The organism is Vibrio sp. R-1 (assembly GCF_035615595.1).
Taxonomy (GTDB): Bacteria; Pseudomonadota; Gammaproteobacteria; order Enterobacterales; family Vibrionaceae; genus Vibrio; species Vibrio cholerae.
Genome location: NZ_WPDC01000024.1, coordinates 1 through 45,525 on the forward strand (window position 1 = coordinate 1; position 45,525 = coordinate 45,525).

Below are 45,525 nucleotides of genomic sequence, written 5' to 3' on the forward strand. Positions count from 1 at the left end.
CAGCTTCAAGTAGGCAGGGGATAGTTAGTAACGCATATCCGGTGGGATCGGCATACTCTCCTCATTGAGTTTCGGTCGCTGACCACCTTTGCGGCGATACTGTTTAAGCTGGAACACAAATGCCAACACTTGAGCGACGGCCACAAATAGGCCATCCGGAATTTGCTGCTCCAGCTCGGTCGTGTGGTACAAGGCGCGTGCTAAGGGCGGTGCAGGAACAATCGCAATGTCATATTCCCGCGCGATTTCACGGATCTTGAGTGCCATATGATCGACACCTTTGGCTATCACCACCGGCGCTTTATCGGTGTTCTGCTTATAACGCAGTGCTACCGAAAAGTGCTCAGGGTTAGTGATGATGACATCGGCCTGTGGCAGTGCAGCCATCATACGTCGCTGCGCCGCTTCACGTTGCAACATACGAATGCGCCCTTTCACCTCTGGTTTACCTTCGGTGTCTTTGTACTCGTCTTTGACTTCCTGTTTGGTCATTTTTAGTTGTTCAGCGTGCTGCCAAATCTGGAATGGAATATCAATCGCCACCACCACCAGTAACGAACAACTGATCAGCAACACAAAGTTGAGCAGAATATCCAGCGCATGAAAGATGTTTTGCGGATACACATCAAGACTGAGCTGGAACAGATCCTTTTGCGAAGCTTCAATCAGATAAAAGGCGACGCCAGACACCAGCAACACTTTCAAGATGGATTTGAGCAGCTCGACCCAGCTTTGCATACCAAACATTCGCTTTAAGCCACTGAGCGGATTCATTTTCGACAGCTTAGGCATCGCCGCTTCAGCGGAAAAACTGATCCCACCGACCACCGCCGCACCGATTAAGGCAGCGATAAACAAGGTGGTCAGGATCATGAGCAAGGGCAACAGCAGGTTGACTAGTGAGCCACCAATGATGTCAAACAGCTTACCAAGATCGAAAATCTCTTCACGGCTTAGCTCAAAAAGGCGCTGCATGGCCACCATCAATCCTTTGGCCAAGATCTCGCCAAACCACATCAAGGAAACCGCACCTACTACCAATACCGAGACAGAAGCCAACTCCTTCGAACGCGCAACTTGGCCTTTTTCCTTGGCCTGCTGCAACCTTCGGGGCGTGGCTTCTTCAGTCCTTTCTTGTCCGTCGGATTCTGCCAAATCAGCCTCCTAACAGTTTAAGCGAATGAGACGGCAAACTTGCTCTTCCGCCTCTTGCCAATAAATATCGTAATGGGTGTACAAACCGTGGACGATGTACCAACAGAGCAATAACCCCACCAAGAGCGCAAACGAAAAACCGAGCGAGAAAATGTTGAGCTGCGGCGCCGCACGTGTCATTACCCCAAAGGAGAGGTTCACGGTTAACAGTGCAATAATGCCCGACAGTGAGACGGCCAATGATGCTTTAAACATGATACCGAGCCACAGCGCTAACTCACGAAAATCCACCGTCGTCAGTGAGCCGCTGCCAATCGGTAAACTTTTAAAACTGAAGACGACCAGTTGGATCATTTTCAAATGGCCATCACTGACAAGGAAAAACAGCGTGGCCAGTAACATAAAAAGCTGACCGAGTAGCGGAGTGTTTTGTCCGTTAGCGGGGTCGACCATGGAGGCAAAACCTAAGCTCGATTGCATACCGAGGATTTGACCGAGCATGACAAAGATTTGCACCAAAAACTGGGTGACCATGCCCATCGCCACACCGATCACAATCTGTTCGAAGGTGATCATGAATCCTTGTAGCGAAAGCAAGGCAATATCGGAAGGAACCGCAGGAATCGCGGGCATCACCGCAAAAGTGAGCGCTAACCCTAAGTAGAGACGTACCCGCGCAGGCACAAAGCGCGCACCTGTGACCGTCATCACCATCAACATGGCCGCAATACGCGTGTACGGCCAGAAGTAGTTGGCAATGAAATCAAGGACGACACTGGCGGGATATTCCATAAGGACTCCTAGTACAGAACCTGCGGCATGCGTTCAATCATGCTGTAGAAAAAGTCCATCAGGATTTGTGTCATCCAGTGCCCAAAAAACATCAGTGCTAATAAGGTAATGATAAGACGAGGCAAAAAGCTCAGCGTCTGTTCGTTAATCGAGGTGGCCGCCTGAAAAATGGCGACGACCAAACCCACCAATAAGCTAGGAATGATGATGGCACACACCATGATCAGTACCAGCCAGAGTGACTCTTTAAACAGCTCAACAAATATCTCTGGTGTCATGTGCCCTCCCTGCTACAAGGCAAAACTGCCCGCCAAGGTCGACAGGATAAGGTTCCAACCATCCACCAACACGAACAACATCAATTTAAACGGTAAAGAGACAATCATGGGCGAAAGCATCATCATACCCATGGCCATGAGCACTGAGGCCACAACTAAGTCAATGATCAAAAAAGGCAAAAACAGCATAAAGCCGATTTGGAAGGCCGTTTTTAACTCAGAGGTGATAAAAGCAGGGATCAGTACCGCCATCGACACTTGCTCAGGCGCGGTCACTTGTGCGCCGGACATTTCCACAAAAGTTTCGAGATCGTTGACTCGGGTCTGCTTGAGCATAAAGGCTTTGAGTGGCTCTTGCGCTAAATCAAACGCTTGGCGTGCGGTGATCTGCTCATTGAGATAAGGCTGCACCGCTTGTTCATTAATCTGGTTAAATACTGGCGCCATAATGAAAAAGGTCAGAAACAGCGCAATACCGATAATCACTTGGTTGGACGGGGTTTGTTGCAAACCCATCGCTTGACGCAGAATAGACATCACCACCACGATGCGGGTGAAGGACGTCATTAAAATCACCATGGCTGGCAAGAAGCCGAGCATGGTCATCAGTGCCAGAATTTGCAGGTTTATCGAGTAATCTTCGCTGCCATCGGAATTGGTGGTCATAGTAAATGCCGGAATTCCACCGCCACCACTGCTACTGCCTAACGCGATAGTTTTGGCATTCCCCTGCTCTTTTTCTAGCGCCGTCACAGTGACAGAGGAAGCTCCGGCAGCGGTGGATGGAATTGCGGTATTCAGTGGCTCTTCGGCAAAAGCGAGCGAGGTAAAACCAAGCAACCCCGAAAGCAGCCAAGTGAGTAATCCTATCGTCAACCAAGAGGTTAAATTAAGTCTTTGAGTCCGTTTCATGTTTTTTCAGTAGCTGCATCAACTGGTTAGAAAAGGCGGTTGCCGGCAGCTCCTCCTGTATGAGTGGATTATCGAGTTTGGCCAGCAATTGAATTGACTGAGTAGTCACCCCAATCAAATACTGCTCTTCGCCCACTTGGATGATCATCACCCGCTCTCGGGTGCCAACGGGTAATTGTTTGATGATACTCAGCCCTTTTTGCTGACCGAAAGCAGGCACACGCATGCGTTTGAGTAACCAAGCCAGTAGCAGTATCAGAGCGATAACGAATAAAAGCGACCCCAAGGTGGTCGCTAAATCCAGTTGGCTGCTGGTGGCAGCCAACCCGGGGACAGGGATGAGAAACAGAGCCGCCAATTTTCGCATTGGCTATCTCAATTTCTTGATACGTTCGGTTTGACTTATCACGTCGGTGAGGCGGATACCAAACTTATCGTTCACCACCACGACTTCGCCATGCGCAATCAGCGTGCCGTTAACCATCACATCAAGTGACTCACCGGCAATCCTATCCAACTCCACCACCGAACCTTGGTTCAATTGCAGCAGGTTACGAATGCTGATTTTAGAGCGCCCGACTTCCATCGAGATGGTCACCGGAATATCCATAATGGTATCGAGCTTACGGCGCTCGTCATCCGTAATTGGGGGCGCCGTGTTTTTCAGCTCTTCAAGTGGTGCGGCTAAGATTTCATCCACATCAATATCAGGCGCATTAGGGTCTTCCCCCAGTGCGGCCGCCCACTCTTCGGCTAGTCTTTCATCTTCGCTTTTTGCCATCTTCAACTACCTATTGGTTCTTTTCATTATCCGTCACTATCGAGAGCTCATCCCGACGTCGTAAAACGGATTATTCGATTTCATCTTCTTCTGCGTTTTCAAACTCAGCAATGATGTCTTTACCAAGGAACGCGAGATCCGTTTTCACTACATCTGGACGTTTGATTTTCTCAGAAACTTGTACTGCGAGTTTTTCACCGGAGCGCCCCATTTTCACACGATACGTTGGCAGCTCTTCAATAAACATCACCGCATGTTCTGGCATTTTTATTGGGATGACATCCCCCACTTGCAACTCCATCAAATCCCGCAGCGCAATATCCATTTCCAGTAAGTTCACTCGGAAATTGACTGGCACATCCATGATCTCTTCGCGCAGAGCCGTACTCCAGCGCACGTCGGTTTCCATTTTATCCGACTGTACACCCGCATCCAGCAGTTCACGGATCGGTTCTACCATCGAATACGGCATAACCATGTGGAAATCGCCACCGCCACCGTCCACTTCAACGTGGAAGGAACTGACGACAATCACTTCGGTTGGGCTGACGATGTTCGCCATGCTCGGGTTCACTTCGGAATCGAGGTATTCAAACTCCACCCCCATGACGGGCGACCACGCTTCTTTGTAGTCGGCAAACACGATTTTGAGCAGCAGTTGAATAACCCGCCGTTCGGTTGGGGTAAATTCACGCCCCTCAATTCGCGCATGATAACGGCCATCGCCGCCGAAGAAGTTTTCCACCAGAATAAACACCAAACGCGCTTCCATGGTCACCAAGGCCGTCCCCTTGAGTGGACGAAAACGCACCATGTTCAAACTGGTAGGAACATATAAGGTATTTTGGTATTCACCAAACTTCATCATCTGCACGCCGTTGATCGACACTTCTGCGGTTTTACGCAGCATGTTGAACAGACTGATGCGCAGATGGCGAGCAAAACGTTCATTGATAAGCTCCAGAGTCGGCATTCGACCCCGGACGATACGATCTTGGGAAGAAAAATCAAAATTCGCAGCACTGGGGCCCGATTTGGGTAATTCCTCTTCTTCCTCATCGACGCTGTCAACGCCATGAAGCAGCGCATCGATTTCGTCTTGGCTTAATAAATCAGTCACATTTCACCTATTGCATTACAAAGTCGGTAAACAGCACTTTTTCAATAACGGGTTTGCCCACAGCTTGGTTGAGTGCGGCTTTGATGTCATCGGTGGCTTTATCACGCAGCTCAATACGGCCATTGGGGGTGCGCAATTGCTCCACCGTTGCTGATGCAAAAGTCGCCAGCAGCGAGCTTTCCACTAAAGGCGAGTGGTAACGTGCAAGGTTTTCATTTTCGCTGCCACGCACCATTAATTGGACTTTGATTTGCACTAAGCGATCTTTAGCATCCCCAGTGACATTAAACACAAACGGCTGAGCAATATTGACGTAAGACACCGGATCGGTCGGAGCGGCGACCTGTTCGGTTTTCTGCTCTGCGCCCGCAGCGGCTTCGTCGCCACCTGAACCCATCATGAAAAATGCGGCACCACCACCGCCAGCCAGTAACACCACGGCGGCGATAATAATGATCAACAGTTTCTTTTTCCCTTTGGGAGCTTCTGTTCCTAGATCTTCTTCGGCCATAATTGCCTCTGTATGTGGTTAATTTTGTATAAGTTTAAGCGTAATAACTGATTCCATCACGCTTTGTTGCCACATTCAAATCAAGTTTGATGTCAGTATCAAGGTTTTCTTCGCTATTGAGCCTTTCATTGCGTGCGCTTTGACCAAAACCAGACTGCTCTTGTCCTGTATAACGCTGCTGTTGTCCTGCACTTTGCTGCTGAACCGAGGTATCGCCCAATTGGACGCCTTGCTGCGCCAACATTTCACGCAGCCTTGGCATGGTTTGTTCTAATGCCTCACGGGCATGTTGGTTCGCGACGGTGAAATGCACTGTCGCGCCATCACCTTGCATGTTCATGCGAATATGCATCCGTCCCAATTCCGGTGGATCCAGCCGAATATCAATATTTTTCAAGTTCTTCGACATCATCATCTGCACACGTTCAGCCAACTGATCGGCAGCCATCTCTTTATTCAGTGGAACAGGGGTAGCATTGGTTTGTACCAGTTGCGACTCAGCGCGGTTGAGAGCTTGGTTTTGTGCCGTACCTTGTCCTGCTGCCGCTGCGATTTGCTGGGCTAAGCCTTCTTGTCCTGATTCACTGACCGCACGACGTTCGTCACTGCCCGCTAAAGCTCGGCCACCTAATGCTGCCAGCATGGCAGAGCTGGCGGCAAGCTCAGGATTCACCGTCGCGGCAGGATTTAACATTGGATTGACCGCTACGGTTTGAGGCGCTAGTGCCGCTATATCGATAGGCGTCGCCGCCGTGGGATTCATTGGCAGCGCCGTGGTGCCCGTTTGCTGCGCCGCTAAATGGGCTGGCGTTAACCCTTGTGCGACTAACTGAGCCAGCGCATTAGGAACAGGCGCTTTCGCTTTACCCCCTTCTTCGAGCATGGCTTTCAGCTCTGGTGTCAGCGCAGCCAACTCATTGTCAGTCGGCATTTGTGTGCCCCAAGGAATCACCACTTTGCCCGTTTCTGTTGCAGAAGTTGACTGATTAAGCCCTTCATCAGCCATGATTGATGCAGGATTGAGCGCTGATTGAGTCAATGGCGTCGCTTTCAGCGCTTGACTTGAAGCCGCAAGAGCCTCACTCACTTCGGCGCTTGGGCTTGCCAAAGCCGCGGTATTAGCGAAAGTCTGTGTCAGCGGCATTCCCTCAAGCATTGCCCCCTCAACCGGTTCAGCGTGCACAGTGTTTGCCGCCGCCAATGAAGCACCTGACAATCCGCCTACTAATGCGCCGCCCATCAGAGCGCTCGCCATCCATTCATCTTGTGCTATTTCATCTTCAGTAGCAGCCGAGTCTGAGACGGCAGCATCAAGGTCAGCACTGGTAGACAGAGCACGATTGGAGATTGCCGTGGCAGATTCAATCGGTAAAACCTCTTCAGGCGGCGTCGCGTTCCGTATTCCGTCGGGATGTTGTGAGTCCAATGCTTGGCCATGCTGCGCTGGCAAAATTTTGCCGTTGGTTTTGATGAGCGCTTGGTTCGCCTCTTGCAAACGCCCCAATAATTCATCCCCCTCACTCATCGCCTGTGCAGTTTTGCGTTGTAACTCACCACTCACAGGCTGGTCATCGATGGACTCCGCATTCGTCACCCATTTGGCGAGCGAGGCCGGTATGGGCGCATTTGCACCTAGTTCATCTTGCTTGACTGGTACCACTTTGGTGGAAGTCGCTTCACCTTTCTCTAATGATGGCGCTTTCTGAGCAGATTTTATGACATCGACTGGCAAGCTTTCCTCACTGGCCGCCTCCACTTCGCTGGCGCTAAACAAAGCTTCATCCATCTCTGCCATTAAAGCGGCATCACTATCAGCCTCTAGGGATGCCTCTGTATTCACTGGCGCTTCGGTGTCACCTTCATTCTGAGTCACACTGGTAGCGGGGGCATCTGAAGCGGTTTTGCTGCCGAAAATAAGAGCGTGTAACTGCGCAAAAAAACCACCAGAGGACTCCGTCGCCGCGGCATCCGTACTGACTGCGCTACTTTTTGCCGTTGGAGCTATTTTACTCGGTTCAACCGGAGGGGTGAGATTCACATTCATATTCGCTACTCGCACAGTGGAATTGAAGTCTGAGCATGATCTGCGCAGATCAACTCATCAGTAACAGCTTGGGGTTAACGCCCTTTTGCGAAAATCTAGCAAGAAGTAAGCCAAGTGAAGGTTTTATTGCATCCGAGGAGGAGAAGCTCGCGCCGCGATACGACGTTTAAACTACGCCTTATGAGGAGAGACGGCGGCGATTGAACATCAGGGTCGAAAATTCATCCATCTGTTTCTGTTCGCGTTTTTCTTGTAATAACTGACGTTCGGTTTGTTTTTTCTCCATCAGCCATTGATAAGATTTCCGTTTTTGACGCATGTTCATCCAGTGCTGTTCGCAGTTTTCAACTTGCAGACGAAAATGCTGCTCAGCGCTTTTTTGTTTGGCTAAGGTTTCATCGAGCTGAGTGAGAAATCGGTTGAGGTGACCATATTGGCTGGCGGTTAATCCTGATTTGCCGCGCTCCACCAACTGCTGACAATACTCTAAGCGGTACTGTTCAATTTGACGCAGTTGGTGGTAGTAACTATCCAGCTCGCTTCGCGCTTTACTGAGCGCCAACACCGCTTTGTCTTCGCTTTCCTGAGCTTGTTCGAGCAAGAAATCTAACGCGTTATCCATTTCAATGCTCCAAGTTATGAGCTGAGTACATGGCGCAGCATGTTGACGCACATGTCATAAGGCACGGTTTCTTTCATGGCTTGCTGCAAGTACTGATCCAATTTCGGTTTGAGGGTGAAAGCCGCATCAATCGCTTTGTCGGTGCCCGGTTTGTAGGCACCAATCGAGACTAAGTCTTGATTCTTACGACACACGGAAAGGATCTGCCGAACCGCTTTCGACATCAGTAAATGCTCATCGGTGGTGATTTGTGGCATAACCCGGCTGACGGATTTTTCGACATCAATCGCCGGATAGTGTCCTGCATCGGCCATTTCCCGCGATAACACGATATGACCATCCAAGATCGCGCGCGAGGCATCCGCAATCGGATCTTGTAAGTCATCCCCTTCGGTCAATACGGTGAAAAATGCGGTGATCGAACCTTGGTGTGGGCCGCCATTACCAGCGCGCTCAACCAGTGCCGGTAGTTTGGCAAAAACCGATGGCGGATAACCTTTGGTCGCTGGGGGTTCTCCGACGGACAGAGCAATCTCACGCTGCGCTTGCGCAAAACGCGTGAGTGAATCCATCAACAGCAGCACATCCAAACCTTGATCGCGAAAATACTCGGCAATAGTCAGAGCCGTTTGGCACCCTTTTAAACGCATCAGCGGTGAGGAATCAGCAGGAGCAGCCACCACCACGGAGCGCTGGCGGCCATCTACGCCGAGGATCTCTTCGATAAATTCTTTGACTTCGCGTCCCCGCTCACCAATCAACCCAACCACCACGACTTGCGCTGTGGTGCCTCGGGTCATCATGCCGAGCGTGACCGATTTACCGACACCGGAACCGGCAAACAAGCCAATCCGTTGTCCTTTACCGACCGTTAGTAAACCGTTAATTGCCTTGATGCCAACATCCAAAGGTTCGTTGATCGGTTTACGTGCCAGTGGATTAATCGGCATAGCGTTAAGTGAAGCGCGTTGATCGGTATAAATCGGACCTAAACCATCAAGCGGATTACCCACGCCATCAATCACGCGCCCCAGCAGTTCCATACCGACAGGCAGGCCTGATTCGGTCGTGATAGGAGTCACTTTGGCTCCGGGAAGGACACCGATGATCTGTTCACTAGGCATCAAAAAGAGGTTATCGCCAGAAAAGCCCACCACTTCGGCTTCCATCTCGCCGTTCATGGTTTCGACTTTACACAAACTTCCGACGGGTGCTTTACAACCTGTGGCTTCCAGCGTCAAACCCACAACACGCACCAACTTTCCCGAAGCCATGGGTCGGGTGGTGTGTCCTTCGACTTTGTATTGGGCAAGGCGATCGGCTAACGCTAACATCGGCTACTCTCCCGGATGGTGACGGTTGATACCGCAGAAGCTTTTCAGCACGCTGCGGATCCGCTCTTCCATCCGATAGCTGACGCTCGACTCACCCGCTTCAATCTGTACATCGCCGCGACTTAAGGCAGGCTCGCTGAGTAGCGTCCAGTTACGGGTTTCGATTTCTTGCTCACCGTAGGCTTGGCGAATGATCTCTACATCTTCTGGATTGAGTTTGAGAGTAATCGCGTGCCCTGCAATCGGCAGCGCTTCGACTGAAGCTTTGACGGTATCGAGGATCACTTGTGGATTGGTTTGCACTTCAACGTGCACCACTTCTTTGGTCAACGCGAGTACCATGTCCACTAGCTGCTTTTCGACCTGAGCATTAAGCAGATCAAGGGGTTGAGCAAACTGGTTCGCCAGCGCCATAAAGGTTTTGACTTGTTCTTGAATTAAGGATTGCCCTTCGGCAACGCCATCTTGATAACCTTGCGTTTGCCCTTCTTGATGACCGGCTTGGAAACCTTCAGCCTTACCTTGTTCAAAGCCTTGCTGATAGCCTTCTGCTTGCCCTGCCTCAAAGCCCTCTTGTTGAGCGGCAGTGCGGATCAGTGCAATCTCTTCTTCACTGAATTCGTGCTCGACGACCTGCTCCGGTTCGTCAAAGTTTGGGATCCAGCCCGGATCGTAATTAAACGCAGTCTGTTTAGCCGCTTTGTTACTTTCCGCACCGTAATCCGGCAGCCCCCAACGTTGAGGTGTGACCGTCGCATCATCTGTACCCGGGCGAATAAAACCACGCTTTCTTTCACCAGACATTGTGATCCTCAATCATGCAGCAAGTTTTGTTTAACGTTCATCAAAATAATGCATCGAAGGAAATAGGATCGGCTTACACCGATCCCACTTGATTATAAGAATTCGTCGGCACCGCCGCCCAGCATGATCTCGCCGTTGTCGGCCATACGACGAGCGATAGACAAGATCTCTTTCTGAGCCGCTTCCACATCGGACACTTTGATCGGTGGCATCGCCTCCAAATCGTCTTTCATCATCTCAGCAGCACGTTTCGACATGTTCTTGAAGATCTTCTCGCGCAGCGTATCGTCTGCCCCTTTGAGGGCTTTTTGCAAGACATCTTGCGGAACATCACGCAGCAATTTTTGGATACCTTGATCGTCGACTTCGACCAAGTTCTCAAACACAAACATCAAATCTTGGATCTGAGTTGCCAAGTCTTCGTCTTTTTCGCGCATTCCTTCCATCAATACGCTTTCGATGTTGTTGTCCAGATAGTTCATGATGTCGGCAGCAGCTTTCAAGCCACCAATTTTGGCCGCTTGTGCCCCTGCTTGACCCGCGAACTGTTTCTCCATGATTTCGTTCAACTCGGCCAGCGCTGAAGGCTGTACTTCTTCCAAGTTGGCGATACGCATCAACAAATCGAGAGCGTCACGCTGAGCAAACTGCGCCAAAATCTCGGCCGATTGATCCGGCTCAAGGTACGACAATACGATGGTTTGGATCTGCGGGTGCTCGTTGATAATAATGCTCGCCACTTGGCGCGGATCCATCCATTTTAGTGAATCCAGACCTTTCGAGCCGGTACCAAGCAGAATTTGATCCACCAAGTTGTTGGCTTTATCCGCCCCCAACGCCGCAACCAGAGCATTACGTAGGAAGTCTTCACTGCCCATACCAATGTTGGTGTATTTTTGAATATCTTCCAAAAAGGCACGATGCACCGCTGACACTTTGGTTTGGCTTAAGTCTTTGGCGCGTGCCATGGCACTACCCACCCTCTGTACCTGTTTAGGCTCGAGGTGGCGAATGATGCCTGCGGCATCTTCTTCATTCAAACTGAGCAGCAAAATGGCTGCTTTTTCTTCACCGGGAATTTCACTGATATCAATGGTTGATTCGACCACTTCTCCACCATCTTTCTTGTCTTTAGCCATTTTGCATCCAGTTCTTCACTACTTGAGCCGCGAGTTCTGGCTCGTTTGCCACCAAGGCACGTACTGCTTTCAGCACGTCCTCATCCTTGTGAAGATTCGGCAGATCAATGCCTGAACCAAATTCGAACAACTCACCGCCATCAATATCGCTGCCGATGAGGCTTGTCTCACCATCCGCGCCAATTGGCATACCGTCTGGGCCGTACATTTGGTCATCGTCATCCGCCGCTGGGTTGATAAGTTTCTTCATCGCTGGACGTACTAGCACCAAAATGACGATGATGATAACCAAGGCACTGGCGAACCAACGAACCCAATCGTTGAAGTTTGGATGTTCCCAAATTGGGACATCAACAATTTGTTCCATTTCGGGTTCAGCAAACGGCATGCTGAGGACATTCAGTAAATCTCCACGATTTTCACTATAGCCTACGGTGCCGATCAGAACCTGACGAATTGAGTTGAGGTCCGCTTCACTGAGTGGCGTGTAAGTCACTTCGCCAGTATCAGGATTGACGCTGGAACGACTCTTGACGGCCACCGCTACAGTCTGACGGTTAATCACCCCTGATTGCTTACGCTCATGGCTGATGGTGGTATCAAGTTCATAGTTACGTGTCGCTTCTTTATGCACTGACCCTTGCCCCATGACCGAGCCATCTTTCATCTGTGCTACATCTTGCGGAATTGAGGCATCGGCGGGAGGTTGGTTGCTAAGAGCGCCCGGCACCCCTGCGACAACGTTACCGTTATTGTAATCTTCCAGTGTGTATTCACTGCGTGTGGCTGGCGTGTTGGGGTCAAACACTTTACGAGTCTGCTCTACTGCACTGAAATCGAGTTCGATATCCACCTGCGCGGTGTAATTACCTAAACCAAGGATCGGGATCAGTACCGAGTCAATTTTTCCACGCAGGGCTTCTTCTTGTTGTTTCTCCAGCTCTTGCTCTTTACGGCGAGCTGCAGAAACGGGATCTTGTGAGCCTGAGCTGAGCAAACGACCATGCTGATCGGTCACCGTAACCCGGCTCGGTTTCATGCCCGGCACCGCACTGGCCACCATGTCGACCACGGCATCAATCTCTTCTTGTTTAAGATTGGCTCCCGTGCGTACCGTCAAGAACACAGACGCTGACGCTTCTTGGTTATGACGAACAAACACACTCTGCTTTGGCAATGCAAGCAATACGCGAGCTTTGTTAACTTGGCGCATTTCTTCAATCGCTTTCGCGAGTTGACGTTCACGGCTCAGCTTGAGGCGTTCTTGTTCAAGACGCTGTGATACCCCAAAGCCCATATCCTGCATCAGAATCTCGTCGCCAGCCTGACGGTTTTGGTTTAATCCCGCGCGTACCATGGAGAGTTTGAGGCTGTTGTAATCACTGACAGGCACCAAAATGGTATTGCCATCAAGTTTGTATTGCTGTTTCTGTTGATCGAGGTAATCCAAGACTGGGATCAGTTCTTCGGTTTCGTAAGCACCCAGCGGACGCATATCCGGCTCACGTACCCAGAAGAACAGCATGACGATAAGGGCAACGCAGATTGAAATAGACAGTACCAGTACCACTTGGCGCAATAAATCGAGATCACCAACGGTAAAGTCCATTTTGCTACTTTTTTCGTTGATGTCCGGATTCTGCGTGTCGTGGTCCATATCAGAGCCTGCCATCAAGGCATGCTCACCACCACTATTGGTCAACGCGAGATCGGTTGTTTGTTTATCATCGGCCACAGTCTATTACCCAAGTTATACTGGCATATTCATCAGTTCTTTGTACGCTTCGACGAGCTTATTGCGTACTTGAATGGTCGCTTCAAACGCCACACTCGATTTATTACGGGCGATCATCACATCAGAAAGAGAAATCCCTTCATCGCCACGATCAAAACGCGTCTGCATATCACTTGAGGTCTTTTGCAGGCCATTGACGTTGTTGATCGCTTTGGTCAACATGGCACCAAAGTCAGCGCCAACTTTCTGACCTGTCGATGCGGGCTGAGTGTTCATTGCCTCAAACATCATCGCCTGCATTTCGTTATTTAAACCGTCAAGTCTCATTGCTACCTCTGATGCCAATTGTTTGACTCAAAAATTCCATTCCTAACTCTAAAGAGCAATTTGTATGCCATGCCCTCAACCGGGGATATCAATCCCTGCATCACGCATTTTGGCGAGTTTGTAACGTAAAGTGCGTGGGCTAATACCTAGCTTCTCCGCCATCTCTTTACGGCGTCCCTGACATTCGGCCAACGTATCAAGAATAATCGCAAACTCTTGGTCGCGCAGTTCACCCCCCAAACCTGAACCTGAACCTGAACCTTGCGAACTACTATTTTGCCCACTACCTTGCACTAAGGGCTTAAACAGTTCGGGCTCTGCAACAGGTTTGATCTGCGGTGCAGCCATCGACTCCCCCGCCACCGCTTGCTGTAAGCTGCTGGCATCGTGCCAATCGACCCCTTCCAGCAAAATGTGCTCACTTTGAATATGGCCGTTTTCACTTAAGATCAAAGCACGCTGCACGACGTTATCCAGCTCACGCACATTACCCGGCCATGGGTAATTCAGCAGTTTAATAATGGCGTTAGGCGCAATGCTTGGTACAGGTAAACCTAACTTTTTGCAGTGACGCTCAATCAGATGGTTAGCCAGCGGCTCAATATCGTCTTTACGCTCACATAAGGCTGGCCAGGTTAATGGGAACACATTCAAACGGTAGTACAAGTCTTCACGGAAATGTCCAGCTTGCACGTACTGTTTCAAGTCACGGTTACTGGTTGCGAGCACGCGAACATCGAGCTTGATGCTTTTGCGGCTCCCTAAGCGCTCCACTTCACGCTCTTGCAGTACCCGCAGCAGTTTGGCTTGCAGATTGAGATCCATTTCGCTGATCTCATCGAGCAAAATGGTGCCACCTTGGGCTTGTTCAAACTTACCGGGACACGCTTGTACGGCTCCGGTAAACGCGCCTTTTTCATAACCGAATAGGGTTGCTTCTAACATGTTGTCAGGAATTGCCGCGCAGTTAATCGCAATAAATGGCCCCTCTTTACGAGGAGAGGCATTGTGGATGTAACGTGACATCACTTCTTTACCTGAGCCGCTTGGCCCCAAAATCATCACGTTGGCATCGGTCTTCGCCACTTTATCGGCTAAGGCAAGCAACTTGAGGCTTTTCGTATCCGCGACCACAGCATCGCCGTTGTCATCTGACTTTACTGGTGCGTAACGGCTGACCATGTTCAGCAGCACTTCTGGTGCAAAAGGCTTGGCCATGTAGTCAATCGCGCCATCTTTCATGGCGGATACGGCATCTTGAATATTGGCGTAAGCGGTCATCAGCAGTACGGGTAAGTTCGGCCAGTGCTGTTTGATACTGCGCAGCAGAGCGAGTCCACCCATGCCTGCCATTTGCACATCAGACACCACAATATCAACACTGTGTGATTTGAGTTTGAGCAGGGCATCTTCTGCACAATCGGCTTCCAGCCACTCATAACCCGCTAAAGCTAAGGTGTCGATCAACGCTTCGCGAAGACCTTCGTCATCTTCTACGATTAAGACTTTGCTTTGAGCCATCTTCACTCTCCAGTCTCTGAGTTTGAGCTATCTGCCTGACGTTCAAGGGGAATGCACATGGTAAAACAAGCGCCCTCTCCCTCCTTGGATATCAGTTCCAACCGCCCACCGTGGGCGCGACACACCATCTGCACTACTGCTAAGCCAAGGCCTGTACCTTGTGAGCGAGTGGTGAAAAAGGGTTCCATGATTTTGTGCTGCAACGACTCTGGCACACCGGGGCCGTTATCTTGCACGGAAATTTTAAGTTCGCCATTCACTGGGCGGAAAAACACATCTATTTGTGAGCCTTTCCCCGCAATTTGCAGCGCATTCATCACCAAATTACTCAGCGCGGAAGCCAAAGCATTGGCATTACCCAGCAACATGGTCTCTTCACTTTCGACTTCTTGCCCGTAATCAATCTGATTATTTTTCAGCGCCGTTTCGACCATAGGCATAAATTCGGCGGCCAAATCGCCAATCGAGAAGGGCATCACCACCTTGTTATCGCCACCTTTGGCAAACAGCAGCATGTCGTTTACTTGCTTTTCCAAATCGTGCAGTCGGTCAACCAACTTACTTTGAAAACGCTCACGAGTAGCAGGCGGTAAATTCGGTGCTGCGAGATTTGCGGCATACAGCATGGCACTGGACAATGGCGTTCTCACTTGGTGAGCCAATGACGCCACCATGCGTCCCAAGGAAGAGAGACGTTGCAGATCACTGATCCGTGACTGCAATAGGCGAGTTTCTGTTAAGTCGGTGATCAAAATGAGCTGACCCGTTGTCGAGGCGGAGATCGCCAAGCGCACTTTGCGTCCATTGCGCAGCGAGATTTCATGGCCATCATCGTCACGCGGGGCAAAAGCAATCTGGATCACGCTGTACCATTTTTCACCCACGAGTGGTACATCCAGTAAACGCTGCGCTTCTGGATTGGCTTCACGCACTATGCCTTGGGTATCGAGCAAAATCACCCCGGCGGGCATCACATCCAATACCTGTTTATAGCGCTCAACTTGATCTTCTAACGAGTCCAAATGGGAATGCTGCTCTTGCACTGCGCTGCTCATCATTCACTCTCTGTTTTTAAATGCAACAATGGCTTGGCACGCAAGAGTCATGCCAAGCCATTTATGTTTAAAATCAACACGTTAATCAATGCCAATATATTGACTATGGTTTCCCTAGCGTTGCATGTTGTATTTGCGCATCTTCTCAACCAAGGTGGTACGACGCATACCGAGCATGTCTGCCGCTCTCGCCACTACTCCCCCTTGCGCTTCTAAGGCTTGGTTGATGAGGTTCACTTCTAAATCAGCGAGCAACTCTTTGAGATTCACCCCTTCAGGTGGCAGCGCTTGCGGCGCATCCATATCAGGGACAAATTCCTGCGGCTCTTCAAAATTAAAGTCTTCTGCAAAAATGCCTTCCAACACATCACGCTCTTGCTCCTCAACCGAGCTAAAACGACTCGGCTCTGGCTGGAATTCCGGAATATCACTGTAACGGTATTTGGTCGGCAGGTGATTCACATCAACCAAACTGTTTGGATACAGGATGACCATACGCTCAACCAAGTTGGCAAGTTCACGCACATTACCCGGCCAGTCATGCTCCATCATCGAATTGATCGCACGCGGCGTGAAACAGATGGGCTGCGCCCCTTCCGCTTCCATACGAGTCATCAGCTCTTGTAACAGCAAAGGAATGTCATCAATCCGATCGCGCAGAGCGGGCATTTCAATCGGGAACACGTTTAAGCGGTAGTAGAGATCTTCACGAAATTTCTGTCCGTCAATCATCTCCTCCAAATTACGGTGCGTTGCGGCAATCACGCGCACATTCGCTTTGATGGTGCTGTTGCCTCCCACCCGTTCAAAACAGCGCTCTTGCAGCACGCGCAGCAGTTTAACCTGCATGCTCATCGGCATATCGCCAATTTCATCTAAAAAGAGTGTGCCGCCTTCAGCCAGTTCAAAACGGCCTTTACGTGCGGTAATCGCTCCGGTAAACGCCCCTTTTTCATGACCAAACAGTTCACTTTCCAGCAATTCAGCCGGGATTGCACCACAGTTGATGGGGACAAAAGGGCCATTACGGCGTCCTGAATGGTAGTGAATGTTGCGCGCAACCACTTCTTTACCCGTGCCCGATTCACCGAGGATCAGTACGTTGGCTTCCGTGGTCGAGACTTGCTCAATCAAGTGGCGAACTTCTTGGATCCCCATGCTTTGCCCAACAAGGCTACGAAACAGGGTGTTTTTGCGTGCGGTCGCAAGGACTTGAAAACCTTTGCGCCCAAGAAATTCTTTACAGTGACGCAAAGCATCGCTCAGCTGCGGATAGTTGAGCGGAAAATCTAACTCACCCACATAGTTGGGGAATTCTTCTAAGGAATAAGGCTGCTTATTGGCAACCAGCAACGGAATATGGTTAGCCTTGGTTAAAGATTGGATTAATTGTTCAGAAAGCGCTTGACCACGTAGCGAGCCTAAAATGCACCCACCCCACACTGCCGACCAATTGATTTGGTCAATCTGAGTAGACTCAATGACCTCACACTGCTCTCCTACAAATTCTAAAATAACACTGAGATTGAGCCGGATCGCGGCATCGTCCTCAATCACAAGTAGTTTCGCTAAACTCTGCATAGGTGAGATTATTTGCCTTTATTATAAGAAGTTGTGGTTGCACCGTTTGAACATCATTTTCAGGTGTTAATTTTGATTCTGGATCCTGAATAAACGATAGACAATTTGTGGAAATCAGCAACAAAAAAAGCCACTTGGCTAGTTAGTGGCTTCTATTCTATTTAAATCAGCAAATAAGGCAACCAAGCATTTGCTGGGTGTGATATCTGTTAAAAGTTTCTCTGACAGAAATCAAATACCCACTTCAGCGGCAGTCAAGTTGTGATATTCCGGTGGAATTTGATCCCAAGCTGACTTTATTTCACGGATGATCTCAATCACATCATCGAGCATTTGCGGATCATTTTTATGGTTCGCTTGAGTAATTTGGTTGACCATAAAGTCATACAGTTGATCGAGATTTTTGGCGATGTCGCCACCGTCTTCCATCGACAAGCAGCTGCGTAGGCTAATGATGATATCCAAGGCTTTACCTAAACGTTCGCCTTTCACAGGGATGTTACCTTGCTGCATTGCCGCCTTACCTTGGATCAGGCGCTCAATCGCTCCGGCCATTAACATCTGGACGATTTTATGCGGTGAGGCCGCACTTAGCTGGCTATCCACTGATACTTTTTTGTACGCCTGTAAAGAACCACGCATAGTCTTCCTCTTATAAAAACTTTTTGTATTGCTGAACCGATTTATTTCCGTGACGATATTTGTGGAGTGTTTGCCCCATCGCCGCCGTTTTTAACTGCATCTGTTCCACAAGTTGTTGAGTATTACCAATTGCCTTGAGCCATAAATCGGACTTTGCCAATTCAGGGTGCTCGGCCAAATAGCCTAACAAGCTATGCAATAGCTGTTCCCTGTTATCGACCAACTGCAAAATATCTTCAGTATGAATGTCATCTTCCGCAAGAAGAGTTGCGATTTGTTGATCGAGATCACTCAAACGTTGCAGTTCTGCTTCCACATTAACCACCTAAAGCGTTCATCATGCCCGCTAACTGCGATTGCATCTTGCTGGTCGCATCTTGCATGGCACTAAATTTCGCATGGGTCCGTTTTTCCAAACTCTCCATCCGGCGGTCGAGAGAACGTTGGTCGTCATCCAATCGGTAAGTCTGTTCATTCAAGCTCTTTTCTCGGGTACGGATTGAACCCGTAACCCCAGTCATGCTCGAAATCGCATCTTCGACCCGCTTAGCAAAGCCTTGATTGCCACCAAAAAACTCACCCAGCTTAGTGAAGTTGTTATTCAATTGGCGATCAAGCATAGCATAGTTGATTTCTAGCGTCCCTTGTCGGGTGGTGGTGATCCCAAACTCAGTCAGTGATTTGAGGTTTTCTGGCGCTTGCTCAATGCTCGATGAGAAGACCGTTTTTAATCGTGAGTCTGCGCTACGAACTATGCTGTCACCCGCTAAAGGGCCGGCTTGTCCGGTTCGTGGATCAACACCCGCGAGCTCTTTACTGGTTTGGAAAAACTGGTTATAGGCCGCGACAAACTGTTCAATGTCGTTACGCACTCGTTCGCGGTCATATTCAATGCCGATTTCCGCGGGTGGCTGATTGCGATCGGTTTTGCCTTTGAGGGTTAAGTTAACCCCTTCGATCGCATTTTCGATGATGTTGTTATTGCTCGATAAGGTCGCCACCCCATCCAGCACCACCATAGAGTCTTGCGCCGATTGCACTTCGGTCATGCCGCCGTAGCCATCAAAGGCACTTTGCGCCGCATTCAAGGCCGCTTGCGCTTTTTCGACCTGTTCAATGTAGGCGCGCTCTTCTGGGCTAAGTTTCGCGCGCGCTTGGGCTTTGGCTTCTTCTGGCGTCATTTTTCCGCTGCGGATCGCCGCTTCAATCTGCGCTTTCTCTTGCGCTAATTTCTGTTCTAGCTTTTGCTGTGCTTCTTGCGGCGTGATGTAGGAATCAAGCAGTGTACCGGATGCGGTGTTGCTCCACCCGGGAACGTCAGCGGCCTTTTTTTGACCTTGAGCGTCGAGTTCTTCTTCCGGTTCCCAATAGGAATCGAGCAAGGTACCGGACGCGGTTTCTGTCCAGCCCGGAATTCTGTCTTCCGGCCTGATGTATTTTTTGGCTTCACTGGCGGCGTTAGCCGCGGCTTTTACCGCACTCTCGGTTAACTCACCAGCGTTGAGCGCCTCTCCGGCCGCACCTTGTGCACTTTGTGCGGCACTTCGAATTTCTTGTGCGACTTCTTGATCGACCAGCCGAGCAGCATCGCCAATTTTTTCCGCAACTTTGGCGGCGACTTTTTGCTGTTCAGGGGTGAGTGGGGCGATGAGTTGCTGAGCTTGCGCACGCGCTTTTTCTAAATCGCGAACTCGCTGTTCGAGAGTTTTGTATTCGAGTTGCTTAAGTGGATTACCGGGTTCCGCTTGAGCGGACATTTTTACGCTGTGATCTTTGCCTGACACGTTCGAGGCAACGATCAGCCGCGGCCCTTCAACATCATTGATGATGGAGGCTCGCACGCCCGGATTGGATTTTTCACCATTGATTCCACGGACAATATCAACCAGCTTGGAGTTACCTTGCACATCCAGCGTAAAACTCTTATCGCCCAATGAAATATGCAGCTTGCCCGGACCAAATTTCGCGTCTTTGTCCAATACTTCAGACGCAATTTTATGGCTTTGAGCAAGCTGTAACACATCGACGGAGTAGTTGCCAGCAATAGCTTCCGTGGTGGCCGTCGCGGAGACAACCTGTTCGTTAGTGGTGTCGACTTTGCGTACCGCAAAAGCCTTCTCCTGACGAAACTGGGTCATCAGATTTTTCATCGTATCCAGCGACTCTCTGAGCCGACCATAGGCGCTGATACTGGTGTCAATGTTGGTGCGCTCATTGTCAATGCGTTGCTGCTTAGGTACGCGCTCCGCACTGACAATTTTGCTGACCATGCCATTGATGTCAAAGCCAGTATTCATCCCCATCGGGCCTAAACTCATTCAATCACCTCAAAAACCGTGTTACACCTTTGCCATCAGTAAACCGGATCGATGATCCTGTTCACGGGCAAGGCGGCGCAATACTTCAAGCATCTCTTCCTCGGGGATTTGGCGAATAATATCACCCGTCGAGGCTTCGTAGATAGTAACCACCTCGCGCCCGGATTCACGATCCAATCTGAAAGACAGGCCTTTGTTAATGGATTTCACAAACTCATTCATTTGCTCCACCATCTTGGCAAGTTGCTCCTCGTTAAGACGTTGGCGCTGTTTTGCTTGCGCCATGGCCGTCTCTGCCGATTCTTGCTGCCTTGCCCTGACCTGCTCAGAAAAGTGTTCAGATAATTTATCTGTACGCGAAACCGAGCGGCTGTTATCCCCTGAAAGCGAAACGCTTTTTGCATTATCGTTTTCTGAAGCAATTTTAGTGCCACTTTGTGAGCCGTAAGGCTGGATGTTCGATGCGTAGGATGGTATTTCCATAACAATCTCCCTTCCACCTTATAAGTAACATTTAAACCACAAGTTACTTACTAGCTCAATACCGCTCAAAGGGTTATCCCAATAAGCTCAGAGCTGCAGATGGTGACTGCTTCGCTTGCGCCAACACAGAGGTACTCGCCTGCTGCAATATTTGCGCCTTCGTCATCGCCGTGGTTTCACGAGCATAATCGGTATCACGGATACGGCTCTTAGACGCATTCACGTTTTCGTTAATGTTATCCAAGTTACTGATCGCATGACCGAAACGGTTCTGGAATGCACCCAATGAAGCGCGTTGGCTATCCACCGCCTTCAAAGCCCCATCCAGAATAGATACCGCTTCTTGCGAACCGGCCACGGTTGAAACGTTCACATCCGCCACCGTCACATTACGGCCAGCATCAAAACCGATTTCACCGCCCAGTCCACCACCAATGGTCACATCACCATTGACTTTTTGTGATGAAGCAAACAGTTGTAGCTTACCGTCTTCACCGACCGACGCTTTAACGTCTTCAGTTTGACCGTTGATGTAAGTCGCAAGCTCTTCTAAGTCGTCACCTTGTTTGGCATTAATGGTCACTTCACGTGCTTCACCCTGCTTATTAGTGTAGCTCAGGGTCAGATCGGTTGCTGCGCCGACACGCCAGTCTGCGGCCTTGCCTTCTTGAGCTCGATAGCTTTTTCCGCCCATAGCTTGAGTATCCGAGCGCATGCTGCCCATGCTGAGCATGACCGCTTCACCGTTATCCGCACCAATCTGGAATGACTTGGTTGCGAAGGTACCATTGAGCAGCTTGTTACCACCGAAAGAGGTGGTTTCTGCAATACGGTTCAGCTCATCATTCAGTGCGGTAATTTCTTCTTGAATCGCAACGCGTTCGGATTTGGAGTTCGAGCCGTTCGCAGATTGCAGTGACAAGTCACGCATACGTTGCAGAATGTTGGTCGTTTCATTCATCGCGCCTTCTGCGGTTTGAGCAATTGAAATACCATCGTTGGCGTTTTTCACCGCCATGTCCAAACCACGACTTTGCGATGTCAAACGGTTAGAAATTTGCAGACCTGCGGCATCGTCTCGGGCACTGTTGATTTTGTAGCCGGACGACAAACGCTCCATCGATTTCTGCATACCATCAGCAGCACCATTTAAATAGCGCTGAGCGGTCATGGCAGACACGTTCGTGTTTACATTAATTGCCATATTGATCTCCTTAGGCGGATAAGTTGGTAAACCTTGGTGTCTCTCACCTCACCTCGGTTTACCTCATTTCTCTCGTATCCTGTAACGGCGAGAAATAAATATCCTTTAGAGAAATTTCAGGCTTTTTTTCAAAAAAAGAAAATCCTCTCCACTTTCGTGAAGTTAGGCACTCATTAATGAAACTGGCTGCAATAAAAAATCCAGCCGAAGCTGGATTTTTTGGCGGTGTGGGGATTAACCCAACAGGCTGAGTGCGGCGTTTGGCGCTTGTTTGGCTTGAGCCAGCACAGAGCTTGATGCTTGAGACAGGATTTGCGATTTGGTGAGCGCTGTAGTCTCTTTCGCGAAATCGGTGTCTTTGATACGGCTCTTAGAAGCATTCACGTTTTCGTTAATGTTATCCAAGTTGCTGATAGCATGGTTGAAACGGTTCTGGAACGCACCCAGTTCAGCACGGTGACTATCTACATACTTCAGCGCAGAGTCGATAACTGCAACCGATTGTTGCGCGCCACCAACTGAAGTCACATCGATAGTGTCAACGGTTTCTGCTGTACCCGCTTGCATGTTCAGAGCACCCGCTAGACCACCAGAGAAGGCTACATCACCGGTGACTTTGTTGTTACCAGCAAAGATTTGTAGCTGACCTTTCTCGTTGACAGACGCTTTCACCATGTCGGTTTGACCGTTGATGTAAGTCGCCACTTCTTCGATATCATCGCCTTCTTTAGCGTTCACGGTAATGGTTTGATCATTGCCGTCGATGTCTTTCAGCGTGAAAGTGATGTCGTTCGCGCCCGCTTGTACTTTCCAGTCTTTGTCTTTGCCTTCTGTCGCGACATAGCTGGTACCACCCATCATGCGGTTATCACTACGCATGTCTTTCAAGGTCAGCATGACCGCTTCACCGTTGTCAGAACCGATCTGGAACGACTTGGTTGAGAAGGTACCGTTGAGCAGCTTGTTACCACCGAATGACGTGGTTTCTGCAATACGGTTCAGCTCATCATTCAGTGCGGTGATCTCTTCTTGGATTGCCACACGCTCAGATTTGGAGTTCGAGCCGTTCGCAGATTGCAGTGACAAGTCACGCATACGTTGCAGAATGTTGGTAGTTTCATTCATCGCGCCTTCTGCGGTTTGAGCAATTGAAATACCATCATTCGCGTTGCGTACTGCCACATCCAGACCGCGGCTTTGTACGTTCAAGCGGTTAGAGATTTGTAGGCCGGCAGCATCATCTTTAGCGCTATTGATTTTAAAGCCTGAAGATAGACGCTCCATTGAAGTTTGTTGTGCATTGGTTGCACCAGTCAAATAACGTTGAGCTGTCATTGCTGCTACGTTGGTATTTACATTCACTGCCATGGTGATTTCTCCAATTGATTTTCCGATGTATCCGGTTTCCGACGTCTCGGAAAACCAAAGTAGTTCTCTCAAAGTTACCTTTTATAACGGCGCATTTTTTAAATCCTTTAGGAAAAATTTTCGATTTTTTAAGAAAAAAGTTTGGTTGGCGATAAATTAGGCATCAAACACATAAAATGCACAAAAAGTGCACTTTGGCACTCAAGTTTTTTCTACCACGGACGATAAAGCGAGCTTGATCTTGAGTCAGACAAACAATGAGTTAGAGACAAAGTCGAGCAGGCAACGTTAATTACGCAGCAAAAACAGCACAAACTTCGGCTGGCGTTTCGCTTGAGCGAGCACAGAAGTGCTGACTTGCTGCAAAATTTGCTGCTTAATCATTTGCGTGGTTTCTTTGGCGTAATCCGCATCTTTAATCCGGCTGTTCGAGGCCGCTAGGTTTTCATGCACGTTATCGAGGTTACTGATCGCGTGTTGGAAACGATTTTGCATCGCCCCTAGCTCTGAGCGATGCCCATCGACATACTTGAGTGCCGTATCAATCACTGAGACGGCGCGTTGCGCACCGCCAGCACTGCTGATATCAAGATTATCCACCGCTTCATAACCCAATAAGTTCATTTGCAATTCGTTGGCTAAACTGCCACTGAACGATAGGGTTCCGGCAGTCTCTTTACCCGCGATGTACAACTGGAGTTGTCCCTTTTCATTCACGGACGCAGAGACTTTATCGGTTTGGCCATTGATGTAAGTCGCCAACTCTTCAATATCGTCTCCCTCTTTGGCTTGGATCTGAATGTTCTCATTCTCCCCTTGCGCATTGACGTAGCTGATATTGAGCTGTTGTTTACCTTTTGTAACTTGCCACTGTTTATCGGCTAGCGCAGCCGCAACATAGCTAAACCCGCCCATCTCCAAACTGTCTGATCGCATATTGCGCAGTGAAAGTTGTACGGCTTCACCACTGCTGGCACCAATTTGGAAACTGGCTTTCATAAATTGGCCATTGAGTAGCTTGCGCCCTGCAAAAGAGGTGGTTTCAGCGATTCGATTCAATTCATCGTTTAAAGCGGCCATTTCCTCTTGTAATGCGACTCTTTCGGCTGCACTGTTTGAACCGTTGGCCGATTGCAAAGAGAGGTCGCGCATGCGTTGCAATAGCTGAGTGGTTTCCTGCATCGCCCCTTCTGCCGTCTGCATGATCGAAATCCCATCGTTGGCATTGCGCACAGCAATGCCGAGGCCACGCATTTGCGTTTCCAAACGATTGGAGATCTGCAGCCCTGCCGCATCATCTTTGGCACTGTTGATTCGATTGCCAGAAGAGAGCCGCTCCAGAGACTGATTGAGCATCTCGGACGCAGAATTAAGATGTCGCTGTGCTACCAGCGCAGACACATTGGTATTTACCGTCATGGCCATGGCTGCTGCACTCCTTACACGATTGCTTACTTGTTCTTTTATCGGTGTAAAGTGAGTTTTCTTTAATCAAAAAACCGAGCACTAGGCTCGGCTTTGGCATGAAACATATGCAACGGTGTTGCATTATTGATTCTTGAGTGTCAGTTCCTGCAACATCACTTGCGACGGTGCAAAGAAATAAGCCCCGGTCACGGCTTTGGTAAAGCGTAGCAGTTGGTCTGTTTTGCCATCAGTGACACCGTACATGCTTTCCAGCATGGTTTTGAAATTATGCAGCGTGTGGCAGTACGCAATAAACAGTAGGCCGTGATCGCCGCTCACGCTGCCATACGGCAAGCTGTGGCGAACAATCTTCAACCCTTTACCTTCTTCTTTAATATCCACTCGCCCCACATGCGAAGCGGCAGGAACATTTTCTAGCTCGACAGAATCAGGCTTAGTACGACCAATCACTTTTTCTTGCGCCGCTAAGTTGAGACGATTCCACGCCGGCAAATTATGTACAAAGCGTTGTACCATCACATAGCTGCCTCCCGCAAAGTCGCCATCGGCCACTAACGCGACTTCCGCGCGTTTCTCTGCTTTCGGGTTTTCTGTGCCATCAATAAAGCCCGTCATGTCACGTGCGTCTAAATAACGGAAACCATAGGTTTCATCCACGATTTCAATATCTTGAGCGATGTCGCTAATCCCTTTACGTAGAGTATAAAACAGCAAATCGTGGCGCGTGGCGTGACAATGGATCAACACATCCACATCCGTGCTTGGCGCGTGAGTTTCGCCCTCACCCAGCTCAGGAAAATCAATCAGTTCTGGTGGCAACGCCATATCAAAATGGCTCCAAAAACCTTTGCTGAACGCGACAGAAACCGTCAGCTCGGCTCCCGGCTGATTTTGATTGATTTCCTCAACTAACGCAGGCAAAGCCTTAAGCGCTTGCAAAACATGGGCGTGGTTCTGACGAACTTTCAGTAGTGTGTACAGGGCAAACGGGCCAGCTTCTGGCAAGATTGCGGTCTGTGACTTAAACATAACGAATCCTCACTTTTCGGTTTTGCTCAGTGTAATAAAAAGAAAAATCATCGCGTTGATGATGATCATGCCTTATCCAACGCGGGGGCTTTTAAACTGTCGCGCACATGGCGACTCTGCACGAGGTAAATGCCAAACCACAGTAATAAGAGTAGGGTCAATGCGTTGGCCCAGTGAAAAGCCCCCTGCTGCAAGTAAACGTGAAAAGCCGTTTGCACAAATTGGCCTATCACAACGAATAAAGAAATCGCACGACCTTGCGCGACAATCTGATTGACCCATTGCCGCTGCGAACTGCGTAACGTGATGAGCCACATTAAGGCAAGAGCCGGAGCCCCCATCGCAAGTCCAACATACAACAAAGAGTGATCGGGATAGATCAATGAGAGCAAATGGGAACCTTGTTCGCGGCTCACCCCCGCCATCACAAACATGACCCAAGCTCGATTAAGAAACAGCCATCCTAGCCATAGCCATATCGGTGCTTTTAAAAATCCTTGACTATCATACTGTTCAATCGAATAACGCACGGTTTTCTCAACTCATAAAACACAGGCTGTTCACTCTAGCGCAATTCCCCTAAATGACCACTGCTTATTCTTAGCTCGCCCCATTTTTTACCCTGCGCTCACATGCTAGTCTTAGTCCTAAGCTTTTTAAAACGTATAGATTAATGAAAAACACGACTCTCATTCCGTCAGAACAAACCCAGCAAGAGGCGTTAAAAATTGCGAAAGCGACTCAGCGCCCCGGACAAACCAAAGAGCAAACTAAGCTCATCACTCAAGGTATCGAAAAAGGGATTGCTTTATACAAAAAGCAGCAGAAAGAGAAACACCGGCAGGCAGATAAGCTGCGTAAAAAAGCGTTAAAAGCCAAGCAATCTTCGACAGAGGAAATCCACGAAGCGGATGACTATGCAGCCGAACTCGGCGATGAATCTCATACCAGTCAAGCCAAACTCGCATGGGTATTATTAGCACTCAGTTGGCTAGGTTTTATCAGTTACTGGTTGTGGCAAAACAGCTGACGCACCAAGCCGCATGATGTGCCAAGCCGCATGATGTGGAAAATGAAAAAGCCAGCGATGCTGGCTTTAAGCACAAAACCCTAAGCTTGCCGCAATGTCTTTTTTGCGTTCGGTGACCCATTGGCTGTCAAAGGGACCCCAGTCAGAAAGCTGGTAGTAGCCATCATTGTGTCGGCGGCCATCTTGCACGAAGTTCAGTTCAATACCGATACCCGGCATGGCTTTGATGACATCTTGGATAGTACGACGAGGCCAGCCCGTCTTTTCAATCAGTTTAGGGACATTGGGTCGCTCAAGGCTCTCCACAAGCAAAGCTAAATATAAGCGCCTTGCGAATACAGGACTCAGTTCCATTGATACCTCCTAAAGTATGCTGTGCTCATTATTTCCGTTTTACTGTGTGATGTGTTGCGTTTGATCAATAACTTGCCAATCGATTTACTTTAGTAGGCTATTTTTTCCGTGCGTGAAATATCTACATCACACTTTTGTCTCGGCCGAACCTTCCTGTTAGGATTGAACGCACAATAAGCAAGGTTGCCCTAAGCTCAACACCATGAAGCAACCCATTCAGGCCTTCAATAAAACCCATTTAAGGATAAACATGACGATCACTTTGTATGGCATTCCGAACTGCGACACCATGAAAAAAGCCCGTAAATGGCTAGAACAATCGGGCGTCGCCTACCAGTTTCATGACTATCGCAAAGAGGGCATTACCCCAGAATTGGTGGCTGGATTTTGTAGCCAATTAGGTTGGGAACAAGTACTCAATAAGCGCGGCACAACCTTTCGCCAACTGAGTGATGAGCAAAAAGCCACTTTGAATGCCGACAATGCCGTGGCATTGTTAGTAGAACATCCGGCGATGATTAAGCGCCCTATTTTACAACGTCAAGATGAACTGCATCTTGGCTTTAGCGATGCCCAGTATCGCGCTCTTTTTTCTTAAGCGTTTTGATTAATACAAGGAATTTCAAGGATGACAGATAGCCCTGTACTGGCTCTGGCAAAAGATCTGATTAGCCGACAATCCGTTACTCCTGCCGACGCAGGATGTCAGGATCTGATGATTGAGCGCTTAAAAGCGCTGGGTTTCGAAATTGAAAGCATGGTGTTTGAAGACACCACCAACTTCTGGGCTCGCCGCGGCACGCAATCTCCACTGTTTGTTTTTGCCGGTCATACCGATGTGGTGCCTGCCGGCCCTCTGGCGCAGTGGCACACTCCTCCTTTTGAGCCGACTGTGATTGATGGTTTCCTGCATGGGCGTGGCGCAGCAGATATGAAAGGCTCGCTGGCTTGTATGATTGTGGCGGTAGAGCGTTTTATTGCCGAACATCCCGATCATCAAGGCTCAATCGGTTTTTTGATCACTTCTGATGAAGAAGGCCCCTTTATCAACGGTACCGTCCGTGTCGTAGAAACGCTAATGGCACGTAACGAACTGATCGATATGTGTATCGTCGGTGAGCCGTCCAGTACCCTAGCCGTAGGCGATGTGGTGAAAAATGGCCGTCGTGGCTCCATCACGGGGGATTTGAAGGTAAAAGGCACTCAAGGCCATGTTGCTTATCCGCATCTGGCTAATAATCCCGTGCATAAAGCGCTCCCCGCATTGGCCGAACTCGCCGCCACCCAATGGGATGAAGGTAACGCCTATTTCCCCCCCACCAGCTTTCAAATTCCTAACCTGCAAGCGGGTACTGGCACATCGAATGTCATCCCCGGTGAATTTGATGTGCAGTTTAACTTCCGCTTTAGTACAGAGCTCACCGATGAAGAGATCAAACGCCGCGTACATTCGGTCTTGGATGCTCACGGGCTCGATTACGATGTGAAATGGACTCTCAGCGGCCAACCCTTCCTGACCGATACGGGCGAACTACTGGCCGCAGTAGTCGCGGCAGTAGAGGAAGTAAACCATCAAGCTCCTGCGTTATTGACGACAGGCGGAACATCCGATGGTCGCTTCATTGCCCAAATGGGAGCACAAGTGGTTGAGCTCGGTCCCGTCAATGCCACCATTCACAAGGTAAACGAGTGTGTACGTATTGCGGATTTAGAGAAATTGACCGATATGTATCAAAAAACCTTAAATCATCTTTTAGGCTAACTATGACCCCAGAGCAGCTAACCGGGCAAACCGACACACATTTGATCTCCGTGATGGTCGGACAAAAAGCGTTTCAAGTGCATCCGCAAGTGAGTGCGGATCTTTTAGCACTCAAGCAAGCGGCGCAAGATGCAGGGTTTAATCTTTGTATCGCCAGTGGTTTTCGCTCCTTTGAACGCCAACTGGCGATCTGGAACCAGAAAATGCTCGGTCAAAAACCGCTGCTCGATGAACATAGCCAGCCATTGCATAGCAACACACTGAGTGAAGCTGAAAAAGTGTTAGCCATATTACTCTGGTCAGCCTTGCCGGGCGCAAGTCGTCACCATTGGGGAACGGATTTTGATGTGTATGACCGCGATGCTTTACCAGAGAACACCAGTCTGCTGCTTGAACCGTGGGAATATCTTGAAGGGCATCAAAGTGAGTTCTCTCAATGGCTAAACGCACATCTGGCTCAATTTGGTTTTTTCCTACCCTATCAGCATGGTCAAGGCATTGGCTTTGAACCTTGGCATATCAGTCATAAACAGACTGCGCAGCAATGCTTAGCAGCACTGAGTGAGCCCCTATTGCTTGAGCAGCTCTCTGCCGTAGCGATGGAAGGAAAAACGACAGTCCAAGCGCTGTTGCCGGAGATTTATCAACGCTTCATCACGAATATTTGTGAGGTATAACATGGAGATACTGTTTAACCCTTGGGTGATCTCGTTGATTGTGGTCGCCGTGATTGTCGGGAATATTGCCGCGCTTAAATACACCGCCAACATGAAATTTGGACAAATGGATAAAAAAAGCGAACTTGATCGGCTGAATGAACTGGATCAGAAGAGATATCCGCGCTCACCCAAAGGCACGGATACCCCCTCTGAACCTAAAGATAACGGGTAACGACAAATCGCAAAACAATGACTACCGCTAAAAGCGGTGGTTTAGGGATGACAATAAAAACAAAGGGATGCCTTGGCATCCCTTCTTTTTCATTACTTCTTATCCACCACTGCTGAGAGCACTGGCACCATCTCTTTCAACAGCGCTTCGTTGACCGGTTTACCCGCTGAGTCGGTCACGTTAATCGACGTACGGTTACCCAAGTCACCAAAGAGGAAGGTGTAAGTCCCTGATTTAAGCTCAATCGGTTTGACCCCAACCTGTTGCCAGAATTCATCATCTGGTGCAGCGTATTTGGCTTTAACCGTGCCTTGTGACTGGTTACGCTCTTCAATAGTAAAGCCCATTTTGGGCAGTAACTCTGGCAAACGTTGCCACAGTACATCGTACGGCGTACGCGCAATGATCACAGGGAATCCACTGCGATCTGAGCCCATGGTAATCGGAATTTGCTTAACCAGCTCTTGAGCACGGCGCGCCGCTTCCGCACGCACATCGGAGTCGTAACGAGTCGTGACCAAGTTGGTCATAAAGGCGTTGTAACGCTCTTTATTGGTGGTACTGACCATTTGCACTTGACCATTTTCACGCCAACCAATCAGCGAAATTTTAAAGCCATAACGATTATTGGTTTCCACCATCGACATTAAGTAGCGGCTACCAATCGTCACATCTTCATCTTCTGATACCCAATCGACCCAGTCCGTTTCCACCATAGAATCGGTTTGCTTACGAAGAGGGATTTTGCGCTCCGCAATCATTTTCAGTGCGGTATCCCACACTTTTTGCGCTTCATCTTGGCGCAACATCCATAAGGTCACTTCGCCATTTTGACGTTCTGCGCGAGCACCTGGGATAAGTTCCAACACTTGTTGTGGCGGACGAATATCGACCACATTGCCCACGCCACCATGAAACGCGCCCTGCGGAATATCATAGTTAGGGTAAAACTGCGGAGTGGCACCTTGTGGCAATACCCAAGGCTTAAATTCTGTGGTTTCGAGATAGTCGAAATCGTCTTTGGCTTGGCGTCGTTGCGTGGGGCTGCTGGAGCAAGCACTTAAAACCAAAACAGCCAGTGAACCGAGAACTAGCTGGCGAGAAAACTTCATTGAAACTCCTAAAAATTGCCGGGGTCATGATACCCCGGCATTGTAATGGATCGCGCCTTAATAAATACAGGCTTCAGACAGGGCTTGGGCAACGATTGGACGTGCTGGTTCCGAAAGTTGCGTCAAAGGTAGACGCAGATCACCATTTGCAATCAATCCCATCTTATGGGCTGCCCATTTCACTGGAATTGGGCTCGATTCGATAAACAGATTTTTATGCAGAGTCATCAAGCGTTGGTTGATGATCGCCGCTTCGTCAAACTTACCATCCAGCGCCAAATGCATCATCTTCGCCATGTCGGCAGCAGCGATATTGTTGGTCACTGAAATCACACCTTGCCCCCCGAGTTTAACGAACTCAAGGCCTGTGGCATCATCACCACTGAGTAGGACAAAACCTTCTTTACACATCTCACGGTGCTTCGCAACACGGCTTAAATCACCGGTCGCATCTTTCAGTGCGACAATGTTCTTGATTTCAGATAAACGGGCAACAGTTTCTGGACGCATATCCACAGCGGTACGTCCCGGCACGTTGTACAAAATCACGGGAATATCGGTTTCTTGCGCAATCGCGTTGTAGTGCAGGAACAGACCTTCTTGGGTCGGCTTATTGTAATAAGGCGTGACACTCAAATACCCTGCAATACCTGTGTTGTTCAGCAGGCGGCTAAAAGTGACCGCTTCATGGGTCGCATTTGCGCCTGTTCCAGCAATAATAGGCAGACGACCTTCAGCGAACTCTACCGTTTTTGCTACTACTTTCACGTGTTCTTCGACCGTTAGCGTCGCGGATTCACCGGTGGTGCCAACGGAAACAATCGCATCGGTTCCTGCATCAACATGGAAATCGACCAGCTTTTTCAGGCTGATATAATCGACTTCACCGTCCGGAGTAAATGGGGTAATTAACGCAACGATACTTCCTGAAAACATGTCTATCTCCCTAATCTGATACTCTCAGCATGGTAATGCATGGCGCTAAAAAAAGACAAGCGGAGAAATGGGCTTAAATCACCATGCGGATGAATATTGATAAGATACCCTCAATAAATGGCGGGCAAGACGAGTGACCTTTATACACGGCACTTCGTCGTGGGTGTCAAACTGTGGTCATTTTCAGGGTGAGCGCACGGAAAAACGCACTTGGTCACGCTTTTTCTCTAGTTTAACTGTGTTAACATGCCCCAAAAATCATCTCTAAAGTGACAGTATGACTCAGCATCTTGTGATCACCGCCGTGGGCACTGACAGACCCGGCATTTGTAACGAAGTGGTTCGATTAGTGACCCAAGCGGGTTGCAACATTATTGATAGCCGCATCGCTCTGTTTGGAAAAGAATTTACACTTTTGATGTTAATTTCTGGCTCCCCAAGCAACATTACTCGCGTCGAAACCACGTTACCTTTGCTTGGCCAACAGCATGATCTGATCACCATGATGAAACGTACATCACCTCATGATCATCAAACCCACGCTTATACCGTGGAAGTGTACGTAGAGTCTGACGATAAACTGGGACTGACCGAAAAGTTCACCCAATTTTTCGCACAGCGCCAAATCGGTATGGCATCACTAAGCGCACAAACCATCAGCAAAGACAAACTGCACAGTGAGCAAAATCAGTTCCACATCGCCATCTGCGCGCGAGTGGACTCAGGTTGTAACCTCATGCAGTTGCAAGAAGAGTTTGATGCCTTATGTACAGCACTTGATGTTCAGGGTTCACTTAACTTTATAAAAAACAGTCAGTAATCAAAGGGATCATTATGAATACGCTTACTGCTGGAACTCCAGCTCCCGCTTTCTCTTTACCAGATCAAAATGGCAATCTTGTAACGCTTGCGGATTTTGCAGGCAAAAAAGTTCTGCTCTACTTTTACCCCAAAGCCATGACGCCAGGCTGCACAGTGCAGGCACAAGGACTACGCGATATTCAAGCGGAGCTGCAAGGACACAATGTGGTAGTGCTGGGGGTGAGTACCGACCCCGTGAAGCGATTAGGCAAGTTCATTGAGCGTGATAATCTCAACTTCTCACTGTTATCAGATGAAGATCACCAAGTGGCTGAACAGTTTGGCGTATGGGGTGAGAAAAAGTTCATGGGTAAAATCTTTGATGGCTTACATCGCATCAGCTTTTTGATCAATGAACAAGGTGTGATTGAGCAAGTCTTTGATAAGTTTAAAACCAGCAATCACCATGAAGTGGTACTGGCTTATCTGAGCGGCAAATAATCGGTAGAAATGCCGATTTTAGTCCGTTTAAATACAGAAAAGATTAAGGCCAGTCATTGACTGGCCTTATTATTGGCATGCGAAATGCATAGGTCAAAACGCTACACAATAAAGGTATTGAGGAGTTTGCCTTGCTCGCGCACGTTTTCGGTTTGTACTTCCATGGCCACACTCGCCGCTTGAGCCGAATCAGCCACCTGAGTCGAGAGGTCTTTAATCTTCACCGTATTGGTGTTGATCTCCTCGGCAACGAGACTTTGCTCTTCCGCTGCAGAAGCAATCTGCATGTTCATATCACTGATCCGTTGGATAGCGCTACGAATCCGTTGCAGAGATTCATTAGCAAGCTGCGCCTTCTGCACAGCATCATCCGCCGTGTACTTACTCTCATTCATAGCAACAGAAACCGCACTCGCACCGCTTTGTAACTGTTCGATCATATTGCGAATTTCCGTGGTCGATTGTTGCGTACGCTGCGCCAACGTCCGAACTTCATCGGCAACCACCGCAAAACCTCGACCCGATTCCCCCGCGCGCGCGGCTTCAATCGCCGCATTAAGTGCCAGCAAGTTGGTTTGATCAGCAATATCGTTAATGACTTTCAAAATGGTTTCGATATTTCCGGTCGCCACTTCTAGTCCTTTGACCTCTTCTACCGCTTGTTCGATACGAGCAGAAAGCGCATCAATCGATCGCGTGGTATCACTCACCACTTTACTGCCATCTTGTGAAGCTTCATCAGCCTCGTGAGCCGCAGCCGCTGCTCCTTGCGCGTTATTCGCTACTTCTGTCGCCGTTACCGCCATCTCATGCATTGCCGTCGCGAGCTGCTCCAACTCTTGCAACTGCTGCGCCATGGCACTGGCCGACTCATGCGCACCCAGTACCGTTTGCTCGGTACCATGCATGATTTCCGCGCCAATCCCTTTTAGGTGTTGGATACGTTTTTGCAACGTTTCGCAGAACACGTTGAAATCCTTCGCCAATATTGCAAATTCCATATCGGTGTTGGTGTCCAAACGTTTAGTTAAATCCCCTTGACCTGAAGCTACATCTTCAATGGCTCGACTCAGCGCACCCAGAGGCTTCATCAGCACTTTAATTAGGAAGCTTAAGCCAATGATACTGAGCAATACGCCAATAACGGTATAAATCAATGAGCTGTGGCGTAAATCATCCACCATCGCAAACGCGATAGATTCATCCACCACAGCGCCGATATACCAACTCTCAGATGGCACTTGGGCAAATTTAACCAGATAGTATTTACCGTCCAGCTCAATCCGTTGGGTTCCTTCTTTCAGATCGACATTCGGTAAAAACTGACTGAATTTTTCGCCATTGTTTTCCGCATTCGGGTGAGCAATAGTAACGCCGTCTTTCGTCGTGATGAATAGGTAACCCGCATCAAACAGATTTACAGAGTTAACCAATTGCGCCAATTGAGTCAGCTCTACGTCATAGAACATAGCACCGACAAAGTTACTCTGTTGATAAACTGGCGTACCGATAGAGATGATGATTTTCTTGGTCGAGATATCGACATAAGGCTCGGTGACCACTAGCTTTCTTTCACGCTTAGCATCCACATACCAAGGACGCTTACGTGGGTCGTAATCTGCGTTTGGCTCCCAACCATCATCATTTTCCACCACGGTCGCATCAGATTCATAGCCAAGACCAATCGCTAAAAAGCTCCCTTTTAGGTTGGGAGATTCTAAAACACTCTTAGCAAATGCTTTGTTGGTTGGATCAAGCTGTAAAATCTCAGTGGTCGACTGCGCTAATCCCTTTTTACTGGCAAGATCTGACTCAATTGTGTTTTTGACCCCTTTCACCATCTCCATCAAGCTATCTTGAACGAGTGACTCAATCTCCTCACGAACGGTGGAGAGCTGTTGGAATGACAGCAGTGCAATAACACAGAGTAGTAATGCCGATGAAGCGGCAACGATCTTCTGACTAAACCTCATAATGTCCGATCCTTCTGTTCTGGGTCCTTGATTTGCCCATTTGCGATAAATAGTGTTGATTAAATTGGTTTTGTTATAGGAGCTATATCGCCAACTCTCTCTACAAACTTTAGTCTGAAATTTTCGTTTTGGACTCAATGACAATAAAAAACCAGCAAAATGCTGGTTTTTTGTTCACCACTAGGCCTCTTTAGGAAGCGGGCTCTTCATCAATACTTGGTAAGGCTTTCCACACCGCCTTAACGAGAGTGGCTAATGGGATCGCAAAAAACACGCCCCAGAAGCCCCATAATCCGCCAAATACGAGTACCGCAATAATGATCGCAACCGGGTGTAGGTTCACCGCTTCAGAGAAAAGTACGGGCACTAAAACGTTACCGTCCAAAGCCTGAATAATGCCGTAAGCAATCAACAAGGTGTAAAACTGCGGGGTCAGCCCCCATTGGAACAAGGCCACAATCGCAACAGGTACGGTTACAGCTGCAGCGCCGATATAAGGGATCAATACCGAAAGCCCGACCGCGACTGCCAGCAATACGGAATAACGCAGATCTAAAATCGCGAACGTGATGTAACTGACTGTGCCGACGATAACAATCTCCAGCACTTTGCCACGAATGTAGTTGGAGATTTGTTGGTTCATCTCTTCCCAAACTTTATTCGCCAACTTGCGGTTACGCGGCAAAATGCCACTCGCCATCCGCAGCATCTCTTGTTTATCTTTCAACAAGAAGAACACTAATAGAGGCACCAAAATCAGATAAACCCCTAACGTGGCTAAGCTGACCAGAGACGCAAGAGAACCTTTTACCACCGATTCGCCCATGCCTAGCACTTTGTTTTTCGCATTACCGATTACCGATTCGACAATCTCTAGATGTGCCAATTCCGGATAACGTTCAGGCAAACTGGTGATGAATTTCTGCGTACCATTGTACATATTCGGCACGTCGTTAATTAAATTCCCCACCTGCTTCCAAATCGTTGGCACCAAACCAAACACCGCCAAAATCATCAAGCCAGTGAACACCGTAATCACAATGATCACCGCTAAGGTGCGCGGAATTCGTAATCGACGCAGCTGCGTAACGGGCCACTCAAGCAGATAGGCGAGTACAATTGCCACCAATAAAGGGGCAATCAAATGACCAAAGAAGTAGATGGTGATAAAACCAAACAACAAAATCGCCACCAAGCTGGCAGCGTGTGGATCGGAGAAGCGTCGCTTATACCAACGACTGACCATTTCAAACATTAAACGAAGTCTCCTTACTAACCTTGAGCGAACAGTGATCGTGATTTAGAGTGCGCTGACAATCCAGCGGCTGTTGAGCAATATACTTTTCAATGTCACGTTGTGAGGCGGGATCGGCAATCAAAATGGTCAGCGATTCACCGGGCGATAGAGCTGCCGCGGCTCGTTTAACCAGTAGTAACGTCATAGGGCAACGCTGCTCCCGCAAATCGAGAATAATCGGTTCCATTCTGCCGCTTAATCCTTAATATAGGTGGCACATTGTATCGGCTTTCGTTCAGGGTTACACCTAATTGGCGTTAATGGGTGGTCGATTTTGACAGGAAATTCACTGCTCGAACGCCAAATCAAGAAACCAATAGACATCGGATATGTCTTACAGGCAGATAAACTCGGAGTATGCACCGCCATTATGAAATTCTTCCCGACACGTATCCTGTTATGTCTATGCATTGCAGCGCCATGTCTTCCTGCCATTGCACAAAATGATCCTATCGAATTGCCGGATATTGGCACGGTAGCGGGCTCGACGCTGACCATAGATCAAGAACTGATTTATGGCGATGCTTATATGCGTATGCTGCGCAATAACCAACCTGTGATTAACGATCCTGTGCTCAATGAGTACATTGATAATTTAGGACATCGTTTAGTCGCCAGCGCCAACGATGTCAAAACGCCGTTCACCTTTTTTATGATCCGCGATCGTAACATCAACGCTTTTGCCTTTTTTGGTGGTTACGTCGCCTTGCACTCTGGGTTGTTCCTTCATGCGCAAAATGAAAGTGAGTTAGCGTCGGTCATGGCGCATGAAATTGCTCACGTCACCCAACGCCACCTTGCGCGCAGCATGGAAGAACAAGCACGTCGCTCTCCCGCGACAATCGCAGCGCTTGCCGGTTCATTACTGCTGGCGATTGCCGCCCCAGAAGCAGGAATTGCGGCGATCAACGCCACCATGGCGGGCAGCATCCAAGGCCAGATTAACTACACACGCAGCAATGAAAAAGAAGCGGATCGATTTGGTATCGCGACCTTAGCCAAAGCCGGATTTGACGCAAACGCCATGCCGCAATTTTTCACTCGCCTTGCTGATGAATATCGCTACGCCAGTAAGCCGCCCCCTATGCTGCTGACTCACCCACTGCCAGAAGACCGGATTACCGATAGCCGTGAGCGGGCCAGACAATATCCGCCACTCAAACTTGCTCCACACTTGGATTATCATTTGGCGCGCGCACGGATCATCGCTCGTTATGCAGGCATTGATGCCGACGCAGCATTGGATTGGTTTGCTCGCAGTGAGAAAAAAATCGACGCCACCCTACAGCCGTCTATCCAGTACGGCAAAGCCTTGGTCTATCTCGATCTCAAACAGTTCGATAAAGCAGAGCCTCTGTTGACCCAGCTAGTTAAAGAACAACCGGACAATCATTTTTATCTCGATGCGATCAGCGATTTGTATATTGAGCTCAAGCAAGCCGATAAAGCACAAAGCTTGTTAGAAAAGGCGCTCAAGCAGACGCCAAATAACTCAGTGCTGACCATTAACTATGCGAACGTGCTGCTCAAGCAAGATAAGTTCACCGATGCCATTCGAATCTTGCAACGTTACACCCATGACAATCCTAATGACATCAATGGTTGGCAACTGCTGTCTGAAGCCAATAGCCGTTTAGGCAACAGTGCGGAAGACTTAGCGGCACGCGGTGAAATCATGGCGCTGCAAGCAAACTGGAACAAAGCGATTCAGTTTTATACCCAAGCCAGTCAGTTGGTGGAATTGGGTAGCTTGGCGCAAGCCCGTTACGATGCGCGGATTGACCAGTTAATGGTGCAACGCGAGCGCTTTTTATCCCTCCAATAATAAATCTGATACAGGAGAAGTTATGTCAGTCGTGATTTATCACAATCCTAAATGCTCCAAAAGCCGTGAAACGTTAGCCTTACTCGAAAACCAAGGCATTGCACCGCAAGTGATTAAGTATTTAGAAACCTCACCTTCGGTGGAAGAACTCAAGCGTCTCTACCAACAATTGGGGCTGAATGAAGTGCGTGCCATGATGCGCTGCAAAGAAGAGCTGTATAAAGAGCTCAATTTAGGGGATAGCCAATTGAGCGATGATGCGCTGTTTGCCGCAATGGCGGAACACCCGAAACTGATTGAGCGCCCGATTGTGGTGTGCAACGGTCAAGCTCGTCATGGCCGACCACCAGAACAAGTGCTTGAAATTCTATGATTTCGATAGTGGTGCTCTACTACAGCCGTCACGGTAGTACGCAAGCATTGGCACGCCAAATTGCCCGCGGCGTGGAATCCGTAGAAGGTTGCCAAGCCTTGCTGCGAACCGTAGCAGAGCTTGATGGCACGGCAAGCGACAGCGATCCTTACCTTAGCCTTGATGAGTTGAAACAGTGTGACGGCTTAGCGTTTGGCAGCCCAGTTTGGTTTGGCAATATGGCCGCGCCATTAAAACATTTTTGGGATCAAACCACGCCACTTTGGCTGAGTGGCGCGCTGATTGATAAACCAGCTTGCGTGTTCACGTCTTCATCAACCTTACATGGTGGGCAGGAAACAACCCAGCAGAGTATGATGCTACCTTTGCTGCATCATGGCATGTTGATTTTAGGGATACCTTATTCCGAGCCAGCCTTGCACACCACCCAATCCGGCGGTACACCGTATGGTGCAAGCCATGTCCATCAACAAAAAACACTCTCTAGTGAAGAGGCGGAGCTGGCACGCCAGCTAGGAAAGCGCCTGGCTCATGTGGCCAAACAGTTAAAGGGATAACAATGACCACCTCCAGTATTGCAATGCAACCTCGGACCGCGTTTTATCGCTGGCTGGCACTGAGTGCCAACCTCGCTCTGTTGGTTTGGATCCTATTATGGCAACTCACGTTGTCACCACATCCTCATCTTAATCCTACCGCGCTCGCGATAGGCTGGGTCATTCCACTGCTACTGCCTCTGTTTGGCATTCTCAAAGGCAAACCTTATACCCATGCTTGGGCAAACTTTGTTTTAATGCTCTATTTCTTGCATGCTTTGACCTTGCTGTATGTGGATGGCGGGGAGCGTTGGTTAGCCTTGGTTGAGCTGCTACTGACTTTTGCGGCATTTATCGGCAATACCCTTTATGCGCGCTTACGTGGTAAGGAGTTAGGATTAAAGCTGACCAAGCTTTCTGAAGTGGAAAAGCAAGAAAAAGCCCATTTTGACCACCAATGATCTTTTTGCCTATCGGTGACCCATTGCTTGGCTGAGTGCGCATGAAAGCCACTTGGAAAGTAATAATCGAAATAAAAATAGCGCCTTTTTCGGCGCTATTTTTTGCTTTGATTTATCCCCTACTTTCCTGACAACTCAAGTCATTTGGGGCTATCTCCTCAAGGCATTAACCTTGCCAAGAGAAATAGAGAGTTTTAGGTTGAACAGGTTGTGGCTGAGCAGCTGCGTTATTTGGGTTGCTCGGATCTACCGGCATTTCTGACGCACTATTTTCCAGCGAACTATTTTCCAGCAAATTATTGTCTGCAGAGACGGGCTCTTCTGGCGGCATCTCCATCAATACTGCCTGCCCCATGCGTACCACTTCATTAGTGAACTCTTCCACACTGGCCAATAAATGCACGTTAAAGGTCACTTGAGTACCTTGAACCTTCAAAATATCCAGCGAAGCAACTGAGCTTAAGCGCTTGAGTTTATTCTCAACCACAAAGAAATCCTGCGCGCTATCGAGTGGGCTAAATTGCGCCAATACCGATTGCGAGGATTCACTGCTTACTACAACCGCGCTTTTACGCGCGTAGTAATCACTGATTTCATCAATCATCTCGGTGACCGCTTGCTCACCCGAGGCTTGACCTGAGATAGGCGCTTTCGGTTGACTCACCATGGTGTTAGCCAACTGATCAAACAGAGTCCAACGCAGTTCAGAGCCTTGAGCGCGCACAACCAGAACCGCATCGGTCGGATAACGTTGACTTGCGATGCTGATCGGGTTGATAAAACCGCCCCATAAATCGGAGACCTGCACACCGGTTACATCATCAAAATCACCAACCGGAACCGTTAAGGGTAAGCCGCGAACACGGGCGCGAGCTTTCATTTGGTTCAGTAACGGCGTATCTGCATGTTCCCAACTCACGCTGCGATCGTAGTTGGCTTCTTCCACCAGCCATACCAGCAAGTTACTGCGGCTTTCTGGCCAGAAGGGTAACTGAGCTTGACTTAACAGTGAGCGAATGTGCTGCGCACTGAATTGCAAACGCATCACCGACTGAGCCCCCTCTTGTTGAGTGCTGATCTGGGTGATGTACTGGTTACTCTGACGCAAAGCTTTTTGCACAGCACCATTTTTGAGCGCATCTTGGCTACCAGTAGCGCGGACAATTACTTCTTCCATACCACGGACACGCGCCGCCGCATCAGCGTTACTTTGCTGCGGATCGACCGCAACTTCTGCCTGATACAAGTTGACTCGAGTGAGGGCGAAGGCGGGAAACGTGAGCAATCCCATCATCAACACAGCTAAATAGCGCATACCATACCTACATTCTGTTTACTGAACGACGATGATAAGCAACTATCTAAAGTTCAGCAAGGCGAGAGGTTACAGGAGTGCGTCAGAATTTGTGCGACGCGATCCACGTCGTTTTTAAACATAGCCTATAATCCTGTCAATTTTTGATCTTTTTCCGCTCGCAATCGATTGCAGAAGTGATAGAATCCCGCGAATTTTTATTTAGCTCAGGGAAAATACGATGAAAAATGCCATACAAGGCGCACAAATGCTGTTTGTCGCATTCGGCGCGTTGGTTCTGGTCCCGCTTCTGACCGGACTCGATCCAAACGTTGCACTGTTCGGTGCTGGTTTAGGAACACTGCTTTTCCAATTGATCACCCGCCGCTCTGTCCCCATTTTCCTCGCCTCTTCTTTTGCTTTTATCGCACCTATTATGTTCGGCATCCAAACCTGGGGCATTCCTGCCACTATGGGTGGCTTGATGGCCGCTGGTGCGGTGTATATCGTACTCGGTGGCATTATTAAGGTGCGTGGTGTAGCCATCATCCACAAACTGCTGCCTCCTGTCGTTGTCGGTCCTGTGATTATGGTGATTGGTCTGGGACTTGCGCCAGCCGCCGTGAACATGGCACTGGGCAAAACGGGGGATGGCTCCGTACAACTCGTCGATCCACAAGCCGCACTCTGGATTTCTTGTATTTCACTTTTGGTCACAGTGGTATTCAGTGTCTTCGCTAAAGGCTTTTTTAAGCTAGTTCCTATCCTCGCGGGCATTGTCAGCGGCTATGCACTCTCACTGGTAATGGGTGTCGTCAGCTTTGCGGCGGTGGAACAAGCCGCTTGGCTTGCGTTACCCAACTTCACTTTCCCTGAATTTAACATCAACGCCATCCTGTTTATGATCCCAGTCGCGATTGCTCCTGCGGTCGAACACGTAGGCGATATGCTGGCTATCTCAAATGTGACCAACAAAGATTACCTAAAAAAACCGGGCTTACACCGCACTATCGCTGGTGACGGGGTCGCGACCATGGCCGCAACCATGCTTGGCGCGCCACCCAACACCACATACAGTGAAGTGACTGGTGCCGTGATGCTGACTCGTGCATTTAACCCAGCGATCATGACTTGGGCGGCCATCACGGCCATCGTACTTGCTTTGGTGGGCAAACTCGGTGCACTGCTGCAAACCATTCCGGTTCCGGTCATGGGCGGCATCATGATTCTACTGTTTGGATCCATCGCCACCGTCGGTTTGAATACGCTGATCAAAAACCAAGTGGATCTGCACAAATCACGCAATCTGGTGATTGTGGCCGTCACTCTGGTCTTTGGTATTGGTGGTATGGCATTCGGCGTGGGTGACTTTAGCCTGCAAGGCGTGAGCTTGTGCGGTATCGTCGCCATTGTGCTCAACCTCGTTCTGCCAAACGACTTAGGTGAAAACCACGTAGTGGACAATGCACAGATGGAAGAAGAAGCACGCCATTAATCTTCGCTAACTTCTCACCACTTCTAGAATCAACGGCCTCCCTTTGAGGCCGTTTTTACAGGGGTATCGATTAATTCTCCTCTTGGCACAAATCCGCAAACTGGCCACGGGTTAAGCGCGCGAGATCTTGCGGTGATAACTCAATTTCTAAACCACGTTTACCTGCACTGACACAAATCGTCGCTTGGCTTTGCGCACTTTGATGAATAAAGGTTGGCAGCGCTTTTTTCTGGCCGAGAGGACTTATCCCCCCCACCACATAACCTGTGGTTTTCTCAGCAATCTCTGGTTTGGCCATCTCGGCTTTTTTGGCTTTGGCCGCTTTGGCCGCGAGCTTTAAATTCAGTTTGTGATCGACAGGAATAATCGCTACCGCGAGATTTTTTTCCTCGCCATTCATACAAAACAGTAAGGTTTTGAATACGCGCTTAGGATCTTGACCGAGCGCCTGCGCCGCTTCTAGGCCATAACTGGCATGGCTTGGATCATGTTCATACTGATGGATGGTATGGGAGATTTTATTTTTCTTTGCAAGATTGATTGCAGGAGTCATGAATCACGTGTCCTCATTTACTCACACTGCTGATGGGCAGAGCTCGGGCCATATGGGTATGGCAAAACAAAAAAGGCGGTGTTTGCACACCGCCTGTCAGTAAACGCAATTCAACTTTGCGAGTCAAACCTTATTAACGATAAACAATCTCGCCCGCTGGCGCGAAACGGTTCACATCGATTGGACTGTTCGCCTCAAGGTAATCTTTCAGTACTTCGGCATCCACAAAGCCAGTGTTGACATAGCCTGGGTGGTCAGTAATTTTTGGATAACCGTCACCACCCGCTGCGTTAAAACTTGGCACAGTGAAACGGTAGGTCGCATCGAGACGCAGTTGTTTGCCACCGATGACCACGTTAGAGACTTTGCCATCCGCAACCGTCATTGAAATCCCGGCGAACTGGGCATACGCACCTGAATCGACCGGCTTGGTAGCGACGACATTGAGATAATCCAGCACTTCCTGACCATTCATATCCACGTAGCTGACGATGTTGCCAAATGGCTGCACTTTCAGTACATCTTTATACGTAATGTCACCGGCTTGGATAGAATCACGTACGCCACCAGAGTTCATTACCGCAAAATCGGCTTTAGCACGTTGCATGTGCGCCATTGCAATCATGCGGCCCAAGTTGGTTTGCTCAAAACGCACCACGTTACGATCGCCTTCTAGCTTACCGTTACTGTGGGCAATCTTGATGCTCAGTTGCTCTTGGCCTTTCTCTTGGAATGGGCGCAGGAACTCTAGCATTGCGCTGTCTTCTTTAATTTCAGAAGTCGCAAACACACGCTGAGTTTCACCATTCACTTCAACTTTCTTCTTCAAGTTAACGGGAATGAGGTTATAGCTGACCATATTCAGCTCACCGTTACGGAATTCATAATCCGCACGACCGACGTATTTACCCCACTCGTAAGCTTGCACAATGTAAGTGCCGTTTTGAATATCAGGCTTACATTCGTCACCCGGCTTAAAGTTCTTTTTCACCAGATTTGGGCCTTCCATACACACAGGTTCTTGTGAGTGACCGCCGACAATCATATCCAACTCACCCGCTGGCAAGTAGCGCGCCAAAGCAACATCACCCGGTGCGTTCACACCATGCTCACCGTTTTGGTAGTGGCCCATGTGCGTTACTGCGATGATAAGATCTGGCTTCTCTTTTTTCTTCAGCTCAGCGATCACTTTCTTCGCTTCTTCTTTCGGATCGCGGAAGTCGATGCCACCGATGTATTCTGGGTTACCAATTTTCGCGGTGTCTTCAGTGGTTAAACCAATAACCGCAATCTTAATCCCTTGCTTATCAAAGATATGGTACGGTTCAAACAGACGCTTACCGGTCGCTTTATCGTAAATGTTGGCCGACAGCATTGGGAAGTTCGCCCACTCTTTTTGCTTAAACAGCACTTCAAGTGGATTATCAAATTCGTGGTTACCCAGCGCCATAGCGTCGTAACCGATTTTGCTCATACCTTTGAAATCAGGCTCTGCATCTTGTAGGTCTGATTCTGGTACCCCAGTATTGATGTCACCACCCGAGAGCAGTAATACACTGCCACCTTGAGCTTCAATGTCGGCACGCAGTTGATCAATCAGCGTTTTACGTGCTGCCATACCATATTCACCATACTGGTTTTGCCAGAAACGGCCGTGGTGGTCGTTGGTGTGCAGAATAGTGAGTTTGTAGGTTTTGTCTGCTTCCCACTGCTGAGCGGGTGCAGTTGCACAACCTGCCAAAGAGGCAATAATGGCTGCACTGAGGACGGATTTTAGAATGAGGCCTTGTTTCATTGTCATACCTTTGAACTGATGAAAACCACTGCTTGAAATGTCGTTGGGCGCTCGCACGGCGCAGTCGTTTACCACAGCACATCGCTTGAGCACATTGCTTGGAGTGCGGGTAAAACTTGACTTAGTTTAAAGTAACCGACTTGGTGAGACAGCTTGATTTCATATTTATGTAGAGTAGATCACCTAAAAGTAGCCAATATAATGTAATCAATAGAAAGAGTTAAAAAGATAACCTGCTCGGATCACAGGCAAACGTTTGACTAATGAGATGGGCTTTTAATCCGTTTTGTGCGCGCAAGCGTTTAATCTACAGAAACCGTCGTTTGCTGCAACAGAGCCGTATTGATAGGCGT

49 protein-coding genes are annotated in these 45,525 nt (G+C 48.9%); 13 read left to right on the forward strand and 36 right to left on the reverse strand.

The features are described 5' to 3' along the window. Positions 1 to 24: 24 nt before the first annotated feature. The 9 genes from flhB to GOU96_RS07480 all read right to left on the reverse strand — a co-directional run bounded on the left by flhB (position 25) and on the right by GOU96_RS07480 (position 7,593). Entirely contained in the window at positions 25 to 1,155 is a 1,131-nt protein-coding gene (gene flhB, locus GOU96_RS07440; RefSeq protein WP_148516608.1) for a flagellar biosynthesis protein FlhB, read from the reverse strand. Positions 1,156 to 1,164: 9 nt separating this feature from the next. Next, entirely contained in the window at positions 1,165 to 1,947 is a 783-nt protein-coding gene (fliR, locus tag GOU96_RS07445; RefSeq protein WP_000456297.1) for a flagellar biosynthetic protein FliR, read from the reverse strand. Between the two features lie 8 nt (positions 1,948 to 1,955). Continuing rightward, positions 1,956 to 2,225 carry a flagellar biosynthesis protein FliQ gene (gene fliQ, locus GOU96_RS07450; RefSeq protein WP_000187051.1) on the reverse strand — a complete coding sequence of 90 codons (270 nt, stop codon included), beginning with the start codon at positions 2,223 to 2,225 and terminating at the stop codon, positions 1,956 to 1,958. A gap of 12 nt (positions 2,226 to 2,237) precedes the next feature. Then, positions 2,238 to 3,137: a flagellar type III secretion system pore protein FliP gene (gene fliP / locus GOU96_RS07455; protein WP_001895169.1), complete on the reverse strand. Its 900-nt coding sequence runs from the start codon at positions 3,135 to 3,137 to the stop codon at positions 2,238 to 2,240. Further along, the gene (gene fliO / locus GOU96_RS07460) at positions 3,115 to 3,504 is read right to left on the reverse strand and encodes a flagellar biosynthetic protein FliO (protein ID WP_001228179.1); all 390 of its coding nucleotides are present in this window, start codon (positions 3,502 to 3,504) and stop codon (positions 3,115 to 3,117) included. Before fliO ends, fliP begins: the two co-directional genes overlap by 23 nt. A gap of 3 nt (positions 3,505 to 3,507) precedes the next feature. After that, positions 3,508 to 3,918 (reverse strand): flagellar motor switch protein FliN, encoded by a 411-nt coding sequence (fliN, locus tag GOU96_RS07465; RefSeq protein WP_001129786.1) that lies wholly within the window; start codon positions 3,916 to 3,918, stop codon positions 3,508 to 3,510. 70 nt (positions 3,919 to 3,988) lie between these two features. After that, the gene (gene fliM, locus GOU96_RS07470) at positions 3,989 to 5,038 is read right to left on the reverse strand and encodes a flagellar motor switch protein FliM (RefSeq protein WP_000130769.1); all 1,050 of its coding nucleotides are present in this window, start codon (positions 5,036 to 5,038) and stop codon (positions 3,989 to 3,991) included. 7 nt (positions 5,039 to 5,045) lie between these two features. Further along, positions 5,046 to 5,549 carry a flagellar basal body-associated protein FliL gene (fliL, locus tag GOU96_RS07475; protein ID WP_118088847.1) on the reverse strand — a complete coding sequence of 168 codons (504 nt, stop codon included), beginning with the start codon at positions 5,547 to 5,549 and terminating at the stop codon, positions 5,046 to 5,048. 34 nt (positions 5,550 to 5,583) lie between these two features. After that, the gene (locus tag GOU96_RS07480; RefSeq protein WP_174499962.1) at positions 5,584 to 7,593 is read right to left on the reverse strand and encodes a flagellar hook-length control protein FliK; all 2,010 of its coding nucleotides are present in this window, start codon (positions 7,591 to 7,593) and stop codon (positions 5,584 to 5,586) included. 35 nt (positions 7,594 to 7,628) lie between these two features. Here GOU96_RS07480 and GOU96_RS07485 point away from each other — a divergent pair, with 35 nt between their 5' ends. Further along, positions 7,629 to 7,763, forward strand: a complete 135-nt coding sequence (locus GOU96_RS07485; RefSeq protein ID WP_001935464.1) for a hypothetical protein — start codon at positions 7,629 to 7,631, stop codon at positions 7,761 to 7,763. Between the two features lie 8 nt (positions 7,764 to 7,771). Here GOU96_RS07485 and fliJ read toward each other — a convergent pair whose 3' ends face one another. The 18 genes from fliJ to GOU96_RS07575 form a co-directional block, all read right to left on the reverse strand. Continuing rightward, the gene (gene fliJ, locus GOU96_RS07490) at positions 7,772 to 8,215 is read right to left on the reverse strand and encodes a flagellar export protein FliJ (RefSeq protein WP_000367979.1); all 444 of its coding nucleotides are present in this window, start codon (positions 8,213 to 8,215) and stop codon (positions 7,772 to 7,774) included. Between the two features lie 14 nt (positions 8,216 to 8,229). After that, on the reverse strand, positions 8,230 to 9,549 hold the full coding sequence (fliI, locus tag GOU96_RS07495; protein WP_000880262.1) for a flagellar protein export ATPase FliI: 1,320 nt from the start codon (positions 9,547 to 9,549) through the stop codon (positions 8,230 to 8,232). 3 nt (positions 9,550 to 9,552) lie between these two features. Beyond that, positions 9,553 to 10,353: a flagellar assembly protein FliH gene (fliH, locus tag GOU96_RS07500; protein WP_057551492.1), complete on the reverse strand. Its 801-nt coding sequence runs from the start codon at positions 10,351 to 10,353 to the stop codon at positions 9,553 to 9,555. Between the two features lie 92 nt (positions 10,354 to 10,445). Beyond that, complete coding sequence (fliG, locus tag GOU96_RS07505; protein WP_001030038.1) at positions 10,446 to 11,492, reverse strand: flagellar motor switch protein FliG; 1,047 nt, start codon at positions 11,490 to 11,492, stop codon at positions 10,446 to 10,448. Next, positions 11,485 to 13,227, reverse strand: coding sequence for a flagellar basal-body MS-ring/collar protein FliF (gene fliF, locus GOU96_RS07510; protein ID WP_000752737.1), 1,743 nt, complete (start codon positions 13,225 to 13,227; stop codon positions 11,485 to 11,487). Before fliF ends, fliG begins: the two co-directional genes overlap by 8 nt. A gap of 15 nt (positions 13,228 to 13,242) precedes the next feature. After that, positions 13,243 to 13,554 (reverse strand): flagellar hook-basal body complex protein FliE, encoded by a 312-nt coding sequence (fliE, locus tag GOU96_RS07515; protein WP_001234824.1) that lies wholly within the window; start codon positions 13,552 to 13,554, stop codon positions 13,243 to 13,245. Positions 13,555 to 13,629: 75 nt separating this feature from the next. Beyond that, on the reverse strand, positions 13,630 to 15,075 hold the full coding sequence (locus GOU96_RS07520; RefSeq protein WP_267782231.1) for a sigma-54-dependent transcriptional regulator: 1,446 nt from the start codon (positions 15,073 to 15,075) through the stop codon (positions 13,630 to 13,632). 2 nt (positions 15,076 to 15,077) lie between these two features. After that, a complete protein-coding gene (locus GOU96_RS07525; protein ID WP_001881834.1) occupies positions 15,078 to 16,133 on the reverse strand; it encodes a sensor histidine kinase in 1,056 nt (351 codons plus the stop codon). Positions 16,134 to 16,244: 111 nt separating this feature from the next. Further along, positions 16,245 to 17,711, reverse strand: coding sequence for a sigma-54 dependent transcriptional regulator (locus GOU96_RS07530; protein WP_248363096.1), 1,467 nt, complete (start codon positions 17,709 to 17,711; stop codon positions 16,245 to 16,247). 231 nt (positions 17,712 to 17,942) lie between these two features. Then, the gene (gene fliS, locus GOU96_RS07535) at positions 17,943 to 18,353 is read right to left on the reverse strand and encodes a flagellar export chaperone FliS (RefSeq protein WP_001214990.1); all 411 of its coding nucleotides are present in this window, start codon (positions 18,351 to 18,353) and stop codon (positions 17,943 to 17,945) included. 10 nt (positions 18,354 to 18,363) lie between these two features. Next, complete coding sequence (locus GOU96_RS07540; RefSeq protein WP_000387035.1) at positions 18,364 to 18,669, reverse strand: flagellar protein FliT; 306 nt, start codon at positions 18,667 to 18,669, stop codon at positions 18,364 to 18,366. Between the two features lies 1 nt (position 18,670). Further along, positions 18,671 to 20,671: a flagellar filament capping protein FliD gene (gene fliD, locus GOU96_RS07545; RefSeq protein WP_113628539.1), complete on the reverse strand. Its 2,001-nt coding sequence runs from the start codon at positions 20,669 to 20,671 to the stop codon at positions 18,671 to 18,673. A gap of 21 nt (positions 20,672 to 20,692) precedes the next feature. After that, positions 20,693 to 21,154 (reverse strand): flagellar protein FlaG, encoded by a 462-nt coding sequence (flaG, locus tag GOU96_RS07550; protein ID WP_000405330.1) that lies wholly within the window; start codon positions 21,152 to 21,154, stop codon positions 20,693 to 20,695. Between the two features lie 73 nt (positions 21,155 to 21,227). Next, positions 21,228 to 22,358 carry a flagellin gene (locus tag GOU96_RS07555; protein WP_324701951.1) on the reverse strand — a complete coding sequence of 377 codons (1,131 nt, stop codon included), beginning with the start codon at positions 22,356 to 22,358 and terminating at the stop codon, positions 21,228 to 21,230. Positions 22,359 to 22,592: 234 nt separating this feature from the next. Then, positions 22,593 to 23,726: a flagellin gene (locus tag GOU96_RS07560; RefSeq protein ID WP_033932815.1), complete on the reverse strand. Its 1,134-nt coding sequence runs from the start codon at positions 23,724 to 23,726 to the stop codon at positions 22,593 to 22,595. Positions 23,727 to 24,014: 288 nt separating this feature from the next. Then, positions 24,015 to 25,151, reverse strand: a complete 1,137-nt coding sequence (locus GOU96_RS07565) for a flagellin (RefSeq protein ID WP_113628540.1) — start codon at positions 25,149 to 25,151, stop codon at positions 24,015 to 24,017. Positions 25,152 to 25,274: 123 nt separating this feature from the next. Further along, positions 25,275 to 26,183 carry a Dyp-type peroxidase gene (locus GOU96_RS07570; RefSeq protein WP_267782243.1) on the reverse strand — a complete coding sequence of 303 codons (909 nt, stop codon included), beginning with the start codon at positions 26,181 to 26,183 and terminating at the stop codon, positions 25,275 to 25,277. A gap of 65 nt (positions 26,184 to 26,248) precedes the next feature. Beyond that, positions 26,249 to 26,713: a DUF2919 domain-containing protein gene (locus tag GOU96_RS07575; RefSeq protein ID WP_001270703.1), complete on the reverse strand. Its 465-nt coding sequence runs from the start codon at positions 26,711 to 26,713 to the stop codon at positions 26,249 to 26,251. A gap of 143 nt (positions 26,714 to 26,856) precedes the next feature. On the opposite strand from GOU96_RS07575, the gene GOU96_RS07580 reads away from it, so the two are divergent. Next, positions 26,857 to 27,213, forward strand: coding sequence for a DUF2956 domain-containing protein (locus GOU96_RS07580; protein WP_000799586.1), 357 nt, complete (start codon positions 26,857 to 26,859; stop codon positions 27,211 to 27,213). Between the two features lie 66 nt (positions 27,214 to 27,279). Here the strand turns inward: GOU96_RS07580 and GOU96_RS07585 are convergent, their stop codons facing one another. Then, positions 27,280 to 27,567 (reverse strand): winged helix-turn-helix domain-containing protein, encoded by a 288-nt coding sequence (locus GOU96_RS07585; protein ID WP_000423624.1) that lies wholly within the window; start codon positions 27,565 to 27,567, stop codon positions 27,280 to 27,282. A gap of 250 nt (positions 27,568 to 27,817) precedes the next feature. Here GOU96_RS07585 and GOU96_RS07590 point away from each other — a divergent pair, with 250 nt between their 5' ends. Genes GOU96_RS07590 through GOU96_RS07605 form a run of 4 tightly spaced genes read left to right on the forward strand, consistent with a single transcriptional unit; the run spans position 27,818 to position 30,220 of the window. Further along, the gene (locus GOU96_RS07590; RefSeq protein WP_000156597.1) at positions 27,818 to 28,165 is read left to right on the forward strand and encodes an ArsC family reductase; all 348 of its coding nucleotides are present in this window, start codon (positions 27,818 to 27,820) and stop codon (positions 28,163 to 28,165) included. Positions 28,166 to 28,195: 30 nt separating this feature from the next. Beyond that, positions 28,196 to 29,329 carry a succinyl-diaminopimelate desuccinylase gene (gene dapE, locus GOU96_RS07595; RefSeq protein WP_042987851.1) on the forward strand — a complete coding sequence of 378 codons (1,134 nt, stop codon included), beginning with the start codon at positions 28,196 to 28,198 and terminating at the stop codon, positions 29,327 to 29,329. Positions 29,330 to 29,331: 2 nt separating this feature from the next. Beyond that, positions 29,332 to 30,006 carry a M15 family metallopeptidase gene (locus GOU96_RS07600; protein ID WP_180978934.1) on the forward strand — a complete coding sequence of 225 codons (675 nt, stop codon included), beginning with the start codon at positions 29,332 to 29,334 and terminating at the stop codon, positions 30,004 to 30,006. 1 nt (position 30,007) lies between these two features. Further along, positions 30,008 to 30,220: a DUF2897 family protein gene (locus tag GOU96_RS07605; protein ID WP_000404231.1), complete on the forward strand. Its 213-nt coding sequence runs from the start codon at positions 30,008 to 30,010 to the stop codon at positions 30,218 to 30,220. A 92-nt stretch (positions 30,221 to 30,312) separates the two neighbouring features. On the opposite strand, the gene bamC is transcribed toward GOU96_RS07605, so the two are convergent. Further along, positions 30,313 to 31,332 carry an outer membrane protein assembly factor BamC gene (gene bamC / locus GOU96_RS07610; RefSeq protein ID WP_175247992.1) on the reverse strand — a complete coding sequence of 340 codons (1,020 nt, stop codon included), beginning with the start codon at positions 31,330 to 31,332 and terminating at the stop codon, positions 30,313 to 30,315. A gap of 57 nt (positions 31,333 to 31,389) precedes the next feature. After that, entirely contained in the window at positions 31,390 to 32,268 is an 879-nt protein-coding gene (gene dapA / locus GOU96_RS07615; protein WP_000491214.1) for a 4-hydroxy-tetrahydrodipicolinate synthase, read from the reverse strand. Between the two features lie 277 nt (positions 32,269 to 32,545). Here dapA and GOU96_RS07620 point away from each other — a divergent pair, with 277 nt between their 5' ends. Both GOU96_RS07620 and bcp read left to right on the forward strand, forming a co-directional pair. Then, positions 32,546 to 33,088, forward strand: a complete 543-nt coding sequence (locus tag GOU96_RS07620) for a glycine cleavage system protein R (protein WP_095473123.1) — start codon at positions 32,546 to 32,548, stop codon at positions 33,086 to 33,088. Positions 33,089 to 33,102: 14 nt separating this feature from the next. Further along, entirely contained in the window at positions 33,103 to 33,570 is a 468-nt protein-coding gene (gene bcp / locus GOU96_RS07625; protein ID WP_258502216.1) for a thioredoxin-dependent thiol peroxidase, read from the forward strand. A 101-nt stretch (positions 33,571 to 33,671) separates the two neighbouring features. Here the strand turns inward: bcp and mlp24 are convergent, their stop codons facing one another. The 3 genes from mlp24 to GOU96_RS07640 all read right to left on the reverse strand — a co-directional run bounded on the left by mlp24 (position 33,672) and on the right by GOU96_RS07640 (position 37,027). After that, positions 33,672 to 35,543: a methyl-accepting chemotaxis protein Mlp24 gene (gene mlp24, locus GOU96_RS07630; RefSeq protein ID WP_001212591.1), complete on the reverse strand. Its 1,872-nt coding sequence runs from the start codon at positions 35,541 to 35,543 to the stop codon at positions 33,672 to 33,674. Positions 35,544 to 35,733: 190 nt separating this feature from the next. After that, positions 35,734 to 36,798 carry an AI-2E family transporter gene (locus tag GOU96_RS07635; protein ID WP_000462611.1) on the reverse strand — a complete coding sequence of 355 codons (1,065 nt, stop codon included), beginning with the start codon at positions 36,796 to 36,798 and terminating at the stop codon, positions 35,734 to 35,736. Beyond that, positions 36,791 to 37,027 carry a sulfurtransferase TusA family protein gene (locus GOU96_RS07640; protein ID WP_000433304.1) on the reverse strand — a complete coding sequence of 79 codons (237 nt, stop codon included), beginning with the start codon at positions 37,025 to 37,027 and terminating at the stop codon, positions 36,791 to 36,793. Before GOU96_RS07640 ends, GOU96_RS07635 begins: the two co-directional genes overlap by 8 nt. 183 nt (positions 37,028 to 37,210) lie before the next feature. Between GOU96_RS07640 and GOU96_RS07645 the strand changes: the two genes are divergently transcribed. Genes GOU96_RS07645 through GOU96_RS07660 form a run of 4 tightly spaced genes read left to right on the forward strand, consistent with a single transcriptional unit; the run spans position 37,211 to position 40,035 of the window. Then, positions 37,211 to 38,665, forward strand: coding sequence for a tetratricopeptide repeat protein (locus GOU96_RS07645; protein ID WP_258502235.1), 1,455 nt, complete (start codon positions 37,211 to 37,213; stop codon positions 38,663 to 38,665). Between the two features lie 22 nt (positions 38,666 to 38,687). Continuing rightward, complete coding sequence (arsC, locus tag GOU96_RS07650) at positions 38,688 to 39,038, forward strand: arsenate reductase (glutaredoxin) (RefSeq protein ID WP_000117768.1); 351 nt, start codon at positions 38,688 to 38,690, stop codon at positions 39,036 to 39,038. Beyond that, positions 39,035 to 39,595, forward strand: coding sequence for an NAD(P)H:quinone oxidoreductase (gene wrbA / locus GOU96_RS07655; RefSeq protein ID WP_000623696.1), 561 nt, complete (start codon positions 39,035 to 39,037; stop codon positions 39,593 to 39,595). The genes arsC and wrbA overlap by 4 nt, the downstream gene beginning before the upstream one ends. Before the next feature lie 23 nt (positions 39,596 to 39,618). Next, complete coding sequence (locus GOU96_RS07660) at positions 39,619 to 40,035, forward strand: DUF2069 domain-containing protein (protein WP_001918774.1); 417 nt, start codon at positions 39,619 to 39,621, stop codon at positions 40,033 to 40,035. Positions 40,036 to 40,201: 166 nt separating this feature from the next. On the opposite strand, the gene GOU96_RS07665 is transcribed toward GOU96_RS07660, so the two are convergent. Beyond that, on the reverse strand, positions 40,202 to 41,350 hold the full coding sequence (locus GOU96_RS07665; protein ID WP_258502220.1) for a DUF2066 domain-containing protein: 1,149 nt from the start codon (positions 41,348 to 41,350) through the stop codon (positions 40,202 to 40,204). Between the two features lie 220 nt (positions 41,351 to 41,570). On the opposite strand from GOU96_RS07665, the gene GOU96_RS07670 reads away from it, so the two are divergent. After that, a complete protein-coding gene (locus tag GOU96_RS07670) occupies positions 41,571 to 42,824 on the forward strand; it encodes a uracil-xanthine permease family protein (RefSeq protein WP_000786152.1) in 1,254 nt (417 codons plus the stop codon). A 70-nt stretch (positions 42,825 to 42,894) separates the two neighbouring features. Here the strand turns inward: GOU96_RS07670 and ybaK are convergent, their stop codons facing one another. Both ybaK and ushA read right to left on the reverse strand, forming a co-directional pair. Beyond that, positions 42,895 to 43,377 carry a Cys-tRNA(Pro) deacylase gene (ybaK, locus tag GOU96_RS07675; protein WP_258502222.1) on the reverse strand — a complete coding sequence of 161 codons (483 nt, stop codon included), beginning with the start codon at positions 43,375 to 43,377 and terminating at the stop codon, positions 42,895 to 42,897. A gap of 133 nt (positions 43,378 to 43,510) precedes the next feature. After that, positions 43,511 to 45,172, reverse strand: coding sequence for a bifunctional UDP-sugar hydrolase/5'-nucleotidase UshA (gene ushA / locus GOU96_RS07680; RefSeq protein WP_000809002.1), 1,662 nt, complete (start codon positions 45,170 to 45,172; stop codon positions 43,511 to 43,513). Positions 45,173 to 45,525: the final 353 nt, after the last annotated feature.

What these genes read in the sequence shown, in the direction of transcription:
- fliR (WP_000456297.1), bottom strand. Translation starts at nt 1,947, where the DNA reads ATGGAATATCCCGCCAGTGTCGTCCTTGATTTCATTGCCAACTACTTC.
- fliQ (WP_000187051.1), bottom strand. Translation starts at nt 2,225, where the DNA reads ATGACACCAGAGATATTTGTTGAGCTGTTTAAAGAGTCACTCTGGCTG.
- fliP (WP_001895169.1), bottom strand. Translation starts at nt 3,137, where the DNA reads ATGAAACGGACTCAAAGACTTAATTTAACCTCTTGGTTGACGATAGGA.
- fliO (WP_001228179.1), bottom strand. Translation starts at nt 3,504, where the DNA reads ATGCGAAAATTGGCGGCTCTGTTTCTCATCCCTGTCCCCGGGTTGGCT.
- fliN (WP_001129786.1), bottom strand. Translation starts at nt 3,918, where the DNA reads ATGGCAAAAAGCGAAGATGAAAGACTAGCCGAAGAGTGGGCGGCCGCA.
- fliL (WP_118088847.1), bottom strand. Translation starts at nt 5,549, where the DNA reads ATGGCCGAAGAAGATCTAGGAACAGAAGCTCCCAAAGGGAAAAAGAAA.
- GOU96_RS07480 (WP_174499962.1), bottom strand. Translation starts at nt 7,593, where the DNA reads ATGAATGTGAATCTCACCCCTCCGGTTGAACCGAGTAAAATAGCTCCA.
- GOU96_RS07485 (WP_001935464.1), top strand. Translation starts at nt 7,629, where the DNA reads ATGATCTGCGCAGATCAACTCATCAGTAACAGCTTGGGGTTAACGCCC.
- fliJ (WP_000367979.1), bottom strand. Translation starts at nt 8,215, where the DNA reads ATGGATAACGCGTTAGATTTCTTGCTCGAACAAGCTCAGGAAAGCGAA.
- fliI (WP_000880262.1), bottom strand. Translation starts at nt 9,549, where the DNA reads ATGTTAGCGTTAGCCGATCGCCTTGCCCAATACAAAGTCGAAGGACAC.
- fliH (WP_057551492.1), bottom strand. Translation starts at nt 10,353, where the DNA reads ATGTCTGGTGAAAGAAAGCGTGGTTTTATTCGCCCGGGTACAGATGAT.
- fliG (WP_001030038.1), bottom strand. Translation starts at nt 11,492, where the DNA reads ATGGCTAAAGACAAGAAAGATGGTGGAGAAGTGGTCGAATCAACCATT.
- fliE (WP_001234824.1), bottom strand. Translation starts at nt 13,554, where the DNA reads ATGAGACTTGACGGTTTAAATAACGAAATGCAGGCGATGATGTTTGAG.
- GOU96_RS07520 (WP_267782231.1), bottom strand. Translation starts at nt 15,075, where the DNA reads ATGGCTCAAAGCAAAGTCTTAATCGTAGAAGATGACGAAGGTCTTCGC.
- GOU96_RS07525 (WP_001881834.1), bottom strand. Translation starts at nt 16,133, where the DNA reads ATGATGAGCAGCGCAGTGCAAGAGCAGCATTCCCATTTGGACTCGTTA.
- GOU96_RS07530 (WP_248363096.1), bottom strand. Translation starts at nt 17,711, where the DNA reads ATGCAGAGTTTAGCGAAACTACTTGTGATTGAGGACGATGCCGCGATC.
- fliS (WP_001214990.1), bottom strand. Translation starts at nt 18,353, where the DNA reads ATGCGTGGTTCTTTACAGGCGTACAAAAAAGTATCAGTGGATAGCCAG.
- fliD (WP_113628539.1), bottom strand. Translation starts at nt 20,671, where the DNA reads ATGAGTTTAGGCCCGATGGGGATGAATACTGGCTTTGACATCAATGGC.
- flaG (WP_000405330.1), bottom strand. Translation starts at nt 21,154, where the DNA reads ATGGAAATACCATCCTACGCATCGAACATCCAGCCTTACGGCTCACAA.
- GOU96_RS07555 (WP_324701951.1), bottom strand. Translation starts at nt 22,358, where the DNA reads ATGGCAATTAATGTAAACACGAACGTGTCTGCCATGACCGCTCAGCGC.
- GOU96_RS07560 (WP_033932815.1), bottom strand. Translation starts at nt 23,726, where the DNA reads ATGGCAGTGAATGTAAATACCAACGTAGCAGCAATGACAGCTCAACGT.
- GOU96_RS07565 (WP_113628540.1), bottom strand. Translation starts at nt 25,151, where the DNA reads ATGGCCATGACGGTAAATACCAATGTGTCTGCGCTGGTAGCACAGCGA.
- GOU96_RS07570 (WP_267782243.1), bottom strand. Translation starts at nt 26,183, where the DNA reads ATGTTTAAGTCACAGACCGCAATCTTGCCAGAAGCTGGCCCGTTTGCC.
- GOU96_RS07580 (WP_000799586.1), top strand. Translation starts at nt 26,857, where the DNA reads ATGAAAAACACGACTCTCATTCCGTCAGAACAAACCCAGCAAGAGGCG.
- GOU96_RS07585 (WP_000423624.1), bottom strand. Translation starts at nt 27,567, where the DNA reads ATGGAACTGAGTCCTGTATTCGCAAGGCGCTTATATTTAGCTTTGCTT.
- GOU96_RS07590 (WP_000156597.1), top strand. Translation starts at nt 27,818, where the DNA reads ATGACGATCACTTTGTATGGCATTCCGAACTGCGACACCATGAAAAAA.
- dapE (WP_042987851.1), top strand. Translation starts at nt 28,196, where the DNA reads ATGACAGATAGCCCTGTACTGGCTCTGGCAAAAGATCTGATTAGCCGA.
- GOU96_RS07600 (WP_180978934.1), top strand. Translation starts at nt 29,332, where the DNA reads ATGACCCCAGAGCAGCTAACCGGGCAAACCGACACACATTTGATCTCC.
- GOU96_RS07605 (WP_000404231.1), top strand. Translation starts at nt 30,008, where the DNA reads ATGGAGATACTGTTTAACCCTTGGGTGATCTCGTTGATTGTGGTCGCC.
- bamC (WP_175247992.1), bottom strand. Translation starts at nt 31,332, where the DNA reads ATGAAGTTTTCTCGCCAGCTAGTTCTCGGTTCACTGGCTGTTTTGGTT.
- dapA (WP_000491214.1), bottom strand. Translation starts at nt 32,268, where the DNA reads ATGTTTTCAGGAAGTATCGTTGCGTTAATTACCCCATTTACTCCGGAC.
- GOU96_RS07620 (WP_095473123.1), top strand. Translation starts at nt 32,546, where the DNA reads ATGACTCAGCATCTTGTGATCACCGCCGTGGGCACTGACAGACCCGGC.
- bcp (WP_258502216.1), top strand. Translation starts at nt 33,103, where the DNA reads ATGAATACGCTTACTGCTGGAACTCCAGCTCCCGCTTTCTCTTTACCA.
- mlp24 (WP_001212591.1), bottom strand. Translation starts at nt 35,543, where the DNA reads ATGAGGTTTAGTCAGAAGATCGTTGCCGCTTCATCGGCATTACTACTC.
- GOU96_RS07635 (WP_000462611.1), bottom strand. Translation starts at nt 36,798, where the DNA reads ATGTTTGAAATGGTCAGTCGTTGGTATAAGCGACGCTTCTCCGATCCA.
- GOU96_RS07640 (WP_000433304.1), bottom strand. Translation starts at nt 37,027, where the DNA reads ATGGAACCGATTATTCTCGATTTGCGGGAGCAGCGTTGCCCTATGACG.
- GOU96_RS07645 (WP_258502235.1), top strand. Translation starts at nt 37,211, where the DNA reads ATGAAATTCTTCCCGACACGTATCCTGTTATGTCTATGCATTGCAGCG.
- arsC (WP_000117768.1), top strand. Translation starts at nt 38,688, where the DNA reads ATGTCAGTCGTGATTTATCACAATCCTAAATGCTCCAAAAGCCGTGAA.
- wrbA (WP_000623696.1), top strand. Translation starts at nt 39,035, where the DNA reads ATGATTTCGATAGTGGTGCTCTACTACAGCCGTCACGGTAGTACGCAA.
- GOU96_RS07660 (WP_001918774.1), top strand. Translation starts at nt 39,619, where the DNA reads ATGCAACCTCGGACCGCGTTTTATCGCTGGCTGGCACTGAGTGCCAAC.
- GOU96_RS07665 (WP_258502220.1), bottom strand. Translation starts at nt 41,350, where the DNA reads ATGCGCTATTTAGCTGTGTTGATGATGGGATTGCTCACGTTTCCCGCC.
- GOU96_RS07670 (WP_000786152.1), top strand. Translation starts at nt 41,571, where the DNA reads ATGAAAAATGCCATACAAGGCGCACAAATGCTGTTTGTCGCATTCGGC.
- ybaK (WP_258502222.1), bottom strand. Translation starts at nt 43,377, where the DNA reads ATGACTCCTGCAATCAATCTTGCAAAGAAAAATAAAATCTCCCATACC.
- ushA (WP_000809002.1), bottom strand. Translation starts at nt 45,172, where the DNA reads ATGAAACAAGGCCTCATTCTAAAATCCGTCCTCAGTGCAGCCATTATT.